A 54,972-nucleotide genomic window follows, 5' to 3' on the forward strand; every position below is an offset into this window, starting at 1 on the left:
CCAGACGGATCTCGTTGAAGAAGTACAAGAACAGCGGATTGGAGTTGCGGTTCGCGCCGATCGAGTCGTTGACGTCGTTGAACCACCGGTGCAGACCCGTCAGATCCGCCGCACCGAGCGCAAGAGTCTGCCTGCCGCGCAACACCGCGAACAGCACCAGCCACAGCACCACGATCGCGGCGATCACCGCGGAGCGGCTGATCCGGCGGGGTTCCGCGGCCGGGGCCGGCTCCTGGGCGGGCCGGGTCTCCTCCGGCCCGCCCGACGGCTCGGTCTTCTCCACGGCGACGGTCATCGGGCGCCGCCTTCCTGCCCGGCGACCACCGCGAGGATCTCCTCGTCGCCGACCATCCCGAGCAGCTTGCCGTCCTCGACCACCTTCACCGGCCTGTCCGCCGCGAGGACCGCCCGGGTCGCCTCCTTCACCACCACGTCCGGACCCAGCTCCGGCCCGTCCAGAGCGTCACCGTCCACCGCCGGCCGCATGATCCACCGCAACGTCAGCACATCCGCACGCGGCACGTCCCTGACGAACTCACGCACATAATCATCCGCCGGAGCACCCACCAGCTCATCACCCGTGCCGCACTGCACCATCTTCCCGTCACGCATGATCAGGATCCGGTCACCCAGCTTGAGCGCCTCCGAAAGATCATGAGTGATGAACACCATCGTCTTGCCCACCTCATGATGCAGACGGATCACCTCGTTCTGCATGTCACGACGGATCAACGGATCCAGCGCCGAGAACGGCTCGTCGAAGAACAGCACATCCGGATCACCCGCCAACGCACGCGCCAACCCCACCCGCTGCTGCATCCCCCCGGACAACTGATCAGGATAGGACTTCTCATAACCCGCCAGACCCACCAGCTCCACGACCTCCTGAGCCCGCCTGACCCGCTCCGCCCGACCCACCCCCCGGATCTCCAGCCCGAAAGCCACGTTGTCCACCACCCGACGATGCGGCAGCAACCCGAAATGCTGGAACACCATCGAGAACTTACGCCGACGCAACTCCCGCAGACGCCCCGCATCGGCCCGACGGATGTCCTCCCCCTCGAACACCACCTCACCCGCCGTCGGCTCGATCAACCGCGTCAGACACCGCACCAGCGTGGACTTGCCCGAACCCGACAACCCCATCACCACGAACACCTCACCCGGCGAGACGTCGAAATGCACATCCCGCACCGCCGCAGTGCACCCGGTGCGATCCATCAACTCCCGACGACCCAGCCCGCACAACTCCTGCGAACCCGGCACCCGATCGGCCCTCGGCCCGAACACCTTCCACAGACCCCGCACGGAAATGACCGGCATGGGACCCTCATCACGGAACGCGCCGCGCCGCGACGCCTCGGTCTGGGTGGTCATGATCGACCTTCCTTCGACGTTCAACCGCAAAACCAGCGCTGCGGCCGGGGTTGGATGTTCTGCCAGATGTGCTTGGGCTCGCGGTACTCGTTCAAGCCGGTCGGTCCCAACTCCCGGCCCACACCCGAACGCCCGAAACCACCCCGCTTCGTTGCGCATCGCGCATCCAATTGCTTGTGATGGAACACCTTGTCGGCTGACCAGACGCCCGTCAAGACATTGGCGGATGACGATTTCGGTCCGCGAGCGACCGGGGGCCACCCTCGCCCGGACGGGTCACGCGAGGCCCATGACGAGCCGCGCCGGGATGCAGGGGGGCAGGCCGGGGCGTTCTCGCCCCCGGTCGGCGTGAGGGACGGCGCGAGGCGGACGAGGCCGTCGAGGACGGCCCCGGCACCGCCCGCCCGGGCCACACGAGCGCGCCCGCCCGGCCGTGCCGTCGGACCATGAGCGCGCGCGTCGTGCAGACGAAGGTCAGAAGCCCCGGTCGATCCACTCCTGCAGATGCGGGGCCTCCGCCGCGACGGTGGTCGTGTCCCCGTGACCGGTGTGCACGGTCGTGTCACCCGGCAGGGTCAGCAGGCGGTCCCGGATGGAGTCGACGATGGTCGGGAAGTCGCTGTACGACCTTCCGGTCGCTCCGGGGCCGCCGGCGAAGAGCGTGTCCCCGCTGAAGAGGGCCCGCAGCGCGGGCGCGTGGAGGCAGACCGCCCCCGGGGCGTGGCCCGGGGTGTGCAGCACGGTCAGCTCGACGCCGCCCACAGTGAGAACCTGGCCGTCGGCCAGCTCACCGTCGGGCGCCCGGTCGGGGTGGGTCTGCTTCCACAGCGGCAGGTCGTCGCCGTGCAGCAGGATCGGAGCGCCGGTGCGGTCCGCGAGCGCGGGCGCGGCGTCGATGTGGTCGTTGTGCGCATGGGTGCACACGATGGCCAGCAGGGTGCGCCCGCCGAGGGCGTCGGCGATGGCCTCGGCGTCGTGCGCCGCGTCGATGACCACCGCCTCCTCGGCATTGCCGACGATCCACACATTGTTGTCCACGTCCCAGACCCCGCCGTCCAGCGAGAACGTTCCCGACGTGACGAGCCGCTCGACGATGACGCCGGCCATCAGAACGTCACCACCGAACGCAGCACGTCGCCGCGGTGCATCCGCTCGAAGGCCTTCTCGACCTCGTCCAGGGCGATGGTCTCGGTGACGAAGGCGTCCAGGTCCAGACGGCCCTGGAGGTAGAGGTCGATGAGCATCGGGAAGTCCCGGCTGGGCAGGCAGTCGCCGTACCAGGAGGACTTCAGGGCGCCGCCGCGGCCGAAGACGTCCAGCAGCGGCAGTTCCAGCTTCATCTCGGGCGTCGGCACGCCGACGAGTACGACCGTGCCGGCCAGATCGCGGGCGTGGAACGCCTGCACGTACGTCTCCGGGCGGCCCACGGCCTCGATCACCACGTCCGCGCCGAAGCCGCCGGTCAGCTCGCGGATCGCCTCGACCGGGTCGGCCTCCCGGGCGTTCACGGTGTGGGTCGCGCCGAGCTTGCGCGCGGTCTCCAGCTTGAGGTCGTCGATGTCCACCGCGACGATCCTGGACGCGCCCGCCAGATTCGACCCGACGACCGCCGCCGCTCCCACGCCGCCGCATCCGATGACCGCCACACTGTCACCGCGCCCGACCTGTCCGGTGTTGATGGCCGCACCGATGCCCGCCATCACGCCGCAGCCGAGCAGTCCGGCAGCGGCGGCGGATGCGGCCCGGTCGACCTTGGTGCACTGTCCGGCCGCCACCAGCGTCTTCTCCGCGAACGCACCGATGCCGAGGGCCGGTGAGAGCTCGGTGCCGTCCAGGAGGGTCATCCGCTGCTTCGCGTTGTGGGTGGCGAAGCAGTACCAGGGCCGGCCGCGCAGACAGGCCCGGCACTGCCCGCACACGGCACGCCAGTTGAGGATGACGAAGTCACCGGGGGCGACGTCGGTGACGCCCTCCCCCACGGACTCCACCACTCCGGCGGCCTCGTGGCCGAGCAGGAAGGGGAAGTCGTCGTTGATGCCGCCCTCGCGGTAGTGCAGATCGGTGTGGCAGACCCCGCAGGCCTCGACCTTCACCAGCGCCTCACCCGGACCCGGGTCCGGCACCACGATCGTTTCCAGGCTGACGGGGGCGCCCTTGCCCCGCGCTACGACGGCACGGACCTGGTGTGTCATGACCACTCCTCAACTGAGACGAGCACTGCGACGACTGCGACGACTGCGGGAACCCATGAGCGCCTGCGGGAACAGTGGCCGATGTTGCTTATCGCGGCACACAACTCATGGAACGCAACAAGCATCATGGAGAGCCGACCGGTGGTCAAGGAGTCGGCGCGCTGCGGAAGCCGTCGAGGGGCGCCCGCGGACAGCAAAGGGCGCCGCCCGCTCGGTGAGCATGGCGGCGCCCCGGGCGCGGTCCGGGCTACTTCCGGCCGCGCCGTACGAGCAGGAAGACGAGGGTGGCCGCCGCAGCGAACCCGACGACCGCCGTGCGGTGGTCGCGGACCCGCTCGGGCGCCTTGTCCTGCCACACCCGTTCGGCCTGTTCCGCTCTGCTCCTGACCTGCCCCGCAGCCGCGGCCGCCTTGTCCTTCACCGGAGCGGGCACCTTCTCCTCCAGGGCGTGGGCCGCATCGGCCGCCTTCGCGCCGGCCTGCTCCGACAGGTGTGTCGCCTTCGCGCCGGCGTGCTCCTTCAGTTCGACGGCGTGCCCCTTCAGCTCGGCGGCCTTCTCCTGCGCGCGGGCCTTCACATCCGCCTTCGCGGCCAGCGACTCGACCGTCGCGCCGAGCTCGTGGCGTGTCCGCTCGACCCGGTGGCGCAGTTCATCGGGGCCCGTGGGCTCGTTCTGGGAGGGCTGGGTCATCGTCGTGCACTCTCCTTGATCTCCGACACATCGGCCTTCACGCTTTCCACGGCACGCTCGGGCACCGGCGGCGCGGCCCGGCCGACCTGCTTCTTGCCGGTCAGCGCCAGCACCGCGGTGATCACCGCCAGCACGCCCGTGACGATCAGAGCGGCGGCCCACACAGGGAGCGCCACGGCGAGCCCGGCGATCGCGGCGGCGATCAACGCCTGCAGGGTGAGGACGCCGAAGAGCCCGGCCCCGCCGAAGAGCCCGCCGCCCTTGCCGTACCGCTTTCCCTTCTCGACCATCTCCGCCTGCGCGAGCCGCATCTCGCCACGCACCAGGTCGCTCAGCTGTTGCGAGGCGCGTTGCACCAGCGCACCGACCGACTCCCCGCCGTCCTCGGCGCTTCGAGCGCCGTGGCCGTCGGCCCTGCCGTACCGGCCCGTCTCGGCCATCGTCATCACCCCTTTTCATCATGCGGTGCCCGCCGAGTACCCGCCGACCGGCGAGAAAGGCATACGGACTGCGACGCGCGCACGGACCGCGCGTACGGGCCGGGCCGGTCACCGTGTCAGGGGGCGGCGACCACGCACAGGCGCACTCCGGTGACGTAGTTCAGCTGCGGTCCGTATCCGGCGAAGGTCGCCTGGCCGCCGGGTGCGACGCGACGGCAGGGCGCCGGTTGCCCGTCGAGGTAGTCGACGGTGACGTCCTGGGCGGTGCCGCAGTCGTTGACGACCGTGGTGTACCGCCAGTCCGAGCGGTGGTGCACGCAGTCGGGCGCGGGCTCCGGAGCGGTGTCCGCGGCCCGGCCGGCGCCGGCGCCGGGGAGGAGGAGCCAGGCGAGTGCGGTCACGGCGAGGACGCCCGCGCGCAGCGGAGGACGAGTCATGGCATGCCCCTTGAGGGTCGGGAGGAGCTGGAGGACCTGGACGGGCGTCATCCTCACGGCCCCGACGACTCTTGCGCAAAATGATGCAAGAGATTTCAGACGTGGTTCAGGATTCGACTTCAAGGCTGTCCACCGCGCCGGCGGCACCCGGTTGGCCCCTCGCCTCGCGCGGTGGCGCGGGTCGTTGCCTAGCGTCGAGGCGAAGGCCACCTCGGCCGGGAGGAGACGCCCATGCCACGCCGCGCCATCGTCGCAGGCATAGCCGCCGCGATCCTGTCCGTCGCTCTGCCGAGCGGCGTCGCCCACGCCCAGGATCTCGATTGCAGCGACTTCACCTTCCAGGAGGACGCCCAGGCCGTCTTCGACCAGGACCCCAGCGACCCCAACCGGCTCGACGAGGACCGGGGGGCGGACGACGGGATCGCCTGCGAGGCCCTGCCCCGCCGGACGCTGCCCACCCTGGTCCCCGCGACGAGCAGCCCGCCGCCGCGGTCGCTCAGCCCGGCACCGGTCGTGAGCAGCCCCGCCCCGGTCGTGAGCAGCTCCGCGCCCGCATCGAGCAGCCCGGCGCCGCTGCCCACCCTGGGCGTCCGGGGCGGCGCCGGCGGCGCCGTCACCGCAGGTCCGTCCGGCTGGGACGTCGGCATCGGCGCGACCCTGACCACGGCGGGCCTGCTGGCCGCGGCCGGCTGCGTACGGCGTCGCCGACGCCGTCTCTGACCGGGATCTCCCCCGCGCGACGAGGGTCGCCGGTCGTCCGAAATCGGCCGGGCCGGCCGGGTCGGCAAGCTCAGACCGTGCCGCCGGGATGCCGTCCGGGACCCTCGGTATGCGAGGTGAGCGGAGTCGGCGAGAGGACGGTGTCCTCCTCGCCCGGCTCCAGAAGGGTGGCCGCCGCGCCGACGACGAGCGGATCCGGGCGGCCGACCGCGTCGGCGTCCTTGGCCGCGTAGTCGACGCGGTGCAGGAGACTGCGCATGGCTTCCAGCCGCCCGCGCCGCTTGTCGTTGCTCTTGACCACCGTCCAGGGCGCGTGGTCTGTGTCGGTGGCGCGGAACATCTCGACCTTGGCGGTGGTGTACTCGTCCCAGCGGTCGAGGGAGTCGAGGTCCGTGGGCGACAGCTTCCACTGGCGCACCGGGTCGACCTGGCGGATCGCGAACCGTGTCCGCTGCTCGGCCCGTGACACCGAGAACCAGAACTTCACCAGGACGATGCCGTCCTCGACCAGCATGTCCTCGAAGAGCGGGCACTGCTTGAGGAACAGTTCGTGCTCGCGTGGGGTGCAGAACCCCATGACCCGTTCGACGCCGGCCCGGTTGTACCAGGAGCGGTCGAAGAAGACGATCTCACCCGGTCCGGGGAGGTGGTCGACGTACCGCTGGAAGTACCACTGCCCCTTCTCGCGCTCCGTGGGCTTGGACAGCGCCACGATGCGGGCGCCCCGGGGGTTGAGCCGCTCGGTGAAGCGCTGGATGGTGCCGCCCTTGCCCGCCGCGTCCCGCCCTTCGCAGATCACGACCAGCCGTCCGCCGGTGTCCTTGATCCAGCGCTGCAGTTTCAGCATCTCGATCTGCAGGACGCGCTTGGTGCGCTCGTACTCCCTGCGCCTGATCTTCTGGTCGTAGGGATAGTTCTCGCGCCACGTCGTGATGGGCCGGCCCGCGTCGTCGAGCAGCACCGGCTGTTCCGGCCGGCGGTCGTCCACTGTCAGCCCGTCGAGCAGCCGGGCCTCGGCCTCGTCACGATCCATGCGGTCCGCGCCTCCCTGATGTGCGTCATGGTCACCGTCGGCTTCCCCTGCGACGCCGGCGACATGTGGGTTCCGTGCCGGCGTCCGCCCGAAACACGCGGACCGTGCCTGCCCCTGCGCCCGCCCTGCGTGCCGGTCTCGACAGTGGGGGTACGCGGAACGGACCATGCAGACCTTCCTGCCGTATCCGGATTTCACCGCATCGGCCGCCGCCCTGGATGTGCGGCGACTGGGCAAACAGCGCGTGGAGGCCCTTCAGGTGCTGCGCGGCCTGACCGTCGCGGGCTACGGGTGGCGCCACCATCCGGCGGTGCGCATGTGGACCGGTTACGAGGAGGCCCTGGTGCGCTACGGCCTCGAGATCTGTGACGTCTGGACGGCGACCGGCCGTGCGGACACCTGCGCCGCGTCGCTGGTGGCCGGACTCGGCGGCCGACGGCCCCGCGTCCGGACCCAGGAGGAGCTCGCCGAGGCGGGCGAACTGCCGCCCTGGCTGGGCGACGACCCGTTCCACCGCAGTCACCGGTCGGCGCTCGTGCGCAAGGACCCGGCGTTCTACACGGCAAGGTTCCCGGACGTGCCCGACGATCTGCCGTACGTATGGCCCGCCTCGGACCGCGACGGCGAACGTCCGGAGCAGTGGCGGGCGTGATCCGGCTCGGACCCACGTCGCCGGTATCGCCCGGCCGACAGTGAAGTCCGATATGTTCCATATGTGCGCATAGGTCGTATGTCGGCGGATACCCGAGCCGCATGGAACGGACACGGAAGTGGCACGGACGGCACAACGGACATGGCACGGCCGCCCCGGAGGCGGAGCACGACCGGGGGCGCGACGCGGGGCCAAAGAAGTGGACGGAAGAACGAGCACCCACCACGGCTCCGGACGAGCGGGCGGAGGAACGGGCACCCGCCGCGGGCCCGGACGAGCAGGTGGAGGAGCGGGCCCCGGACAGTCCGGCGAAACTTCCCGGCCACTCCTGGAAAGCCGTGCTCAAGGGCACGGTCAAGGAGTTCAAGAAGGACGAGCTGACCGACCGGGCGGCGGCGCTGACCTACTACGGGATCCTGGCCCTGTTCCCGGCGCTGCTCGCACTCGTGTCCCTGCTGGGCATCGTCGGCCGGTCGGCGACGCAGCAGGTGCTGGACAACATCCAGAAGCTCGCCCCCGGGCCCGCGCAGGACATCCTGCGCAACGCCGTGCGCCAGATGCAGGGCGGCAGCGGGCTGGGCTCGGTCATGGCGATCGTGGGTCTGGTGCTCGCGGTGTGGTCCGCGTCCGGCTACGTCGCCGCGTTCATCCGCAGCGCGAACGCGGTCTACGACGTCCCCGAGGGCCGGCCGGTCTGGAAGGTGCTGCCCGTCCGGGTCGGCGTCACCGTGGTCCTCATGGTGATGGCGGTGATCAGCGCGTTGATCGTGGTGTTCACCGGCGGCCTCGCCCGGCAGGCGGGCACCGCGCTCGGGGTGGGCGACGCCGGACTGACGGCGTGGTCGATCGCCAAATGGCCGGTACTGGTGGTCCTGGTCACGATCATGATCGCGCTGCTGTACTGGGCGACCCCGAACGCGAAGGTCCGCGGCTTCCGCTGGATCACGCCGGGGAGCTTCCTCGCGCTGCTGATCTGGATGATCGCCTCCGCCGGATTCGCGCTCTACGTGGCGAACTTCGCGTCGTACAACAAGACGTACGGCACGCTCGCGGGCGTGATCGTCTTCCTGGTGTGGCTGTGGATCACCAACCTGGCGATCCTGCTCGGCCTGGAGTTCGACGCGGAACTGGTGCGCCAGCGCGCCGTCGCGGGGGGCCACCCCGCCGACCAGGAGCCGTACGTCCAGCCGCGCGACACCCGCAAGTGGGACGAGGAGGATCATCGCCGCCTCGGCTCCTGACGTGCGGGCGCGGCCGGCCCCGGCGGAGCACTCCCAGGTCGGCCTCGGCAGCCGGTCGCGGCAGGCCGGTCGCGATAGGCCGTTCGCCGCCCGGAACGGGACAGGGCGGCGGACGTGACTACGCTTGGCATGAGTCGCCCATCGGGGGATAAAATCTGACAAAAATTCTGTAAGGAACCGAAGATGGGTCCTCGTGTCAGCCTTCCGGCCGGGAAGGGCCGGTCCCTCGTCCGTGCGTTCATGGCGCTCACGGTCGCCGCCGTCCTGACCCTCTCCGTGGCCTGCGCCGAAGAGAGCGGGAGCGGCCACCGGGAGGACAACCCCACGGTCGGCCTGCTCCTCCCGGGCGGCGGGGCCTCCCGCTTCGGCCAGTTCGACCGGCCCCTGATCGAGAAGAAGCTGAAGGAGCTGTGCCCGCACTGCCCGATCACCGTCGCCGCCACGCCCGACCCCGCGGTCCAGCGGCAGCAGCTGGAATCCATGATCACGAGGGGGGTGGACGTGCTGATCGTCGCCGCCGTCGACCCCGAGTTGCTGCGCCCGTCGGTCGAGGACGCGCACCGGGCCGACATCCCGGTCATCGCGTATGACCGGCTCGCGCAGGGCCCCATCGACGGTTACGTGACCTTCGACGGCGCGAAGGTCGGCAAGCTCCAGGGCGAGGGGCTGCTGAAGGGCATGGGCGCGAAGGCGGACGGCGGGCAGATCGTCATGATGAACGGCGCCACGACCGACCCCAACGCCGCCTGGTTCAAGCGGGGAGCCCTCTCCGTCCTCCAGGGCAAGGTGAAGGTCGGCAAGTCGTACGACGTCGTCGGCTGGCGGCCGGAGAACGCCTTCGTCGACATGCGGAGCGCCGTCTCCGCCCTGGGCGGCGACCGCATCGACGGCGTGCTGGCCGCCAACGACAGCCTCGCCGGCGCCGTGATCTCCGCCCTGCGCGCCGCCGAGGTGCGTCCGCTGCCGCCGATCACCGGCCAGGACGCCGACCTCGTGGCCGTGCGCCGCATCGTCCGGGGCGACCAGTACATGACCGTCTACAAGCCCTTCAAGCCGGCCGCCGACGCGGCGGTCGAGATGGCCGTAGCCGTGGGACGCGGCGATTCGGTCGGATCCATCGCCACCGGCACCGTCAGCAACGCCACCACGAAGAACATCCCGGCGGTCCTGCTCCCCTCCGTCTCCGTCACCGTCGACACCATCGAGGAGACTCTGGTAAAGGATGGTGTGTACACCATCGCCCAGATATGTCCGCCGAGTCTCCGGACCGCCTGCGCCGAAGCCGGACTCATCTGACACGCATGGCCGGAACCGACAGGAGGTGGCCCGTGGCGGTTCAGCCCTTGCTGGCGCTGCGCGGCGTCTCCAAGCGGTTCGCCGCCGTCCAGGCTCTGGTGGACGTGGAGCTCGAGATCAGGGGCGGAGAAGTGGTCGCCCTGGTGGGCGACAACGCCGCCGGCAAGTCCACGCTCGTCAAGGTGATCTCCGGCGTCGGACCCGCCGACCGGGGCGTCATCGAGTGGCGCGGGGCTCCCATACAGATCAGGCGCCCCCAGGACGCCCAGCTGCTGGGCATCGCGACCGTCTACCAGGACCTCGCGATGTGCGACAACCTCGATGTCGTCGGCAATCTCTTCCTAGGGCGGGAGATCCACCGGCTCGGCGTCCTCGACGAGGTCGAGATGGAGCGCCGCACCCGCGATCTGCTGCACACCCTGTCCATCCGCATCCCGGACGTGCGGGTGCCGGTCGCCGCCCTGTCCGGCGGTCAGCGGCAGGTCGTCGCCATCACCCGTTCACTCCTCGGGGAACCGAGACTCCTCCTGCTGGACGAGCCCACCGCCTCCCTGGGCGTGGAGCAGACGAGTCAGCTCCTGGACCTCATCGAGCGGCTTCGCGACCGCGGGCTCGGGGTGCTCCTCATCAGCCACAACATGGGCGACATCAAGGCCGTCGCCGACCGGATCGCCGTCCTGCGGCTCGGACGCAACAACGGCGTGTTCGACGTGAACACCGCCTCCCAGGAGCAGATCATCGCCTCCATCACCGGCGCGTCGGACAACGCCGTCGGCCACCGCTCGACCCGGGCCGAGGAGACCTGGCCGTGACGGGGAGGGAAAACGGGGCGCGCGCCGAGGAGGACGCGCCCGACGCCGGTCGGCTGCGCGACCGGCCACGGCCGGGCGTCGGCAGCCTCCGCAAGTGCGCCGACGCGGTGACCCGCCGGCTGCACGCACACGATCTCGGCCCGGTCCCCGTCCTGCTCGCTCTCGCGGTGACCTGGACGATCTTCCAGATCCTCGACCCCGCCTTCCTCTCGCCGCGCAACCTGTCCGTGCTCAGCGTCGACATCGTCGGCACCGGCATGATCGCCGTCGGCATCGTCTTCGTGCTGCTGATCGGCGAGATCGACCTGTCGGTGGGCTCGCTCGCCGGCCTCGCCGGCGCCGTGTTCGCGGCGCTCAACGTGAACCTCGGGATGCCGGAATGGCTCGCGGTGATCATCGCGGTGCTCTGCGGCGCGGCCGCCGGGGCGGTGCACGGGTTCTCCTTCGCCCGGATCGGCGTTCCCGCGTTCGTCGTCACCCTCGCCGGCCTGCTCGCCTGGAACGGCGTGATGCTCTACCTGCTGGGGACGGAGACGGCGATCAACTTCAGCGAGACCGGTCTCGTGGCGACGCTGACCAGCCGCTACTTCAGCTCCGCCGTCGTCACCTACGGCCTCGCAACGCTCGCCCCGCTGGCCTGGCTCCTCGCCTCCCTGCGGGAGCGCAGACGCCGCGAAGCCGCCGGGATGCCCTTCCGGCCGGTGGGCGGGATCTGGGCGCGCGCGGCCCTGCTCGCGATCGTCGCGTTCACCGCCGTCCTGGTCCTCAACCGGTTCGAGGGACTGCCGCTCGCCCTGCTGATCTTCCTCGCGGTCGTCGTCGCCTCCGACCTGTTCCTGCGCCGAACGCCGTACGGCCGGCAGATCCTCGCCCTGGGCGGCGGCGTGGAGGCGGCCCGGCGATCCGGCCTCGACGTGACGCGCGTGCGGATCGCGGTGTTCGTGGTGTCGGGGACGCTGGCGGCGGTCGGCGGCCTGTTCGTCGCGTCGCGGCTCACCTCGGCGAGCCAGGTGCCGGGCTCCGGCATGCTGCTGATCAACGCCATCGCCGCGGCCGTCGTCGGCGGCACCAGCCTGTTCGGGGGGCGCGGTTCGCCCTGGTCGGCGCTGCTGGGCGTGCTCATGATCCAGTCGATCGCCTCCGGCATGGCACTCCTGGGAGTCGAACCCCCGGTGCAGTTCATGGTCACCGGCGGGGTGCTGTACGCCGCCGTGGTCCTCGACTCGTTGGCCCGCCGCGCCGCGCACGCACGGGGACGCCCCTGACGGGGCGCCCTGCCGGGCGCGGCACGCCGCCGCGGCATCACGCTCCGCGGGTTCTCGGTCCGCGGGTTCTCGAGCACATCCGTGTGCCACGGTTCCCCCGGCGGGCCCGCCCGCCCGCCGTCGCCCGTAAGAGCTCAGGCGTCGAGCACTGCGGCGACCGCCTCGATCTCGACGAGCTGGTCGGCGTAGCCGAGCACGGTGACGCCCATCAGGGTGCTGGGGACGTCGTGTTCGGCGAACGCGTCGCGGACCACCTCCCAGGCCTTCACCAGGTCCTCCTGCCGGCTCGACGCCACGAGCACCCGCGTGCTGATGACGTCGTGGAGCGACGCGCCCGCGGCGGCGAGCGCCGTCCGCATGTTCTCGACGGCCTTGCGGGCCTGGCCGACGTAGTCCCCGACGGCCGCCGTGGAGCCGTCCTCGTTCAGGGGGCACGCGCCGGCGAGGAAGATCAGACGGGACTCGGCGGGCGCCGTGGCCGCGTACGCGTACTCGGCGACGTCGGACAGGGCGGCGGAGCGGATCAGGGTGACGGCACGAGGCACGGTTCTGCGGGTCCTTTCCCGGGGGGCGAAGAGCCCGGACATCCTCGCAAGAGTCCCGGTCCGCCGCCTCTTCTTTTCGAACGGCGGTACCTGGCACCGGTGTTCAGCCGATGCGCGGTGCGAGGCCGAGACCGAGACCGGCGAGCGCCGCCTCGCCCGCGGCCGCGTGAGCGCCCCCGGCGAGCAGCAGGGTCCGGGCCGCCTGGTAGCGGCACCCCGCCGCCTCGAACGCGGCGGCGGCGGTCAGCGCTCGCGCCTCCTCGCCGTCCAAAAGCGCTTCGGACCGGTCCAGTTGGGCGGTGGCGACGGGGTTGCCGTCGACCATGACGCGGGCGGCCCCGATCCGCTCACGGGCATCCGGGTGCCCGGCCAGCGCCGACGCCTCCGCCCGTACCGTCGCGTACCAGTGCAGCCAGACCCAGGTGACCCACTTCCACACCCGGTCCGGCGGCGGCGCCACCCGCTCCAGCGCCGCCTCGGCGTCCCCCCGGTGGAGCGACACCGTCGCGTCGAAGACCGCGCCGTAGCCGTGGCGGTGCTCGGACTCGTGGCCGGCCTCGTCGACGATCGCGAGCCACTCCGCCCTGGCCTCGTCGTCGCCGCGCAGCCCGTGGACCATCGCGACGGACGCGGCGGCCGGGCCGAGCGAGAACGACCGCTGCCGGCCGCCCCGCTCCCACGCGTCGAGGAAGCGCGCGCCGCCCGCGAGCACGTCGTCGGCGGCGCCCGCGAAGGCGTCCGCGACCAGCAGCCAGGAGACGGCGTGATGACCGGCCTCGGCCAGCAGCGGGTGACCGGCGAGCTGCCGGCCCCACCGCCGGGCCCGCGTCAGCTCGCCCACCCCGAGCGCGGTCGCGGACGCCATGGCGAGGGCGTCCATGCGCTCGTGCGCGGCGGCAGGCGTGCGCGGCGCCGCGGCCAGCACGTCGATGCGGCGGCGGGCGGCGTCCGCCGCCCCGAACGGCCGGCCCGCCCAGCTGTGGGCGCCGGAGAGCGCGTCGAGGGCCGCGGACTCGGCCACCGGGTCGCCCGCAAGCCGCGCCAGTTCCACGGCCCGCTCGGCGTATCCGACCGTCTCGTGTGCGGTGTTGTCGGTGTCACCCTGGACCGCACCGAAGGCATCCGCCACCACCGCGGCCTCGGCCAGCGCCACCGCCGCCCCGGCCGCCGGGCCCTTGTCGCGGGACAGTTCGCGCGCCGCCGTGAGCAGGCCTTTCGCCTCCTGCGCGGTGGGGACCCGTTCGAACGTGCTGGAGAAGCGGTACGCGACGGTGGCGGCGGCCGCCAGGTCACGGCCCGCCGCCTCGGTGTCGCCGGCCCGGCGGGCCGCGTCCGCGGCCGCACGGTGCAGGCGGAACATGTCGTCGCCGAGCCGGCGGCAGCCGGCCACCCCGGCGGCCCGGCGCAGCGCGGCGGCGGCGCCGGCCGGATCGCCGGCGGCTTCGGCGAGCGCGGCCGCCTGCTCGAAGCGCTGCTGGGCCTCGCCGACCAGGGTGCGGGCGAAGGCCAGTCCGGCCAGGGACCGCGCGAGGCGGCAGGCGTCCTCGCCCCGCTCCGGGCGCTCGGCGGCCCAGGCCAGGGCGGTGCGCAGGTCGTCGGCCGTCGCGTCGAACCGCGTCCAGCGGCCCTCGTCCACGAACTCCGCCCGGACGTCCGCAGGGTGGGCCGCATGGCGGGCCTCGGGGGCGGCCTCGTGGTGGGCGTCCTCGAGGACGGACGCGGCGGTCAGGCACCAGCCGAGGTGGCGGGAGCGGACGTCCGCCGCTTCGTCGGCGTCGGCCAGCCGCCGGTTCCCGTACTGGCGGACGGTCTCCAGCGCCCGGTAGCGGAAGCCAGTCGGCGTCGTCGTGGCGGTCAGCAGACTCTGCTCGGCGAGTCTTGCGAGCCCGTCGGGGACCGCGGCCGGGTCGAGCGGTGCGAAGGCCGCCACCGCGGCCGCCGCGTCGGTCGTGAACGGTGCCGCGAACACCGAGATCCGGCGCAGCAGCGCCCGGTCCCGCGGCTCGAGCAGGTCGTGGCTCCAGTCCAGCGCCGCCCCCACCGAGCGGTGCCGGTCGTGCGCGCGCGGCCGTCCGGCCAGCAGGCGCAACTGGTCGGTGAGACCGGCCGTGAGGCCCTCCAGCCCCAGGGCGGGATACCGCGCAGCCGCCAGCTCGATGGCGAGCGCCATTCCGTCGAGGCCCGCGCACAGGACCGCGACGCCCTCGCGTGCCGCCGCGTCCGGAGCGCGGCCGGCCGCCGCCGCCCGCTCGACGAACAGCGCGACGGCCTCCGAGTCCTCACCGTCCGTCCAGGACAGCGGCGGCACCTCGAAGGCCCACTCGAACGGCACCAGCATCCGGGCGCGGCTGGTCGCGAGCACCTGCACTCCCGGGCAGGCCGTCAGCAGCCGCTCCAGGAACGGGGCCACGCCCTCGATGATCTGCTCACAGTTGTCCAGCACCAGCAGGGTCCGATGGTCGGCCAGCGCGGCGAGCACCGTCTCGTCGACGCCGCGACCCGGCTGCTCGCCCGTGCCCGTCGTCGCCGCGATCGCCGCGCCCACCCGCCCCGGATCGGTGACCGGGGCCAGGTCCACGAACCACACCCCGTCGGGGAACTCGCCTGCCGTCTGCTCCGCGACGGCCAGCGCGAGCCGTGTCTTGCCCACCCCGCCCGGACCGACCGCGGTCACCAGCCGGCGTGTCTTCACGGCTTCGGCGAGGTCGGCGCGCTCCCGCGTCCGGCCCACGAACGCCGTCAGCGGCGTCGGCAGCGCCCGCGCCGGGCGTGGCTGCCCGGCGCGGGCGAGGTCGGCCGCACGCCGGGCCAGGGTGCGCCGGTCCGGCGCCCCGAGCTTGCGCAGCAGCGCCGAGACATGGGACTCCACCGTGCGTACCGAGATGAACAACTGCGCGGAGATCTCCGCGTTGCTGAGGTGCTCGCCGAGCAGCGCGAGCACTTCTGCTTCCCGGGCCGAGATCACTGGAGTGGACACCGGGACATTATCCGTGGCCGTCGCCCCGAGGGCCCGGGCGGTGCGGGTCCTCTCCGGCGGCCCCTCCGGCGCTGCTCTCCTCCGGTGTCCCCCTGCGGTGTTCCTCCGTCATCCTCTCGGACGGTGCTCCGCGTGGTCCTCGCCGAGTGCCGCACTCAGTCCTCTTGGCGGTGCCTTCCGTGGTGCTTTCCGTGGTGAGCACGGAGGCGGTCGGCAGTGTGCCCGGGAGAGGCTGTGACCACGGCGTACGAGCCCCGGCAGGGACACCACGGCGCCGCTCGTGACCACACCACCGACCGCAGGAGCGACCATGACCGGATCGTCCGCACCGGCGTCCGAGCCGACCACGGACCCGCGGCCCGAGCCCACCGACGCCGGCCCCCGCCCCCGCGCGGTGCGCCGTCGGGACGCCGAGCACCGGCTCGCCCACGACGTCGACGTCTGGGTGGCCAGCGCCTCTGCCGACGGCACGCCCCACCTCGTGCCGCTCTCCTTCGACTGGGACGGCCGCACGCTGCTCATGGCGACCCCGGCGGACAGCCCGACCGGCCGGAACCTGGCGGCTTCCGGGACCGCCCGGCTGGCCCTCGGACTCACCCGGGACGTCTGCATGATCGAGGGCGAGGCCGAGGTCCTCGGCATCGACGCCCTGCCGCCGCGACCGGGCGACCGGTTCGCCGAACGCACCGGCTTCGACCCGCGCACACTCACCACGCCGTACCGCTGGTTCCGCGTCACCCCGCGCCGCATCCAGAGCTGGCGCGAGGCGGACGAGCTGACCGGCCGCGAACTCATGCGCGACGGCCGCTGGCTGGTCTGACCCACGCCGGGCCGCCGGTTCGGACGGACCTCAAGCCCCCATCCCTGCATCCGATCTGATGGACCATCAACCAAGGAGCCCGACCATGACGGACACCCGGCAGCCCGCCGCCGGCCACGCCGCACCCGAGAAGTTCGACGGGTTCACGGCCGAGGAGCGCGCCGCGATGAAGGAACACGCCCGGGACCTCAGGACGACCGCACGCCGCAGCCCGCGCACCGCCAGGGCGGACGGCGAGAAGGACGTGCTGGCGAAGATCGCCGACATGACGGAAGCCGACCGCGTCCTCGCCGAGGGACTGCACCGGATCGTCACGGCAACGGCGCCGGACCTGGCTCCCAAGCTCTGGTACGGGATGCCCGCCTACGCCGGGAACGGCAAGGTGGTGTGCTTCTTCCAGAGCGCGCAGAAGTTCAAGACCCGGTACGCCACCCTCGGCTTCAGCGACCAGGCGGACCTCGACGACGGCGTCATGTGGCCCACGACGTACGCCCTGACGAAGCTGGACGCAGCCACCGAGACCCGCATCACCGAGCTCGTCGCGAGGGCGGCGGGCTGAGACGGCGGGTGGAGCATCCGGGCTGAGGCACCGGGGTGAAGCGGCGGCTGGAGAGGCGGTGGGCGCCGGGGCGGTCACCGCGCCCCGGCGGGCCGGCGGTTCAGCCCCCTTCGCGTTCCACGGGGAGCCACAGCTCGGCGTCGGCCTCGGCCCCGTCCTGTGACAGACGCGTGCGCAGGATCTCGGGGCCGGGACGGCTGCGGTACGGGTTGGCGGGGAACCACTCGGTGAACACGTCCCGCCACAGGACCTGGATGGCCTCCGGCGCCGGCCCGGAGGCGGTGAAGACCGCCCATGTGCCGGCCGGAACATCCAGGCGGGCCGCCCACTCGGGGGCTGTCGCGGACGTGATCACCCCGTGGAAGTAGTCGAGTTCGGTGCCCTCGGCGCGGCTCGGGTCCAGATCGTCGCAGACCGAGACGACACCGCGCGGCTCCTGATCCGAGAGACCCCGCAGGTCCTCCAGGGCGCCCTGGTCGATCCCTCGCACGAGGTCGATGATCGCCTGGTTGGGCCCCAAGTGCACCAACGGGACCCGGGCCTTGAACCCGACGACGGTGAAGTCCGGCCTGTCCACCACGCGATAGCGCATGCTGCTGCTCCCTTCGACGGTGAGACGGAAGGTCAACCGGGGCTGGGAGACGAGCGCCGCGCCGGTGCGCCGGGCCTCGCCCGGGCCGACACCGTGCACGGCACGGAACGCCCGCGCGAACGCCTCACCCGACCCGTAGCCGTAGCGGACCGCGATCTCCAGCAGCGGCTCGCGCCCCGCGAGCACGTCGGCGCCCGCGACCGTCAGTCGACGACGCCTGACGTACTCCGACAACGGCATGCCCGCCAGCGCGGAGAACATCCGGCGCAGGTGGTACTCCGAGGTGGCCGCGGTGCGCGCCAGCACCGCTACGTCGACGACCTGGTCGAGATGGCCCTCGATGTGGTCCATGGCCTGGTTGAGCCGCTCCAGCACGCCAGGTCCCCTTCCTTTTCGTGATCACCACGCTAGGCGCGCCGCACACCGGCGGACCCGACATCCTGTGCCCGATCGGATCGGGTGCACGGGCGCCTGAGATGTGGATCACATTTCGGCCGGCGATGTCACACTCGGGCCCGCTCGCGCCCTCTCAGTTCGCAATGCATCCGCGAAGGTGGGCCCGAGAATGCACGACCCCCTGCCCGGCTCGCCGCTGGACTCCGAGCCGGTGGGCCCCGAGCCGGTGGGCCCCGAGCCGGTGGGCCCCGAGCCGGTGGACGCCGGTGTGACGCAGGCGTTCCACGACCACCGTGAGCTGCTGTTCTGGTGCTGGTCACCGCGCTGACGCTGGACGCGGGCCGGTGGATGCGGTGGCCCGGCCGCCTGTTCCGGCGTCACGACCCTGCGCCGCCGTCCTCGCCGGGCGAGCCCGCACGCGAGCCGCTGCTCCGGGGCACGCGACGCTGACGGTCCCGCCGACCGGGCGCTGACGGGTCGGCGCGGGACCGGGCGCCCGGGGCCGCTTCCTCTGAGGCTCCTCAAGTCGCTTGGCAGGAACGGGAGACGGCGACCACGATGATCGACATGACGGGACTCACGGGACTCAGCAGGAAGCACGACGTCGTACCGCTCATCCGGGACTCGGACCTGGTGGCGGCCGCCCTTCGGCAGGCGCTCGCCGAGGCCTCGCCACAGGAGCGCCCCGGCCTGGAACGCGCAGCCGCCCTGGTCGAGTCCACGGCCGCCGCCACCGACGGTCAACTGCGGGCCCGATGGGTCCGCGCCCGGCTCGCCTCTGCCGACTTCACCGGCGACCTCGCCTCGGTCGCGGCGCTGAAGGCGCTGCGCAAGACGGAACCGGACCTGAGCCTGCTGGCCGCCGTGCGTCTGCAGAAGGACGCGTTGGCGTTCCCCGAATGAACGGGAGGCGCCCGGACCCGGCGTGACAGCCTCGCCCGTGCGGGGCTGCTCACCGTGCGGCGTCGGGCGGGCGGGGGACCACGCGGGCCAGGCGGAGGACGCCCCAGAGGAGGACGAGGGCGCCGAACGCCTGGGGAAGCAGCCACCAGCCGGCGCGGATCCGCTCGCCGAACAGGGCGACGCCCAGCAGGAGGCTCGCCGAGGCGTCCCCGATCGTCAGCGCGGGCTGGGAAGCGGTGAGGGGCCCTGCCTGGAGCGCGTTCTCCAGGAGGAGGACGGAGGCGATTCCGGTGAGGGCGAAGCCGTAGGTCTGCCAGGCGCCGAAGAACGCGGGCAGGCCGTCGTCGGCGAGACGGCCCGTCGCCGACTTCAGCAGGGCGGCGGTCAGGGCGTTGCCGACCGCCGCGGCCGAGGCGAGCGCGGCGGCCCGGAACAGCCGGGAGGACGAGGAGCGGGCGAGGAGGACCGCGCCGGCCATCGCTGCCAGGGTGATCGCCAGGACCGGGATCCACCGGACCATCGCCGCCTGCTGGCGCGTGCCCGAAGGAGCCGCCGCGACCAGCAGGAGGGCGAGTCCGCCCACCACCGCCCCGACCGCCGTCCAGCCCTCGGCCGACAGCCGCCGGTGCAGCAGGGGGACCGCCACCAGCAGCGCGAAGGGGAGTTCGAGGATGAACACGGGCTGGACCAGCGCCATGGGCCCATTGACGAGCGCCAGCGCCTGGAAGAGCGCCGCGCCGGCCACGCCGGCGATGCCGATCGCCCACGCCGGCCGCCGTACGAGGGCCAGCAGAAGCCGTAGCCCGCCGCCCTGGTCCACGGTGGACGCCGCCTTGCGCTGGAACGCCGTGCCCACCGCGTTGCTGGCGGCCCCGAGGACGGCGAAGAGCACGGCGAGCTCGATCATGGCTCCACCATGCCCTGCGGGTGCCCTCCGTTCGGCGCGGCGCGACCGCGGCGGGCCTCGGCGCTCGCCCTCGGTGCGCGCAGCGTCGCCGCCGGCCCGGTCCTTGAGGAGGCGTCAGCGGCGGGTGCGCAGCCGGGCGAGCAGGCCGCGCGCCTGGGCGCGACGGCGCGGGTCGGCCGCGGCACGCCGTGCCTGCTCGATCGTGCGCTGCCCCTGAGGGCTTCGGGCGAACGTCTTGATGCGCTGGATGAGGCTCATCGCTCTGCTCCCGTCGGGTCCGTCGACGTCGTTCGTCTTCTCGGCTCTGTCCTACCCCCGAACGGGTCGAACAGGCCGGTCGGTCGCCGGTTCAGGCACACCGGGCCGCCGGCGCCGCCCGGAGACCGCGCGTCGTCTGGCCGACCGCGGTGCGGGCGGGCACGGCCGTCGTCCGTGCGGCCGCGGTCGGGGTGCGGGCCGGCCGGACCCGGTGGGTCGTCTTCGCCGGATCCGCGACGGGCTCGCCGAGCGTGATGCGTCCGGCCTCGTGCAGCGCGTCGCATTCGGCGCGGGACAGGGCGACATAGCAGCCTCCCCGGCCGCTCCCCGCGTCCAGCGGCCGCCAGTAGCCGTAAATGCGCCGGCCGTTCGCGTGTTCGGTGACGAAGACGGGGGTGCGCGGGTCGGAGACGATGCGCAGGATGTCGGCGCCGGCGCGGCTCAGCGGCTCCGCGGGGCGGGCGGGAGCCTTCCGCACGACGGAGCCTGCACCGCGCTCGTCCGGGACGTCCGGGAGGGGCAGCCGTCGTGCCGCGGCGGGCCGGCGATTGGCGGTGGTCGGCATCATCGGTGACCTTTCCTGGGCGGGGACTGGAGACCGCCTACCCGGCCGAGCCGGAGTTGATCTCTCTCCGGAGGCATCCTTCATCACACCACTGACAACGGGCCGTCCCGCAAGTGCCCACGTCTGTCGGGTGTCTGACGGATCCTCACCGGGTCGGTCAGGAGAAGAACGACCGCTGTGCGGGCAGGCCCGGCGTGAAGGAGGACGGCGCGCTCATGACCCGGTCCAGTTCGCGGCGGATGCGTTCGGCCTCGCCGCGCACCTGCGCGGGCACATCACCTCGTTCGCTGACGAGGCGGTGGTAGATCGGGGTGTCGTCGAAGACGGGGGTCACCGAGGAGGCTCTTCTTTCGGGTCGAACCGGCGCTTACGGGCAATCGCCTGACGGCCCGGCAGCGGAACCGCCGAACGGCGACATCATCGTATTGTCCCCGATGCGACGCGGTGCGCGCGACGCGGGGCCCTGCGGAGCGTGGTGCGGCACCGGGTGCCGCACGCCCTGGGCGTCACCAGCGCAGGGGGTTCTCCGCCGCGCAGGCCCGGCCCGCCAGGCCTTCCAGGGAGTCAGCCGCCGACTGCGCCCGCAGCAGCTGCGCGACGAACGCAGCCGTGGCGCGGTGCCAGTCGGCGCCCCGCCGGAGCATCGCGTGGTCGCCCCCGCGCACGAGGACGAGACCGGCCTGCGCGCCCGTCCGCCGGGCCCGCCGCACGTACTCCGCGGACGCCCCGGGGTCGGTGACCCGGTCGCGGTCGCCGTGCAGGACGACGATCCGTGTGCCGGCGAGGTGGGCGACGGGTTCGCCGGGCGGGCACCACGGGGCCAGCGCCAGCACGCCGTGCACCGCCGGGTCGGCGGCCGCGCGCAGCGCCGCCCGGCCCCCCATCGAGTGGCCGACCAGGATCACGGGCACCTCGCCTGCGAGGCGTCGCAGTTCGTCGAGGGCGCGTGCGGCGTCGTCCACCGGGTCGGCGGTGGCGTTCCAGCCCTGGTAGCGGTAGCGCACCTCGCCGACGAGGACGTCCCGGCGGTCCGTCGACGCGACCGCGGCCCGCAGGACGGGCCGCATGCGCAGAGCGGCCGGGTGCCAGGCCCTCGACGTCCTGCGGCTGTGCTCGCGACCGCCGTGCAGCACCAGGACCGCGGCCCCGGCCGACACCGTCGGCCGGCGCCGCACCACGAGCGCGCCGCCGGCCGACACGACCGTTCCTTCTTCGCCCACTGTCCCGTCGCCTCCGCAGCTCGCCCCGGTCCGCCGCGGTCGACCCGGACATCTGCCGGCCAGGTCCTGGCGGACACGGCCGAGGATGTCAGAGACGGCCCGGCTCCGCAGCGGCGAGGGCTCACCCCCGGCCGAAGGAGGGCTGCTCGGCCGCGCGTTCCCGGGCCGCCTCCGCGGGGCTGCCGCCGGCCCCGGCCCGCTCCCGGGTGCGGACCACCGCGGCGCGCATCACGGGGCGGATCTCGTCGGGCAGGCGGCCGCTCTCCACCCAGCGCAGCACCAGTCGGGCGACCTCGCGCACCTTGATGTTGGTGTGCTGGGAGACCTCCCTCAGCACGTCCCAGCTCTCCTGCGCCGGAAGCCGGCTCACCGCCGCGATCACACCGATCGCCTGGTCGATGACGGCGTGCGAGGTCAGGGCATTGCGAAGCTGCTCCACTTCCTGCTCGAGTGCGGCCACTCTCCGGACGAGTTCGTCGTTCTCCGACATGCGAGGTCGCTCTTCCTCCTCAGCCCCCGTCAGACGCCTGTGCGCAGACGGAAGGCCTGCGCCGTGGGACGTCCGCGAGCGTGACGTCGTCACCAGCCTGGGGGCCCGGCCCCCTCCCGCACGATCCCGTAAACGAACGGCATCGGCGACGGCAGTCCGCACAACGAAAAAACACACCCTCCACGCGTTGCCCACAGGCATCCGCAAGCCTACGCGGGGCAGACGTGGTGGGGGTGCGGGGCAGATCGCTCGGCGGCGAGGAGTTCGGAGCGCATGCACACGCTCACATTCGACAGTGACGACCTGGAGCTGACGGAGGACTTCCTCAGCCGTGCCTACGCCAGCATGCGCATCGGCAGCAGCACACCGGACACCAGCAGGGCGCGGATGAGCCGCGGCGACCTGGTCCGGTGACCGTCGACGAACTCGACCTCGACTTCGAGATGAGCTACGCCGTCACACCCCTCGGCCGGATCTGTCTGTGCGTCGTGCACGAGGGCACGATCCGCGACCACGTCTACCCGGGGGTGGAGGACTCCTTCGGCCCCGGCGACGTGGTCTCCTTCGCGCCGCCGACGCAGTCCTACGCGGGCCGCATCTGCCGTGCCCGCTACAACATCACGATGCTCGACCCCGATCTGCTCGCCCAGGTGGCCGCTCCCGCGGGCACCGCGGCCACCGGGCCCGTGCAGCTGACCGGGCACCGGCCGCACTCCCCCGAGGCGGGCAGGCGCCTGCGGGACACGATCTCCTACCTGCGCGATCACATCCTGGCCGACCCGACGCTCGCCGAGCAGCCGCTGATCGCGTCGACGGCCTCCCAGCACCTGGCCGCGAGCGTGCTCGCCGCGTTCCCCAACACGGCGCTGACCGACCCCACGGCCGCCGACCGGCGCGACGCGCGTCCGGACATGCTTCGCCGCGCGCTGGCGTACATCGACGACCACGCAGACCAGCCGGTCACCGTCGCCGACATCGCCGAGGCGGCGCACGTCACGGTCCGCGCGCTCCAGTACGCCTTCCGGCGTCACCTCGACAGCACCCCGCTGGAGTACGTGCGCGGCGTTCGACTGTCCCACGCCCACCGGGACCTGCTGGCCGCCGCCCCGCAGGACGGGGCGACGGTCACCGCGATCGCGGCCCGCTGGGGCTTCCACCACCCGGGCCGCTTCGCCGCGCTCTACCGCGAGACCTATCGGCGCAGCCCGGGGCAGACCCTCCAGGGCGGCTGACCGGTCCGGCCCGTCGTGCGCCCGTCGCAGGTCAGTGGGCGGCGAGGAGTTCGAGGGTGTCGATCACACGGTTCGAGAACCCCCACTCGTTGTCGTACCAGGCGACCACCTTGACGTGGCGGCCCTCGACGCGCGTGAGAGCCGAGTCGAAGATCGACGACGCCGGATTGCCGGTGATGTCGGACGACACCAGCGCGTCCTCCGAGTACTCGAGGACGCCGGCGAGCGGACCCTCGGCCGCGGCGCGGTAGGCCGCCAGCACCTCGTCGCGCGTCACCTCGCGGGCGACGGTCGTGTTCAGCTCGACGATCGAGCCCACCGGAACCGGCACCCGGATCGAGTCGCCGGACAGCTTGCCGTCGAGGTTCGGCAGCACGAGACCGATCGCCTTGGCGGCGCCCGTCGTGGTCGGGACGATGTTGACGCCGGCGGCACGGGCGCGGCGCGGGTCGCGGTGCGGTCCGTCCTGGAGGTTCTGCTCCTGCGTGTAGGCGTGCACGGTCGTCATGAAGCCGTGCTCGATGCCGGCGAGATCGTCGAGGACGGCGGCGAGCGGGGCGAGCGCGTTGGTGGTGCAGGACGCGTTCGAGACGATCGTGTGCAGCTCGGGGTCGTAGGCGCCGGTGTTGACGCCGTAGGCGAGGGTGACGTCGGCGCCGTCCGAGGGCGCGCTGACGAGCACCTTGCGCGCGCCCGCGTCGAGGTGGGCGCGGGCGGCCTTGGCGGAGGTGAAGCGGCCGGTCGCCTCCAGCACGATGTCGACGTCGAGTTCGGCCCACGGCAGCCGCGCCGGCTCGCGCTCGGCGAGCACCGCGATACGCCGGCCGTCGACGACGAGGGCGCCGTCCTCGGCGACGACCGGACGGCCGAGCCGGCCGGACGTGGAGTCGAAGGCCAGCAGCCGCGCGAGGGCGGTGGGCTCGGTGAGGTCGTTGACGGCGACGATCTCGAGGTCGCTGTCGCGTTCGAGGAGCGCACGCAGCACGTTGCGTCCGATGCGGCCGAATCCGTTGACGGCGATGCGAGTCATGAGTGGTGTCCCTTCGGTTCTCCATCAGCCTCGCGCGCCGTGGCCGGCGCCGGCCACGGCGTGAGCGCCACGGTTCGAAAGGATCCCGCCAGCCGCGCGGACGGCTCTGCGCGGCTCCACTCGCCTCGCCTCGACCCGAGCCGACCCGACTCGGCGCCGATCGCCGGGGAGTACGGCTACTCGCCCCGGGTGAAGGTGCGCCGGTACTCGCTCGGCGTGGTGCCCAGGATCTGCTGGAAGTGCGTCCGCAGGTTCGCACCGGTGCCGAGCCCGACGTCGTTCGCGATCTGCTCGACCCCGCGCTCGGAACGCTCCAGCAGCTCACGGGCCGCGTCGATACGGGCACGCATGATCCACTGCATCGGCGTGTACCCGGTGTCCTCGACGAAGCGCCGCGAGAAGGTGCGCTCGGAGACCGCCGCGTGGCGCGCCATCGCCTCGAGGGTCAGGGGCTCGTCGAGCCGGTGCAGCGCCCACTCGCGGGTGGCCGCGAACCGCTCGCCCAACGGCTCCGGCACGCTGCGGGGCACGTACTGCGCCTGGCCGCCGCTGCGGTAGGGGGCCGCGACCAGCCGCCGGGCCGCGTGGTTGGAGGCCGCCACCCCGAGGTCGCGGCGCAGGACGTGCAGGCAGAGGTCGATACCGGAGGCGGCGCCGGCCGAGGTGAGCACGCTGCCCTCGTCGACGAAGAGGACGTTCTCGTCGACCCTGACGCGCGGATGCCTCGCCGCGAGGGCCCGGGCGTAGTGCCAGTGCGTCGTGGCGCGGCGGCCGTCGAGCAGGCCGGTGGCGGCGAGCGCGAACGCGCCGGTCGAGATCGCGGCGAGCCGCGCGCCCCGGGCGTGGGCGGCGACCAGCGCATCGACGACGGCCTGCGGCGGGTCGTCGCGGTCCGGGAAGCGGTAGCCGGGGATGAAGACGACGTCGGCCCACTCGAGCGCCTCCAGACCGTGGGCGACGTGGTACGACAGCCCGTCGCCGCCACTCACCGGGCCGGGCGCCGCACCGCAGACGCGGACCTCGTACGGCATGCTCGCGCGGGTGGTGAAGACCTGCGCGGGGATGCCGACGTCGAGGGGCTTCGCTCCGTCGAGCACGAGGACGGCGACGCGCCGGAGGCGGGAGGACGACATTCGACACAGCGTACGGGGCGGGTGGCGGGGCACTTCCGCACGCACCGGAGGACGTCCGCCGCGCCGCCCGAGGGGGCGGCGGACGGCGTCACCCGGGGCGCCTGCGACGGGAGCGGTGGTGAACGCGTCCGAGACCGTGCGCGTATGGCTCTTCGACGGTTCGTGGAAAGGCGCGGTGCTCAGTGAACGCTCATTCCCCCCACTCCGGTCACCGCAGGAGTCAGAACCGGACCCCGCTGATCGCCGCCGCCGCGGCCGGCGTCCTCGCGGTCACGCTGGCGGCGCAGGCCGCCCTGGCGAGCGGCGAACCGGGGCCGACGGCCGAACCGGCCGGCGCCCACGCCATCGCCGTGCCGCGGGCCGCGGGCGAGGTGCGGCTGACCGCGACGCGGCGGATCACCGGCGTCCTGGACGGGGCGCGGACCCGGTTCACCGGAGCGGGCGCCCTGGGCGGGGACGGTCGGCGGCAGAGCCGCACACCGCTGTTCGAGCTGGCGGACGGCGCCGTCCTGAAGAACGTCATCCTGGGCGCTCCCGCCGCCGACGGCGTCCACTGCCTGGGCAGTTGCACCCTGGAGAACGTGTTCTGGGAGGACGTCGGCGAGGACGCGGCCGCCTTCCTCGGCACGTCCAGGGACGCCCAGTACACCGTCAGGGGCGGCGGCGCAGCCGGTGCGGCGGGCCGGGTGTTCCGGTTCGACGGGGCGGGCACGCTGACCGTGCGCGACTTCGCCGTGGCCGGCTTCGGGGAACTGGTGCGCTCCTGTGGCGACTGCGCCGCGCAGTTCCGCCGGGACGTGGTGCTGGAGAACGTCACCGCCATCGCCCCCGGCGGCGAACTGGTCGGCGTCAACGCGGACTCCGGTGACACCGCCCGGCTGAGCGGGGTCACCGTGGTCGGCGACCCCGACCGGGACATCGTTCCCTGCCGGAAGTTCGCGGGAGTGGGCGCCGCCGGGCCGGCGAGGCTCGACGCCGGACCCGACGGGGTGAACTGCCTCTTCGAGGAGTCCGACGTCACCTTCCGGTGAGCCCGCGCACACGGCCCACCGGTCACCCGGTCACCCGGTCACCCGGTCACAGCTTGGTGCCGAAGTTCTGCGTCCACCACGGGCCGCCGGCGCCGTCGTGGATGCCGACGCCGATGTTCTTGAAGTCGCAGTTGAGGATGTTGGCGCGGTGCCCGGGGCTGTTCATCCAGGACGTCATCACCGCCTGTGCCGTCTGCTGCCCCTTGGCTATGTTCTCGCCGTACGTGGACCAGCGATAACCGGCGGCGGTGATGCGGGCGCCGGGATCGGCGCCGTCGGGGTTGGTGTGGTCGAAGAAGTCGCGCGCGGCCATGTCGTCCGAGTGCCCCTGGGCGGACTTGTGCAGCAGCGCGTCACCCGTGAGGGGTCCGCAGCCCACGGCCGCCCGTTCCTTGTTGACCAGGGCGATCACCTGACTCTCGCGGTCGGACGGACCCGACTGCGTGAACGGCGTCTTCGAGCCGGACCGCTGCGCGCCGGCGGCCGGCTTCACCGGAGTCTTCGCCGAGGCTGCGCGGGAGGCCCGGGCGCTCGGCGAGGCGCTCGGGGACGGCGACTTCGAGGCCGACGGCGAGGCCGAGGCCGTCGAGGACGGCGAGGGCGAGGAACTCGCGCGGTCGGCGTCCGGGGACGGCCGGTCGGAGACGAGGGCGTCGTCCGCGGGCTGCACGGCGATGCTCCGTCCGGAGCCCGTGTCCGGCTGCGTCCCGAAGTAGTAGAGCCCGCCGCCCGCCACGCACGCGGCCACCACGGCCCCGCCGACCGCCCGCCGCCGCGTGCGCCGCCGACGGCGGGCCGCGGTGCGGGAGACGGTGCGGTCGCCGAGGGCGCGGCGCCCCGCCCCCGCGATCACGGTGGGGTCCCCGTCCGCGGACGGCTCAGTGGCCGAGGCGGCCAGGCCGACGGCGCCGGCCACGCCCGGCGTCTTCGCCAGGAGCGCGGACGACACCCCGACCAGGGCCAGCCCGGCCAGCAGTCCCTCCGCGGGCAGCAGGCCGCCCCACAGACCCGAGCACCGGGCGCAGCCGCGTGCGTGACGGGCGATGCGCTTGCGCCACAACGCCGAGGGCCGGCCGTCGAAGCCCGCGAGGGCGCCCCGCAGTTCCGCGCACGGCGGCTGCGCGTCCAGTGCCCGCACCACCACCCGCGCCGCCTCCAGCTGCGCCTTCATCCGCTGCACCCGCACGGCCGTGTGCTGCGGAGTCAGCGTCAGGGCGTCGGCGATCTCGGCGCGGGTCAGCTCGCCCGCGCACTCCAGCCACCACAGGGACAGCAGGCCGCGGTCCTCGGGCTCCAGCCAGCGCGTGGCGCGCGCGGTCTCCTGCCGCTGGCCGGACAACTGCAGCTGCACGATGGTCAGGTCCACGAAGTCGGCGCCCGGATCGGCCACCTCGTCGGCCTCCTCCATGCCGCCCTGTGCGGGCTGGAGGCGGTTGAAGTGGGCGCGGACCTGGTTCATCGCGATGGCCACCAGCCAGGAGCGGAAGCTCTCGGGCGACCTCAGCGTGCCCAGCGAGTCGAGGGCGCGCAGCATGGTGTCCTGCACGACGTCGTCCACGTCCACCGAGCCGTTCAGCGCCCGGCCCACGATGTTGTAGACCAGTGGGAGGTAGGCGCCGACGAGCGCGTCCTGAGCCGCCTGGTCGCCCGCCCGGGCAGCCCTCACCAGCTCCGCCGCGTCCACCGTGTGCCGTTCGCTCATTGCTGCTTCCCTGTCCTCGACTCCGAACGATGCTGTCCCTCGCTTCGGGGATCGCCCGGGGAGCACCGGATAACGGTTCTTCGGAAAAACGTGCGAGGAGAGAGTCGCCGCTGCGGCGGCGCCGGCGCAATGAAGGCGGTCACACGGCGGCGGCCGCCGGCGCGGTACGTCGTCAAGCAGGGCCTCGCACACACCGGCTGACACCGCGACGGCCGTCCCGGAGGCCGACCGCGCCGGTGCGCGCCGGTCGGTCGCCGGGGCGGCGTGCGGGGTTACTGTCGCCCGCATGGACCGTGAACGCCGAGGCCGGCTCCGGTGCCTGCTCGCCGGCGCCGTGTTCGCCGTCTGCATGGCCGGCACCACGCTGCCCACCCCCCTCTACAGCCTCTACCAGGAGAAGTTCGGCTTCTCCGAGCTCACGGTCACCGTCGTGTACGCCGTGTACGCCTTCGGCGTCATCGGGATCCTGCTGCTGGCGGGCAACGCCTCGGACACCGTCGGCAGACGTCCGGTGCTGCTGTGGGGCCTGGGCCTCGCGGCCGCGAGCGCGGTCTGCTTCCTGTGCGCCACCGGGCTGGGCTGGCTGTACGCGGGGCGGCTGCTGTCGGGGTTCTCCGCCGGCCTGTGCACCGGGGCCGCCACGGCGTACGTGATGGATCTCGCCCCAACCGGCGGCGAGGCCCGGGCCACCCTCGTGGCGACGGCCGCCAACATGGGCGGCCTCGGCTGCGGTCCGCTGCTGGCGGGGGTGCTCGCGCAGTACGCGGACCGGCCGTTGTACCTGCCGTTCGCCGTGCACCTCGTTCTGATCGCGGGCTCGGCCGCCGTCCTCGCGCGCCTTCCGGAGACCGTGGCGGACCGGGGACCGTTCGGCGCGGTGCGTCCCCAGCGGCCCGGTCTGCCGCCGCAGGTGCGGGCCGTGTTCGGGCCGGCGGCCGCCGCGTCCTTCGCCGGGTTCGCCCTGTTCGGCGTGTTCACTTCGGTCAGCCCGGCGTTCCTCGCCCGGTCGCTGGACGTCGGCAACCACGCCGTGAGCGGGCTGGTCGTCGCGCTGGCCTTCTTCGCGTCCATCGCCGGGCAGACGGCCGTCGGCCGCATCGGCGTGGCACGCTCGCTGCCGCTGGGCTGCGCCGTGCTCCTGGCCGGTCTGGCACTGCTCGCGGGCGCGCTCCGCTGGGACCTGCTCGCGCTCGTCGTGCTCAGCGCGGTCGTCGGCGGGGCCGGGCAGGGCATGACCTTCCGCGGCGCGCTGTCGGCGGTGGCCGCGGCCTCCCCGTCGGACCAGCGCGCGGCAGTGATCTCGACGCTCTTCGTGGTGGCCTACACGGGCATCTCGGTGCCGGTGATCGGTGTGGGCGTGCTGGTGGGTCCCCTCGGCCTGGAGGGCGCCGGACTGGTGTTCATCGCGTGCATGGCCGCACTCGTGTCGCTGGCGGCGGCCTACCTGTTGCGGCGACCGGCGCCGGCGAAAGGCTGACCGTCCGGCGGGGCCGGCGCGCGCCGTGTGCACGCCTGGCCGCGTCCGTACGGGTGGGTTCGGCCCACCGGCGAAGCGGGACGGGGCGGTTACGCGTTGTGCAGACCCCATCCGTCATCACGTCATCACGGGAAAGGCCCTTCGATGCGACGTACCGCTCTGCTCGCCGTCTGCGCCCTGGTCAGCGCCGCGGCCACGGGATTCTTCACCACCAGCGCCCTGCGCAGCCGCTGACGGCGCGGCCGGGGCGGCCCGTGCGGCTTCCCCGGCCCTGGTTCTCACCGTTCTGCCCTGCGTTCCGCCCCGCGTTCCGAGCGCCGTGCGAGGGGCTCCTGCGGCGTCTTCTCGGTGTGCGCCGTGCCGCCGGGATGCCGGCCGGCGCACAGGAATCCGATGCCCAGGGCGATGGCCATCCCGTAGAAAACCCACTGGTTGGCCTGGGCGAAGTCCATGCGGATCGCGGACATCGACTCCCGCACGGTGGTCGCGACCGGCCCGTCCCCACTGGGCTGCCGGTTGTCGGCGTTGCCGGTCACCGCTTCGGCGACCCCCCGCGCCGCGTCCCCCGCGGCTCCGGACGGCACCCCGCGCGACTCGAGGGTGTTCTGCACGTTGTCGGTCATGGCGTGGGTCAGCATCGTGCCGAAGATCGCCAGGCCGACGCTGGCCGCGTAGTTGCGGATCGTCTGCGTGATGCCCGTGACCTCGCCGTACGAGGCGTCGATCGCCCGGTTGACGGCGTCCGTGGACGCGGGGGCGATGATGAAGCCGATGCCGGCGCCCGCCAGGGCGACGTAGGGCCACTGGTCGTGCATGGACAGATCGGTCAGCTTCCCGGCCCACAGGGCGAAGCCGACGGCCCCGACCACGCAGCCGATCCTCAGGGCGGGCCGCGCGCCGCGTTTGTCGAGGATCCGCCCGCCCCACTGCGAGGCGAGCGCGAAGCCCGCGAAGAAGTACAGCAGGTACAGGGCCGCCTGGTTGGGCGAGGCGCTCAAGGACACCTGGGCGTAGACGGAGGCGAAGAAGAACAGCGGGACGAAAGCGAGCATGGCGAAGAACAGCACGACCGAGTCGACGGCGAAGGCACGGTCCCGGAAGACCGCGAGCCTCACCAGCGGGCTGGCCGTGCGCAGTTCGTAGCGGCAGAACAGCCACAGCACGGCGAGGCCGCCCACGACGCAGACCCAGGTGAGCACGCTGTCCCAGCCCCACGCCGAGGCCTGCTGGAAGCCGAGCACGCTCGCGCCCATGCCGACGGCGATCAGCACGGCGCCCGGCACGTCCAGCTTCTCGTCGCGGCGGCGGTCGGACACGCGGGCGAGCCCCGTCAGGATCAGCGCGACGACGGCCACGGGCACGTTGACCCAGAAGATGGCGCGCCAGGTCCAGTCCGTGAGCCAGCCGCCGAGCAGCGGCCCCAGCGCCGTCAGAGCCCCGGTGACGCCGAAGAACAGGGCCAGCGCGCGCCCGCGTCGGTCCACCGGGAACACCGCCACGACCACGGCCAGGGCCGCGGGGAAGAGCAGTGCGGCGCCGAGCCCCTGGGTCGCGCGGAAGACGACGAGCCAGGTCAGCGCCAGGTCGCCGCGAGGGACACAGCCGCACAGGACCGAGGAGATCACGAACACCAGGGTGCCGATCACGACGATGCGCCGGGGACCGAACAGGTCCGCCAGACGCCCTCCGAGGGCGAAGAAGGCGGCCAGCGCCAGGAGATAGGCGTTGACGACCCACTGCATGCCGGAGGCGGACAGGCCCAGCTCGTCGACGATGTCGGGCGTCGCGATCGCCACGATGGTCTGGTCGATGAACGTCATCGCCACCGCGAACATCATGGCCGCGAGCGCCACCGACGGTGACGGCGCACCCGGGCCCGCAGGGGTGTTCCCCGGCCGCTGCTTGGTGTACATGCCAGTCATCACCTCAGTCTGCGCCCGGTCGACCGGTGACGCATGTGCTGGGCGGAACGGTCCGGGCCCGGCGGGCGGGGCCGTCCCGCGTCGGTCTCAGCAGCCGGCGGGAAGCGCCAGATCACGCGCCCGCGGCCGCCTTCGTGTCCCCCGGGGACGCGTGGCGGTGACATGCCTCCGCCGAGCCGTGACAGCGTCGTCCTGCCAAAGGGGTGCGGGCGCCGCGGACTTGGGCGCGGCACCCGCGGCTCGGACCGGCCGCGCTCCCTCGGGGGAGGGCCCGGCGCCGGCCACCGCGCACCGCGCCGACGCGACCGGACACGTCCGCCACGTCGCAGGCGCCGCGACACTCGCCCGGGACACGACCCGTACCCCGGCACCCGGACGGCACACCCGGCACGAGACGACGGCCACAGGCCACAGGACACCCGCAGGGACACAGGCCGCACGACACGGGCCGCAGGACACAGGACAGAAGACAAGGAACACCATGACCAGATCGGCACGGCATCCGGCTCGTCGCCCGGCCCCGTTCCTCGCCACGATGCTGCTGACGGCCGCCGTCGGCCTCGCCGGAGCGGTTCCGAGCGACGCGGTCCCGAACGGCACGGCCTCACGACCTGCTGCCGCGGCGGCCGCAGCCGCGGTCTGCGGTCACACGGACGAACAACCGCCGCTGGCAAAGGGATCGGCGGGTCTCGCGACGCGCGAGGCGCAGTGCGAGCTGAACCTGGCCACCAAGCCCGGGCGCCACACGCCGATCGCGACGGACGGGTCCTTCGGGGCCGGCACCGCGGAACGGGTCCGGACGTTCCAGCGATGTGCGGGGCTGACCGCCGACGGTGAGATCGGGCCCGGCACCTGGGCCGCGCTCAACGCCCGCGCCGCCCGTCCGCAGCCCTGCGCGCCCGACGGCGCGCCGAGCGCCCCGCAGGCCTCCGTGTGCGGACACACCGACGCGCGTCCCACGCTGCGCCAGAGCGCCAAGGGCGCCGCGGTCGCCGAGTTGCAGTGCCGTCTCGACCTGGCGATGGAACCGGGCCACTACCCGCCGCTCGCGATCGACGGCGACTTCGGCGGCGGCACCGAGAACCGGGTCGTGGAGTTCCAGATGTGCGCCAACCTGGGCACGGACGGCGTCGTCGGCCCCAACACCTGGGCCAGGCTCGCCGACTGGTCGAGCCGCGACGCGTACTGCACGCCGCCGCGGCCGGCCGGGTATCCGATCGACGGTCTGGACACCGCCAGGTACCAGCACCCCGGCGGCGCTGCCATCGACTGGACCGCCGTGCGGGCGGCGGGCGTGGAGTTCGCGACCGTCAAGGCCACCCGAGGGCTCGACGTGACGGACGAGTACCTCGCCTCCGACATGAACGCCGCCCGGGCGGTGGGACTCGCGGTCGCCCCCTACCACTTCTACACCGGCACCGCCGCCGGCACCGGCACCGCCGCCGGCACCGGCGCCGCACAGGCCGACCGGTTCATCGCCGCGGTGCGCGCGGCCGGCTACACCGGACGGCGTCCCGGAGACCTCCCGCCGGTCTTCGACCTGGAGCGCATGGACGACGGCAGCGGCCGATGCCCGACGTATCTGACGGTCGCGGACGCCACCGCCTGGCTCGACACGGTGGAGGCCGCGTTCGGCCGCAGACCCGTCGTATACACCCAGAAGTCGTTCCTCGACGACTGCCTGGGCTCGACCACGGCCTTCGCCGCCCATCCGCTGCAGCTCGCGGACTACCGTCGGTCGATCACCGCGCCGCCCCTGCCGAACGGCTCGGGCACCTGGCTCATGTGGCAGTACACCGAGTCCGCGCTCTTCGACGGCATCCGGGCCCCGGCCACCGCGGACGTCTTCAACGGCACCCAGGAGGATCTCGACCGGCTGGCCAACCGCTGACCCGGCCCGCCGACGTGCACGGCGGCCGGGCGTGCACCGCGGCCGAGCGGGCGCGGAAGCCCGGCGTGCGCCGAAGCCCGGCCGGGGGGAAGCTGACGATCATGGCACGCAAGCGGGCGGCACCGGACGGGGAGGACGGCGTGGAGCAGGTCCTCGACGAGCTCTACACCACGCCGCCGTCCGACTTCGTCACCCGGCGTGAGCAGGAGGCCCTCGCCGCCCGGTCGGACGGGCGCGCGGACGACGCCCGCCGGATCCGGGCGGCCCGCCGCCCCACGCAGGCGGCCTGGGCGGCCAACCTGCTGGTGCGCGCCCAGCCGCAGGAGAGCCGCCGCTTCCTCGAACTGGGGCAGGCGCTGCGCGAGGCCTACCGGACGCTGGACGCGGACGGCGTCAGGGAGCTGTCCGAGCAGCGGCGCGGCATCGTCGCGGCCCTGTCCCGGCAGGCGGCGGAGCTGGCGCACGAGGCCGGGCACCGACTGTCGGACGCGGTCCGGCAGGACGTCGACGCCACCCTCCGGGCCGTCCTCGCCGACCAGGACGCGGCGGACCGCTGGGCGGCCGGCCGGCTGGAGAGCGCCCTCACCCCGCCGGCCGACTTCCCGGCCCACTCGGCCGGCCCGGCGGCGGGCCGCCCGACCGGGCACGCCGGGGCGAAGGCGCCGCGGCCGTCGTCGCGGTCACGCGGGCAGGACGAACTCGCCGAGCGGCGCCTGCGGCGTCAGGAGCAGCTCGAAGCAGCCCGGCGAGCGGCCGAAGAGGCTGCCCGCCTGCTGCACGACCTGCGCGCCGCCCGGGCGGACTCCGCGGCGGCGCTCCAGCAGGCCCGCGACCGCCACGAGCTCGCCGAACAGAGGTGCGCCGCGGCCGAGGAGGAGCTGCGCCGGGCGGGCGAGGAGCTGGCGCAGGCCGAACGGGAACGGCGGGATGCCGAGGAAGGGCTGCGGAGGGCCGGCGACGCCGTGAAACGGGCCGAGCGGACGGCACGCGACGCCGAGAAGGAGGCGGCACGCCTGGCCGGTCCGGCCGGCTAGCACCGGTCCCGGCGCCGGCCGCGGCGCGGGAACGGGTACGGCCCGGCGTCCCCGTGGTCGCCTGGTGAGGGTCGTCCAGCGGTGCGAGGCTGGAGGCGAGAGGCGTCCGACAAGGGACGCGCCGGGAGGGCCGATGGGACGCGACGTCCCGGCGCTGGTCTTCACCCGCGAGGACCGCCGCCGGTACCGGATCAAGATGCAGGAGTGCCTCGAGGTGTTCGCGCAGATGCTGCGCGAGTCGCGGTTCGAGTCCGAGCGGCCCCAGGTGGGCCTGGAGATCGAGCTGAACCTGGTCGACGCCGAGGCCGAACCGGCGATGCGCAACACCGACGTCCTCGAGGCGATCGCGGACCCCGCCTGGTCCACCGAGCTGGGCCGCTTCAACCTCGAGATCAACGTCCCGCCCCGCCGGCTGACGCAGGGCGGCCCCGACGCCTGGGAATCCGAGATCCGGGCCGCGCTCAACCACGCCGAGGAGCGCGCCGGCTCGGTCGGAACCCGGCTGATCATGATCGGTATCCTGCCCACCCTGCGGCAGGAGAACGTCGGAGCGTCTTCACTGTCGGAGAACGCGCGGTACCGGCTGCTCAACGACCAGGTCTTCGCGGCGCGCGGGGAGGACCTGCACATCGAGATGGACGGCGTCGACCGGCTGCGCACCTACGCGGACACGATCACCCCGGAGGCCGCCTGCACCAGCACCCAGTTCCACCTCCAGGTCTCCCCCGACGAGTTCGCCGCCTACTGGAACGCGGCCCAGGCGATCGCGGGCGTCCAGGTGGCGCTCGCGGCCAACTCGCCGTTCCTGTTCGGCAAGGAGCTGTGGCACGAGACCCGCATCCCGCTGTTCGAGCAGACCACCGACACCCGTCCTCAGGAGATCAAGGCGCAGGGCGTACGCCCCCGGGTGTGGTTCGGGGAGCGGTGGATCACCAGCGTCTTCGACCTGTTCGAGGAGAATCTGCGCTACTTCCCGGCGCTGCTCCCCCTGTGCGACGAACAGGACCCGCGGGAGACCCTGGCGGGAGGCGACGTTCCCGAACTCGCCGAGCTCACCCTGCACAACGGCACCATCTACCGCTGGAACCGTCCGGTCTACGCCGTCGCCCACGACCGGCCGCACGTGCGGGTGGAGAACCGCTGCCTGCCCGCCGGCCCGACGGTGGCGGACACGCTGGCCAACGGCGCGTTCTACTACGGCCTCACCCGCGCCCTGGTGGAGGAGGAGAGGCCGGTGTGGTCGCGGATGTCCTTCCGGACCGCCGAGGACAACCTGCACGCGGCCGCCCGGCACGGCATCGAGGCCCGCCTGTACTGGCCCGGCATGGGCGAGGTCACGGCGCCCGAACTCGTCCTGCGACGGCTGCTGCCGCTCGCCCACCGGGGGCTGGAGCTGTCGGGGATGGACGCCGCCTGGCGGGAACCGCTGCTCGGCGTCATCGAACAGCGGTGCGTCACCGGCCGCAACGGGGCCGTCTGGCAGAAGGAGATGTTCCACCGCATCACCGCCTCCGGCCACATGAGCCGGCACGAGGCGCTGCGGCGGATGACGCAGCTCTACATCGACTACATGCACCTCAACGCCCCGGCCCACACCTGGCCGGTCGACTGACCGGTCACGGTCCTCGCCAGGGCGCCGCGATTCCCTCCGAAGCACCCCGATCCCGTCGGGGGCACCCCGATCCCCTGCGGCGCCGTGGTCGTCTCCGGGCGCCTTCCGGGCCGCCGTGCCGTGCTCGAACACTCTCCACTCAAACCGGACACAAGGGGCAACACGGCACCCGCAGTGCGACAGCACTCGCAGGAGCGTGCAGGATGGTCCTATGACGATCAAGGTTTACTTCGACATCACCATCAACGACGAGCCCGCCGGGCGCATCAACTTCAACCTGTTCGACGACGTAGTGCCCAAGACCGCGGAGAACTTCCGCGCGCTCGCCACCGGCGAGAAGGGATTCGGCTACGCCGGTTCATCCTTCCACCGGGTCATCCCCGCCTTCATGCTCCAGGGCGGCGACTTCACCCGCGGCAACGGGACCGGCGGCAAGAGCATCTACGGCGAGAAGTTCGCCGACGAGAACTTCAAGCTCAAGCACGACCGGCCGGGGCTGCTGTCCATGGCCAACGCGGGCCCGAACAGCAACGGCTCGCAGTTCTTCGTCACCACCATCGTGACGGACTGGCTCGACGGCAAGCACGTCGTCTTCGGCGAGGTCGCCGACGAGGACAGCATGGCCCTCGTCAAGAAGATCGAGGCGCTCGGCTCCCGCAGCGGCTCGACCTCGGCCAAGATCACCATCTCGGCCTCCGGCCAGCTCTGAGCCGGACCTTCGCACCGCCCGCCCGGCCGGGGCGCCGCCTCGGCCGGGCACGGTCACGAAGCACCGCCGCACACGGTCGCGCGGTACCCCGCGGGCGGCCGTCGAGCGGGCCGGGCTGCGGTGGGCAGCGCGTCGGCCGACAATGAGGGGGTAGGGCGCCTGACCGGCCCGCCCGCCTCGGCGGCCCCGGCGCGAGAGGAACCTGGCTATGCGCGCTGCGTTCTCCCCGGCCGCACGCCCCGGCGCCTTCTTCGCGGTCCCGTCGGCCCTGTTCCGCCTCCAGCCCGACTGCCCTCGCGCGCGGACCCTCGCGGTCCGGTGGATCGCCCCGGAGTACGGCGTCACCGCCTCGGTCGCCCGGTGGAGACTCTCCCCCCGCACGCTCGCCGCCGGCTGCTGCCTCGTACGCCGGCGGTCGGCAGTCCGGGACCGGCGCCGGCCCGAGGACCGGGCTCGGAAGCGGCTCCCGGCAGCCGGCTCGCACACCGCGCACCGCCTGGGGACCCGGTGACGGGCGGCGGCGCACGGGCCGAGATCCTGCGCCGGTCGGTGCGGGTGACCTCGTCCGCCTCCCTCGGCTTCTACGCCTTCCTGTACGGGCTCGACGAGCCGGTGGCGGCGCTGTACTCCCTGTTCGCGCCCATCTCACTCGGGCTGCTGTCCTCGATCCCGGGGTCCGGACGTCAGCGGGCCGCCGTCATGCTCGAGGCGCTGCCCGCAGGTCTGGCGCTGGTGACGCTGGGCACGGTGCTGGCGGTGCACACCTGGACGGCCGTGCTGGGCATGCTCCTCGTGGGCTTCGTCCTGGCCTTCGCGGCCGTCGCGGGGCCCCGGCCGGCCGGGGCGGCGCCGGGCCTGCAGCTCTTCTACATCCTGGCCTGCTTCCCGCCCTACGCACCGCAGACCCTGGGACCGCGCCTGACGGGGCTGGTTGTGGGCGTGGTGCTGATGGCGCTCTGCGAGAGGTTCCTGCTGCCGCGGCCCCCGGGCGAGTCGTACCGGTCGAGTCTCGCGAGCGCCGTGTCGATCGCGGGCGACACCCTCGCCGGCCGCGCCGGTCCCGCACCCGACGTCCTGCGCGCCGCCGGCGCCCGGCTGCGGCTCTCGCAGATCCCGCCCGCCGAACGCCCGGCGGGCCCCGGCCGTGCGGACCGCGGCCTGTCCCAGGCGGGCTCCGCCGCGCGCCGGCTGCTGGAGCAGCTGGCTCATCTCACCGAGCAGGGCCTCCTTCGCGAGCTGCTCCGCGACGGCGGCCGAGCGTACGCCGGCGCGGACGGCGCACCGGGTGACACGGCGTGCGCGTGGCTGCTGCCGCGGCTGGTGGCCCGGTGCGACGACACGGCCGCGGAGCTGCGCGCGGGTCGGGCCGGGCCCGGGCCGCAACGCATGGACGCGGCGATCAGGGCCTTCCAGGGGATGCGTGAACGGCACAGCGCGTCGTCGCCGTCCGCGACGCCCCCGTCCGCCTCCCCACCGGCACGGTGGCCGACGGCCTCGGCGGCCTCCGCTGGAACGGCCTCCGCGGGGACGGCCTCGGAATGGGCGCCGGTGCGGCGCCAGGCGGCGCTGCTGGGCGTCGCCGAATCGGTGCGGGTGCTGGAGATCGCCGTACGGGTCGGCCTCGACGGGCGGCGCACCGGGCCGATCGAGCCGCGGGAGCTGTTCTGGTACACCGAGGCGCCGGCGTCCCGGCTGTGGTCGCGCCGGTTCCTCGGCAACACGACGCCCCGCTCGGTGCAGTTCCACAACGCCGTACGGATCGCCGCGGCCCTCGGCGCGGCCCGTCTGGTCGCCGGTTCGCTGGAGCTCACCCACGGGTTCTGGGTGCTGCTGGCGGTGCTGACGCTGAGCCGGACCACCGCCGGGGAGACCTGGGCGGCCATCCGCAAGGCGGTGGCCGGCAACCTCGTGGGGGCCGTCGCGGCGGGCGCGCTGCTCGTGGGCTTCTCGCAGCACACCGACGCCTACGCCGCGATGCTCGCGCCGGGCATGCTGGTCGCGTTCGCGCTCGGACCGCTGCTCGGGATCGCCTGGGCGCAGGGCCTGTTCACGCTCGTGGTCGCCACCGCGTTCGCCCAGATCGCCCCGGCCTCCTGGCAGTTGGCCGAGGCCCGGATCGTGGACGTGGTGACCGGCAGCGCCATCGGTCTGCTGTGCGCGATGCTCGCCTGGCCGGCCGGCGCCCGGGGGGAGGTGCGCCGGACCATGGCCGGTGTGTTGCGCGAGTGCGGGCCGCTGATCGACGGCACCCTCGCGGTGCTGACGGCCGTCCCACCGGGCTCCGCGCCCCTTCCGTCGACCCTGCCCGCCCTGCACCGGATGCGCCTGGCCGAGTCCGCCTACGCACAGTTCCGCAGCGAACCCGGCGCCGGCGCCTCCGTCGGCGCCGACTGGCACGGCGTGCTCATCGCCACCCACCAGGTACTGCTCGGCGCCCACTGGCTGCCCCGTTTCGACCTCCCCGCCGACCCGCTGCCGCCGGCCGCCGCGGCTCGGGCGCGGGCCGATGCCCGGGCGGCGGTGAGCGCCGTCGGCCGACTGGCCGCCCTGTGCGCCGGGGAACCGCCGCCGACGGGCGAGGGGCAGCCCGCGTCGGGCGGGCAGTCCGCGCCGCAGGGCGGAGGGCGGCGCCCCCGACCGGGGCGACCGCCCGCGTCACCGCTGCCTGCCCTGGTCGACTTCGAGGTCTGGCTGACCAGCCTCACGGCCCAACTGGTCCATGCCGAAAGAGGCCTGTCCGACCTGCCCCGCCGCACCGCCGCAGGCGGTCGGCGCGGCCGCCGCTGACCGCGCCGCCGCGGCCGCGCCGGTTTCCCCGCCGCCAGGCCGTCCACCCGGCCGCCCGAACCGCCGGAACAGCCCTCGCTTCCCGCCCGGCTCTGCCGTCCGCCCGGCCTGCCGCCTCCGGAACACCTGGCGCATCGCACAGAAGACGCGAGACAGTGCAACCTTCCGGTCATTCAGGTTGTCTCTGTGGATATCCGACACGCGACTCCTTCGGGGGAGATCATGGTGCGAAACAGAACCGTCTGGGCCACCGCAGCCCTCATGACCGCCACGTTGGCCGTTGCCGTGGCTCCGGCCGAAGCCGCCCCTGCGACCGCCGCCCGCGCCGCCGCCTGCCCCACCGGCTGGGGCAGCCTGGCCGAAACCTATGTCACCAGCACGGCGACCCCCGTGACCGACGTCCGGACCGGCCGCCACGACTGCTACGACCGGTTCGTCGTCGACGTTCCCGGTGCGAGCGCCTCCCGGCTCGGCTTCTCCGTCGCGTACGTCGACCAGCTCTACCAGGACGGGTCGGGCCGGCCCATTCCCGTCGGCGGCGGCGCGATCCTGGAGGTGCGTGTCAACGCCCCGGCCTACAACCCGGAGACCGGCACGCCCACCTACCCGGGGCGGCCCGGCCAGCCCCTGCCGGGCGTGAGCCTCGCCGGCTACAGCACCTTCCGGGACGCCCGTTACGGCGGGAGCTTCGAAGGCGTGACGCAGTTCGGGCTCGGCGTGCGCGCCCGGCTGCCGTTCAGGGTGCAGCGCCTGACCGACCACCTCGTGGTGGACGTCGCCCACACCTGGTGACACCCGGTCCGACCACTCGATGACGCCGGGCGCCGACTCGTCCCCGAGCCGGCGCCCGGCCCTGCTTCGCGTTCCCCGCGCGGACGTTCGTCCGTCGCCGAACGACCGCAGAAATGTGCGTGATCGGTAACAGCGGGATCCCGCGACCGCCTTTCCCCGTCCTGTCATCTGCAGGGGGCTCCACCGGGGACGACAAGGGCAGGGCAGACATGGCGCGGCATGGCGGGCGGGGTTGGTACGGCCGGGTAATCGCGGCGGCGATCGGGGTCACGGCGATGGCCGCGGTCACCTCGGTGTGGACCGCGCAGGCCGACGGCAGCGGAGCCGACCCGGGAGCGGACGCGTCCGCGCGCCCCTCCCCGGCGGCGTCCGCCCCGGCCCGGGTCGCCGTGGACATCGCGCACGCGTCCGACCGCGGGCCCCGGGGCGTCAACATCACCATCGACGACGGCCCCGATCCCGTGTGGACGCCCCAGGTCCTCGACGTGCTGCGGGAGAACGGGGTGAAGGCGACCTTCTGCATGGTGGGCACCCAGGCCCGGGCGCACCCGGACCTCGTCAAGGCCGTGGTGGCGGCGGGCCACCGGCTGTGCGACCACTCCGTCTCGCACGACACGTCCATGGACGCCAAGCCGCAGGCCTACCAGTCCCAGCAGATCCTGGACGCCGAACGCATGATCACCGAGGCGTCCGGTGGCGTCCGCCCGCTGTACTACCGGGCGCCGGGCGGCGCGTTCACCCCCTACAGCCGGGATCTCGCCGCCTCCCGCGGGATGCGGCCGCTGGGCTGGAACGTCGACACCAAGGACTTCGAGCGGCCCGGGGCCGCCGCCATCGTCGCCAACGTCAAGCGCGAGGTGGGCAACGGCCCGACCATCCTCTTCCACGACGCCGGCGGTGACCGCTCCCAGACCGTGACCGCACTGCGCGAGATCCTGCCCTGGCTGAAGCAGCAGGGGCACTCCTTCGGCTTCCCGGTCCGCTGAACCGTCCCGGCGGAGTGAGGCACACCCACGGCGCCGGTGTGCGTCACTCCGCCCGGCGCCGGTCCTCCTCGCTCCACGCGCGGGTGTCCCGCGGCTCGACGTAGGGTTCGTCGTCCTCCGCCAGGCCGCCCGCGACGGCTCGCTGCCGGGCCAGTTCGGCGTCGAACTCCAGACCCAGCAGGATCGCGATGTTGCTGATCCACAGCCACACCAGGAAGACGATCACGCCGGCGAGCGTGCCGTACGTCTTGTTGTACGAGGCGAAGTTGGCCACGTAGAACGCGAAGCCGGCGGAGACGACCAGCCACAGCACCAGCGCCAGCACGCTGCCCGGCGTGATCCACTTGAGGCCCCGCCCCCGCACGTTGGGCGTCGCCCAGTACAGCAGGGCGATCATGACCGTGACGAGGACGATCAGCACCGGCCACTTGGCGATGGACCAGACGGTCAGGGCCGTGTCGCCGATGCCCAGCGCGGCGCCGGCCTGGCGGGCCAGTCCGCCGGTGAACACCACGATGAGCGCGCTGACGACGGCGAGCACCAGCAGCACCACCGTGACGCCGACGCGCACCGGCAGCACCTTCCACACGGGACGCCCCTCCGGCATGTCGTACACGGCGTTGGCGCTGCGGATGAACGCCGCGGTGTAGCCGGAGGCCGACCAGATCGCCAGGACGAGGCCGACCACCGCCATGACCGAGCCGACGCCGCCCCGGCCCTGCAACTCCGTGACCGCATCGCTGACGATGTCCCGGGCCGAACCCGGCGCCACCTTGCGGAGATTGGCGAGGACCTCGTCGGTCGCCGACTTTCCGGCCAGCCCCAGGAGCGACACCAGCACCAGCAGGGCGGGGAACATCGACAGAACGCCGTAGTACGTCAGCGCCGCCGCCCGGTCCGTGAGCTCGTCGTCCTGGAACTCGCGGACGGTGCCTTTCAGCACCGCCCACCACGACCGCTTGGGCAACTGACCCGGCTCCCCCGGTTCCCGCCGCTCCACCTGCTCGTCCGGGCCCGCCGTGTCCCGACCGGACACCGGCGCCATGGCGTGGTCGTGGTCGGAGTTCGATGTCGCTGCCATGGCAAGGGGGTAACCGCGTCCGGCGGTTTCATGCCCTCGCGCGCCGCGCCGGCCCGGCTGGGCCGTCGGGACCGGCTCACCGGCGTCCGGCCGCCGCGCAGCGGGCGTAGTGGCGGGCCACGGCGTCGAAGGCCTCCTTGGGCTCCCAGTGCCAGCCCGACTCGGGACGGCCCGGCCGCCGGTGGACGGTCCTGGTGAGGGCGTAGGAGGCCATGTCGAGGTCGAAGCGGGAGTCGTCCGCGCGGTGCGGGGCGTCCGGGGTGACGAACTCGAAGGCCATCGCCGCGTACAGTCCCGTCTCCTCGAAGACGTCGAGGAGCGTGGACACGTGGTCGGCCTGGGTGCGTTCGCTGCGGACCAGGCCGCCCTCGATCTCCTCGGGGCACTTGTCGTGGTCGACGACGTCCCAGGCCATGCCGCCCGCCTGCGGCGCGCCCACGTAGGCGCAGGCGCCGAACTCGGTGACGGCCACGGGCTTGCCGAAGCGTCCGTAGCGGCGCAGTTCCCGCACGTGGTCGGCGGGCCGGGCGAAGAACGAGTAGTAGTCGATGCCCACGATGTCGAACAGGGACCAGTCGACCTGGTCGTCCTGCGCCGCGGCGTAGCCGAGCCGGCCGTCGAAGACCGAGCGGCCCGTCCTGGCCGCGCGGGCGGTGAAGGCGGCGAGACGCCGCTCGAAGACCACCGGGTCGTACGCGCCGCTCAGCAGGTTGCGCACGCGTTCGAGCACCGTGTCGCCCGGCACGATGCCGGGCACGAACAGCCAGAACTCGCAGCCCACTCCGAGGTCGACGCTCGCGCCCTGCCGCCGCAGCCGCTGCGCGAACCGGCCGGTCTCCGCGAGGTGTTCGAGGATGTCCCGGGCGGGCGCGTCGCCCAGGGTGGGCTGCAGCCATATGTGCAGGCCGAGTTCGGCCGCCTCGGCGGCGGTCGCCGTGAGGCGCTCGACGCCGTCGCCGGTGACGTCGACCGTGTCGGCGTGCAGGTCGTCGCGGATGGCCCGCAGGTCCGCGCGCATTCGCTGGGCGCTCCAGCCCGTGGCCGGGGTCTCCCCCTCCCCCACGGTGTAGACGACGCCCCGGTGCCGCACGCCCGCTCGTTGCCGCTCGGCGGCCCGGCGTCCGGCCGGGCTCCGGGGCTCTGCCGCGCACTGCCGCTCCGCGGCCCGCGCCGGCACCGCCGACCCGAGCGCGCCCGCGGCGCCGACCGCCGCCATCCCGGTCAGGAACCGGGCCCTGCTGATCCGTTCGGTTTCCGCCATGTCCCCCACGGTCCCGGCGGCCGGTGCGGAGCGCAGTCGGCCGAAGGTCGGGAGCGCCGCGTCCAAGGGTGGTCGGCGCGGCCGGGCGGGCAGCACTTCGGACGGCGGTCGGCTTCCTGAAGACGGTTCCGCCGCGGGCGGTCCGCTCCGGGCTCGGCGCGCGGGCCTGCGGGACGCGGGAGCCTGCGGGACGCGGGGGCCTGCGGGACGCGGGGGCGCCCGGTCCGTCACGCCGGTCGTCGATGCCGGCGCGGACGGGACGGTCGTGGTGGCCGCCGCACGGGGCGGCAGGCAGCCCGCCGGCGCGGACGCCGGGCGGGTCCGAGACGTGCGGCGCCGTCCGAGTGCCGTCCGCCTCTCACACGGTGCCGGGCGGCCCCTGGCACACGCCCGGATCGACGTCGCGCTCCGAGGGGCTCGCAAGGGCGGCCGTTCCGGCGGAGTGCGCAGCGGGGCATGGGGACGGCCCCGGCCCCGGGCGCGGGGGCACCGGGGGCCGGCCGGGCGCGGCCCTGCTCGCAGGCACGGCTGCGGGAGGTCAGATCCGGCCGCCGGTGAGCCGGGTGAGGGGGCCGTGCGTGTGGCGGGCCGAACGGCGCCCGACGGCGTACGAGGCGGCGGTCAGCGCCGACAGGCCCGCGCCCACGCCGGCCGCGATCAGCTTGCGCTGCGCGACGACCGTCCAGGCCGTCCTGGCGGTCGTCGCGACCTGGCCCGAGGTCGTGACGATCGCCTGACGGCTCGCCTCGACGCCACGCGCGGCGCTGTGGGCCGCGCTCTGCACCGCGCCGGTCGTCGCCTCGGCCGTGCGCTGGACACCGGTCTTCGCGGCCTCGGCGGCGTCGTCCGTCTTCGCCGCGGCGTCACGCGCGGCGCGGGCGGCCGGAGCCGTCGCCTTGGCGGTGGTGTGGCGGGCCTTGGCGGCGGTCGCCCGCTTCGCCGCGGCCCCGTCGCCCGCGTCCGTCTTCGTAGGGGGATTCGTACGGGTACTCGTCTTCTTGTTGGGTTCGCTCATGGACATCGCGTTGCCCCTCACTCCGGTGCCAAACCCGTCCGCTCGGCGCGGGCCCCGGCTGCCGGGGTGCGCGAGATCCTGGCGGGGTGCGACATCCGGTCGTACGCGGTGACTCTCGACGCCCGGGCGGCCCGCTCTCGCCCCGGCCTCCCCGGTGCCGGTGCCGGTCCCGGCCCGGGCCCTGGCGCCTTCGGGCGCCGGTGCCGGCCGCGGCCGGGCAGGGAGCGCTCAGACTCCGCCCGGGACCGAGCCGCCCTTGAGGCGTTCCAGGTCCGACTGGCGGACCTGGATGACCAGGAGCGCGATCAGAGCGGCGAGGACCGTGAAGATCGCCGCCATGACGAAGGCAGCCGAGACGCCTGCGGTGAGCACCTCGTCCCCCCAGGGGTCGGGGAGCACTCCGGTCTGCCGGAAGCGCAGGCGTTCGGCGGGCGTCGCCTGCGCCAGGAAGTCGGAGACCTGCTGGTCCGCCTCGTTCCGGCTGGCCGTGCCGAACATGGTGACCAGGATGGACAGTCCGAGCGAACCGCCCACCTGCTGGGTGGCGTTGAGCAGACCGGAGGCGGCCCCGGTCTCCTGCGGAGTGACGTTGGAGAGCGCCATGAGGGTGAGGGAGACGAACTCCATGCCCATACCGAGGCTGAAGACGAGCATCGGACCGAGGACGCTGCCCGCGTACGTCGAGTGCACGTCCGTGAGGGTCAGCCAGGACAGCCCGGCCGCCGCGAGCACCGCGCCGACCACCATGAACGGCTTGGGGCCGTACTTGGGCAGGAACCGTGAGGCCAGTCCGGCGCCGACCGCGATGACCGCGCTCACCGGGAGGAAGGCGAACCCGGCCGCGAGCGGACTGAATCCGAGCACGTTCTGCACGAAGAGCGTGAGGAAGAAGAACATGCCGAAGATCGCGGCGGCCAGGCACAGCATGATGCCGTACGTGCCCGCCCGGTTGCGGTCGGCGAACATGTGCAGCGGCGTGATCGGCTGCCGGGAACGCCGCTCGATCAGGACGAACGCGGCGAGGACGACGACGGCCGCGCCGAACGAGGCCACCGTGACCGTGTCCCGCCACCCTTCCTGGGCGGCCCTGATGAACCCGTACACCAGCAGGACCATGCCCACGGTGGAGGTCAGCGCCCCGGCGACGTCGAAGCGGCCGGGATGACGCTCGGACTCCTTGATGTAGCGGGGCGTGGCCAGGGCGATCAGCAGCCCGATGGGGACGTTGACGAAGAGGACCCATCGCCAGTTCAGGTACTCGACGAGGATGCCGCCGGCGAGCAGTCCGATCGCGCCGCCGCCCGCCGAGACCGCGGCGAAGACCCCGAACGCCCGGTTGCGTTCCGGGCCTTCCCGGAAGGTCGTGCTGACCAGGGCGAGCGCGGTCGGTGACGCGATGGCTCCGCCGACGCCCTGCAGGGCGCGCATGGAGAGGAGTTGGGCCTCGTTCTGGGCGAGGCCGCCCAGCAGCGAGGCGAGGACGAAGAGGAGCACGCCGAAGACGAACACCCGCCGCCGGCCGAGGATGTCGCCGGTGCGCCCGCCGAGCAGCAGCAGTCCGCCGAAGGTGAGGGTGTAGGCGTTGACCACCCAGGCCAGGCTCGTCGTGGAGAAGTCCAGGGAGCGTTGGATGTCCGGCAGCGCGATGTTCACGATGGTGATGTCGAGGACCACCATCAGCTGGCACGAGGCGATGACCAGCAGCGCCATGGAGTTGCCGCCGCCGTCCTTGCGGGCGGCGGTCCGGGCTGCTGAGGTCGGTTGGGGAACGCTGCTCATGACGCCTCGTCCGCTCGGGAGGCGGGCCCTGAGGAGGGGTCGGCGGACGGAAGCGTCCACCGCCGGGTCCACCGTTCGACCGTACGCCCGTGGCAGGGCCCTCACCACTCGGGCCGTGCCAGGACTCCCCGGTGATCCTGGCACGGCTTTCGCAGGTTGCGGACGGTGCCGCGGGTGTCCATGATGCGCGAGGGATGCCCGGTGTGTCGTTGGCGGAGCGTCCACATCCGCTTGGCACAGCGTCCACAGCTGACGGCAGGCTCGCACCGGGACCGGGACCCGCGGTCGCGGTCGGCGGTCGGCGGGTCAGGCCTCGGTGAGCGCCTGCTCCCGCAGTTCACTGGGCGGGACGCCGTACGCGCTGCGGAACGCCCGGCTGAACTCGGAGGCGCGGGGGAAGCCCCAGCGTGCCGCGACGGCGTGGACGGGCAGCGAGCGCAGCCGGGGGTCGACGAGGTCGCGGCGGGCGTGTTCGAGGCGCCGGTCGCGGATGTAGGAGGCGACGGCCAGGCCTTCGGCCCTGAAGAGGCGGTACAGGTAGCTGCGGGAGATGTGGTGCGCCGCGGCGATGCCGGCGGGGGTCAGGTCGGGGTCGCCCAGGCGTCGGCCGATGAACGTCTTGATCTGGAGGGCGAGGGTGCGGCTGTGGCTTTCCGGCGAGAGCCTGAGGTCGGCGTCCGCGGCGTGCGCGAAGACGGCTGTGACGAGGTCTGCGGCGACCGCGCCCAACCGGGGCGCGTCCGAGGGCTGATAGACGGCGGTGTCCGACACCAGGTGCTGCAGGAACTGCGCGAGCAGTGCCCCGATGCCTTCGCGACCTGATATGTGGCGTCCGATGACCTGGTCGACGCGGTGCCCGGGAAGGGCCACCAGCGACCGCGGGATCTCGACGCCGACCATGGTGACCGGCTCGGAGCCGGTGTGGATGTCGTAGCTGCAGGAGGACGAGTTGGTGTGGAAGTCGTTGACGCGGTACGCCGCCTGCTGCCGCCCCCAGTCGGCGGCGGCCTCACCCTTCAGCAGGAGGGAGAGGTGGTAGACCTCGGGATCCGACGCGCGGACGAGTTTCGAGGTGCGGCGGAACACCAGGTGGTCGAAGGTGGCCGGCCACACGGTCACGTCGCCCAGTGCGATGACGCGTTGGAGGCCCCGGTAGTCCGCGGCTCGGTCGCTGGTGAGCCGCATGGGCGCGTGAGTACGGCCCATGCGCTCCGCCCACGCCTCGAACCGGGCGTCCACCGGCAGGTCCGTGGTGCGGAAGACCGACTCGTGCAACACGCGCGTAGTCAACCACACCGTCCGTACGGGCCGTTCGGCGGTGCTCGGGTCACTGCAGATGGGCCGTGTCGACCGTGACGGAGTCGTTGTCGTGGGCGGTGACGGAGATGTAGCCGGGGTCGCCGTTGCGGTCGAGATAGCACATCACGTAGGCGACGCCGACCGCGGTCCGGCGCACGGGGTGCTCGGCGACGGCCTTGCGGCATCCCTGCGCGGTGGGCGGCTGGGACGTCTGCCACTCGGCCAGCTTGCCGGCGGTGGACAGCAGGTATCCGCCCTGCGCGTAGACGGCGTCCGTGCCGGCGTCGGCCAGCGTGGGCGGGGAGTGCGTGAAGTCGTAGCCCGTGGGCGCCGTCTGGCCGTCGGAGGCCTTCATGACGAAGCCGCGGACCACCGCGGTCGACGGCGAGGGCGTCGAGTCGGGCAGGGCGGCCGAGACCGCCGCGCCGCCTCCCCCGACGACCGCCACGGCCGTGAGGCCGGCGATCACGGGGTGGGCGAAGGCCAGACTGAGCAGCGGCCCGACGACCGGGACCGAGAATTTCATCTGGGTGTTCTTCTGCGTGATCCTGGCGTTGTCGCCCGCGGTCACCGTCTGTGTCGGGGAGTGGTGGACGCCGGGCGGGGGCGGCACGTCGGCGTCGTCCTGCGGGGCGGCGCCGCCGGGTCGCGCGCCGCGCATACGGTCGGTGTTCATGGCTCGGGACGCTAGCGACGCCACGTCCCGCGCTCTGGTTTTGTCAGAGATTGTCGCCAACAGGCCACTTGTGGACGCTCCGAGCGATGAGCGTGACCGACACGACAAAGAGTTCGGACATGTTACCGCGCGGTCATATTACCGAACCGTAACCTGCCGACGGCTACCCGAGGTAACCATGCCCTCGCTACGGTCCTGACAGTTCGTCTAAGAGCGGTACGGGGCAGCGGAGGCGACCGCGGCTCCGGGCCGCTCGGTCGTCACGGCCCGCACCCCACCGGGCCGTCCTCCGTCCGAGCCGAAGACGAAGGCTCGGCCTCCCTCTCCCCGGAGGTCCGCCATGCCCGCCCCCACCCGTCTGCTGGCCGCGGCCGTCACCGCTGCCGCCTGCCTCGGCGTCACCGCAGTGCCGGCCGACGCCTCGACACCGCCCGAGGCCGTGGTCTCCCGCGGCGTCACGATCCCCGTCTTCTACACCCCGCCCGCCTCGCTTCCCGCGGCCGACGGCGCGCTGATCCGCTCCGAACCGCTCCCCCTGGCGCTGAGCCTGCCGGGGGTCGACGGACCGCTGCCGGGCACCGCGACGCGGCTCATGTACAAGTCCACCGACTCCGCCGGCCGGCCCACGGCGGTCACCGGCGCCTACATCGAGCCGTCCGCGCGCTGGAAGGGCCGGGGGCCACGGCCGCTGGCCGCGGTGGCCCCCGGCACCATGGGCCAGGGCGACCAGTGCGCCGCGTCGCTCGGTCTCGAACGCCCGCTCCTGGTCAACGGGCAGACGCTGTCCGTCGGTTACGAGAACCTGGCGATCTACCGCCTGCTGGCGCGCGGCATCGCCGTCGTCGTCACCGACTACACCGGCCTGGGCGCGACCGACCGGCTGCACACCTACGTCAACCGGGTCGACGAGGCGCATGCCGTCCTCGACGCCGTCCGCGCCGCGCGCTCACTCGCCGGCGCCTCGGTGACGGCCGGCTCCCGGGTGGCGCTGTACGGCTACAGCCAGGGGGGCGGGGCCACGGCCGCCGCCGCCGAACTCCAGCCCTCCTACGCCCCGGACGTCACCCTCGCCGGGACGTACAGCGGCGCGCCGCCCGCCGACCTGGTCGCCGTCACCAAGGCCATCGACGGCAGCGACCTGGCCGGCGCGCTGGGCTGGTCGGTCAACGGCTTCCTGCAGTCCGACCCCGAACTCGAGCCGATCGCCCGGGCGCACCTGAACGACGCGGGCCGGGCCGCGCTCGAGGACCTGTCGACCATGTGCGTCGGCGACGCCCTCCTCGCCTACAACTCGGCGCGCAGCAACGCCTGGACGACCGACGGGCGTTCCCTCAGCGCCGTCGTCGAGTCGGAGCCGAGGCTCAAGGCGTTCCTGGCCGACCAGCGCATCGGCGCCCGCACACCGGCGTCCCCGGTGCGGGTGGCGACCGGCACCGCCGACGACCTGGTGCCGCACGCGCAGGCGCGCGCCCTCGCCGTCGCCTGGTGCGCCAAGGGCGCCTCCGTGACCTACAAGCCGGTGATCCTGCCCGGTCTGGGCCGGGCACTGATCAACCACTTCACGCCGTTGATCGTCGACCAGGGGGAGGCGATCTCCTGGCTGACCGACCGGCTCGACGGCCGGCCTGCCACGTCCGACTGCGCCACGCTCCCGCTGCGTCCCTGACGCCGCCGCCGACGGCTGCGGCCGGTGCGCGCCCTCGGGACGCACCGGCCGTCGCCACCGGCCCTAGGCTGGGGCCATGACGGAGGTCGAGGTGGTGGAGCTGTTGGTGTCCGCGTCGCACCGGCTCGCGGGGCGTCCGGCCGACGGACCCGCACCGGGCCCGGACGACGAGCGGGTGGCGCAGGTCGAGGTACGCCGCGGCCTCGGCCTGGTCGGTGACCGCTACTTCGGCCGCCCGGCCCACAGGGACGCGTCGGTGACCGTCATGTCCGCCGAGAACCTGCCCCGGCACATCGACCCGGCCGTCGGGCTGCCGCACACCCGCCGCAACATCCTGCTGCGCGGCGTGGACGTCGACTCCTGCGTCGGCTCGACGATCGTGCTGGACGGAGTCGGCGGCCCCCTCGCCTTCGCCGTGAACCGTCCGGCACGGCCCTGCGCGTGGATGGACGTCACCGTCGGCCCCGGCGCCCAGCGTGCGCTGCGCGGCAGGGGCGGCGTGCGCTGCACACCGCTCACCGACGGGGTCCTGACCCTGGGCCGCACCGGGTTCCGCGTGGTGGACGCGTGGCCGCCGCCGGACTGAGGATCGTCCGGGCGGCGACCGGCGGAGATCGAGCCCGCACCCCCGGCGTCACGGCGACGGCCGTACGGCGTACCGGCCGTGACGCGGGCCCCGCGTCCGCGTCACCGGCGGCCCCCGGTGACGCGGTCCGGGTCAGCCGAGGTGGTAGCTGTCGCCGTACACCTTCCAGTCGAGGGGCGGCTCGAGATCGAGGTTGCCCTTGCGGAGGAAGACGCGCTGAGCCGTGTCGACGCGGCTGGTGTCGCTGTGCGCCTCCTCCTGCTTCATCGCCCAGACCCGGGCGTCGAGGAAGGCGTTGAGGTACGTCGTCTCGTCGCCGCCCTGGGCCGGCGGCTTCGCCCTGTTCAGCGCGCGCTTGCGGATGCTGCGGAAGCTGGTGGGGTCGCCGCCGTCGCCGTGCATGACGATGGCGTCGTAGTAGGCGAACTGGCCCAGGGCGCGCAGACCGTCCGTCCTGCCCTGGCGGACGGCGGGATCGAAGTAGACCCGGTCGCGTTCGTCGTTCTGGGCCTGCTGGAACGCGGCGTCCTGAGCGGCCTTGCGCCAGTCCCTGGGGTAGTTCGGGTCGAGCCCGGCGTGCGAGTCGGTGCCGTTCACGGAACGCAGGGCGGGCAGGTACTTCGCGAGGACGTTGCCGGGCCTGCGGTCGGCGTAGAGCTCCACGAGATCGAGCATGTCGCCGGTGCCGGAGCAGAACCCGATGATGCCGGCGGTGTATCCGCGGCCGTCGCCGATGTCCTCGATGTACTTGTACTGCGCCTTCCAGTCGAGCGAGGAGTTCTCCGCGCTCGACACCAGTTTCATGGCGATCTCCTTCTTCGCCGGGTCGTCGAGGCCGCGGGCCGCGGGCGCCGCTGCGGCTCCCCGGACGTCGAGGAGGGGGGCGGCCGCCAGCGCCCCGGCGAGGGCGAGGAAGAAGCGGCGGGAGGTGGGGGCCGGGCCGTCGAGAGGCCGCGATGGGTGCACCACAGTGGCTCCAGGTGAGGAGTGGGGGGTGGGGTGACGCGACGTACAACTGACAGGAAAGTTTCCTATCAAGCACAGGTCGCAGATGTAACCCCATCGAAGCCATGTTCGTACGATCGAACAAAAACCCGTCAGCGCACTACGGACGGGCCCCCGGGAACCGGTCTCAGAACCACCACTGGATGAAGAGCGAGCTCAGGAAGCCCGTGAGGCCGACATGGAAGACGACCATGCAGATCCACTGCGACACACGCATCCGCCAGCCGGCCGACCTGAGGATCTCCCACTCGCTGACGGCGAAGGCGGCCAGGCCGAGCGCCAGCACCTCCCACACCACGAGCCACCAACCCGAAGCGGTCTCCCCGGTCGTCGCGGCCATCGCGGCCGGAACGCGGGCGGCGCGCCCCAGGAGGAAGAGAGCGATGAGGAGCTTGTGCCAGCCATGACGGACCGCCGGCCGTGCGGCGGTGACGTGAGAGGCGGAAACGGAACCTGTGGACATCCGCATATTTGATCACCCCGCCCCGATGGAAGCCACCCTTCCCCTTGTCCTCGCGCCCGCTCAGTCGGCGGCCGGGGCGTCGCCCCGCCAGTCGAAGCGACGGCCGTCGGCGGCGCGCCGCCCGTAGAGGGCACGGCCGCCGGGACCGTAGCGCCCGATCTCCGTGGTCAGCGCCACCTCGCGCAGGTCGTGGTCGGGCCGGTCCGTGACGTCGAGGAGCAGTCCGTCCAGCGGCCCGCCCACCAGTTGCGCGTACGCGCGGCCCGGGCGGGGGCCGGCGTCGTCGTGGTCGGCGCCGTACACCCGGCCTCGCAGGAACTCAGTCTCGTCCATGACCGACAGCCTGACATCCACCACTGACAACACCCGCCGGACGGGCGGGCGCTGTGCGACGGCCGGCCACGGCGCCGTCACGAGACGCACTCTCGGCCAAGAAACTGGCGGAAAGCGGCGTACGGGCACATGTGACGACGTGGCGGGTATGCAGCATCCACACAGAGCCGTGCGGGGGTGGGGGGCCGACCCTGATGGCACACAGGCGGGAGCGGGCCCGGGCCCGCGAGTCCGCGCGCGCCCGGCGCCGCCGGACGGTGCGCGAACTCCGTGCGTCGGGACGCTACGGACCTCGACTGCGCGAGGTGCTGCCCGTTCTCGCCGCCGCGGTCGCCGCCTCCTGCGCCCTGCTCACCGGACTCGCGCTGCTCTCCCGTGCCGTCGGCTGGACCGCGTGCGCGTGGGCGCTCCTGCCGCCGGTGGCCGCGGCCGTCGTCCTACGCCGCCGTTCCCGACGGCCGGCCCGCCGGCGCAGCGGTTACTACACCGCACAGGAACTGGCGGAACTGGACATGCCGGCCCTGGTCCTGGCCGTGGCCCGGATGCTGCGCCGCGACGGCTGGCGGGTGCTGCCTCCGCCACGCCACGACACGCCTCATCTCGCCGCCCGCGACGGCCGGGGGCGGTTGCTCGACGTGGCGTTCCGCCCCGTGGCGGAGCCGCTGCCCGACGAGGAGTCGTCCTGTTCCTGCCGGGCACGGCTGCGACGGCGAGGTCCGTCCGGTCCCCCGCTGCGGCTCGTGGTGCACCGGGGGGCCTTCACCCACCGGGACGAGGTGTGGGCCTCGCGCGACGGCCGTACCTGCCTCATCGACGGCCCCCGTCTCCTGTTGTGGGCACGCGGCACCCCGCTGGCCCAGGTCGCGGGCGGCGTCGTACCGCAGCCCCGGCGCACGTGAGACGGGCTCCCGCCGGCTGAACATGCGGAGTTCCAGAGCCGGTTGGGCAAGGACGGCGTACATCCCCCCGCCGATCCGGGCGGAAGCCGGACGGAAGCCGCAGGGAAGCCGCCCGGAGCGCCGAACGCGTCCGCGTGGTGAAGGAGTCGTGGATGTGAAAGGGGCAACCCGTGCGGAGGGTTCGGTCGTCTCTCCGTACGCTGGAGCCGCTTCGGCAACCGCACAGGACGGCGTACGCGAAGAGGGTGGGGTATGTCCCGGTGGAAGGCGCTGCCCGAGGCGCTGGACCCGCAGGTCCGGCGCCTCGTCGTGCAGTTGCGCCAGGTGAAGGACCACAGCGGGCTGAGCCTGGCCGCGCTGGCGAGCAGGACGTCGTACAGCAGGTCGTCCTGGGAGCGGTACCTCAACGGGAAGGCGGTTCCGCCCCGGCACGCCGTCGAGACGATGGCCCAGGTCTGCGGCGGCGACCTGATCGGTCTGACGACGCTGTGGGAGGTGGCCGCGTCCGCGCCCGCCCGGGGCGCGCGGCCCTCGCCCTCGGGTCCGGGCGACGCCGCCGACGGCCCGGGGCCGCAGAAGCGGCCGACCGCCGGCACGCCGGCCGGGCGGCACGACCCGCACACTGGGCCCCGGTCGGCACACGCATCGGCATCGGCATCGGCATCGGCATCGGCATCGGCGGAAACGGCTCCCGCGCCCGGGCCGTTGCACCCCCGGCGCGTCCTGCGCGGGCGCAGACCGATCGCGGCGGCAGTCGTCGTGGTGGCGGCGGGGGTCCTGTGCGCCGCGTGGTCCTGGACGTCGTCGGCCGGGCCGGGGTCCCAGGAGGCGACGGCCGCGATCACGCACGTGCCGACTTCCTCGTACTCCGCCAAGACCTTTCCCTGCCACTTCACGGTGCTCGACGGCCGCCTCTACTCCGGTCACAGCACGACGCTCACCGACCAGTACGGCGTCGGCGCCACGGTCGAGGCGGTCGCCGAGGTGCAGTGCCTCGTCCGGCGGCACGGCTTCGACCCGAAGGGGATCGACGGGTCGTTCGGGCCCAACACCCGCGCGGCGGTGCAGGGGTTCCAGCGGTCCCGCGGACTCGACGCCGACGGAATCGTGGGTCCGATGACCTGGCGCGAGCTCAGGAAACCGGGTGGCTGACGGCCCCGGACCCCTCCCGGATGGCTCGTCA

56 protein-coding genes and 1 pseudogene (1 of these 57 only partly in view) are annotated in these 54,972 nt (G+C 73.4%); 27 read left to right on the forward strand and 30 right to left on the reverse strand.

What is annotated here, in order from left to right:
• From ACH4ZA_RS31690 to ACH4ZA_RS31720, 7 genes and pseudogenes are all read right to left on the reverse strand, one after another.
• A pseudogene (locus tag ACH4ZA_RS31690) lies at window positions 1-295 on the reverse strand (ABC transporter permease); the annotation flags it as partial.
• Window positions 292-1,377, reverse strand: coding sequence for a glycine betaine/L-proline ABC transporter ATP-binding protein (locus tag ACH4ZA_RS31695; RefSeq protein WP_398432674.1), 1,086 nt, complete (start codon window positions 1,375-1,377; stop codon window positions 292-294). The gene ACH4ZA_RS31695 and the pseudogene ACH4ZA_RS31690, both read right to left, overlap by 4 nt.
• A 474-nt stretch (window positions 1,378-1,851) precedes the next feature.
• Window positions 1,852-2,484 carry an MBL fold metallo-hydrolase gene (locus ACH4ZA_RS31700; RefSeq protein WP_398432675.1) on the reverse strand — a complete coding sequence of 211 codons (633 nt, stop codon included), beginning with the start codon at window positions 2,482-2,484 and terminating at the stop codon, window positions 1,852-1,854.
• Window positions 2,484-3,569 (reverse strand): S-(hydroxymethyl)mycothiol dehydrogenase, encoded by a 1,086-nt coding sequence (locus ACH4ZA_RS31705; RefSeq protein ID WP_398432676.1) that lies wholly within the window; start codon window positions 3,567-3,569, stop codon window positions 2,484-2,486. The genes ACH4ZA_RS31700 and ACH4ZA_RS31705 overlap by 1 nt, the downstream gene beginning before the upstream one ends.
• Window positions 3,570-3,816: 247 nt before the next feature.
• Window positions 3,817-4,260, reverse strand: coding sequence for a DUF3618 domain-containing protein (locus tag ACH4ZA_RS31710; RefSeq protein ID WP_398432677.1), 444 nt, complete (start codon window positions 4,258-4,260; stop codon window positions 3,817-3,819).
• Complete coding sequence (locus tag ACH4ZA_RS31715) at window positions 4,257-4,700, reverse strand: phage holin family protein (protein WP_398432678.1); 444 nt, start codon at window positions 4,698-4,700, stop codon at window positions 4,257-4,259. The genes ACH4ZA_RS31710 and ACH4ZA_RS31715 overlap by 4 nt, the downstream gene beginning before the upstream one ends.
• Before the next feature lie 116 nt (window positions 4,701-4,816).
• Entirely contained in the window at window positions 4,817-5,137 is a 321-nt protein-coding gene (locus ACH4ZA_RS31720; protein WP_398432679.1) for an alpha-amylase, read from the reverse strand.
• 231 nt (window positions 5,138-5,368) lie between these two features.
• On the opposite strand from ACH4ZA_RS31720, the gene ACH4ZA_RS31725 reads away from it, so the two are divergent.
• Complete coding sequence (locus ACH4ZA_RS31725; RefSeq protein ID WP_398432680.1) at window positions 5,369-5,857, forward strand: excalibur calcium-binding protein; 489 nt, start codon at window positions 5,369-5,371, stop codon at window positions 5,855-5,857.
• Between the two features lie 70 nt (window positions 5,858-5,927).
• On the opposite strand, the gene ppk2 is transcribed toward ACH4ZA_RS31725, so the two are convergent.
• Window positions 5,928-6,890: a polyphosphate kinase 2 gene (ppk2, locus tag ACH4ZA_RS31730; protein ID WP_398432681.1), complete on the reverse strand. Its 963-nt coding sequence runs from the start codon at window positions 6,888-6,890 to the stop codon at window positions 5,928-5,930.
• A gap of 166 nt (window positions 6,891-7,056) precedes the next feature.
• On the opposite strand from ppk2, the gene ACH4ZA_RS31735 reads away from it, so the two are divergent.
• The 5 genes from ACH4ZA_RS31735 (at window position 7,057) to ACH4ZA_RS31755 (ending at window position 12,156) form a co-directional block, all read left to right on the forward strand.
• Complete coding sequence (locus tag ACH4ZA_RS31735; protein ID WP_398432682.1) at window positions 7,057-7,542, forward strand: MSMEG_6728 family protein; 486 nt, start codon at window positions 7,057-7,059, stop codon at window positions 7,540-7,542.
• A gap of 101 nt (window positions 7,543-7,643) precedes the next feature.
• Window positions 7,644-8,783 carry a YihY/virulence factor BrkB family protein gene (locus tag ACH4ZA_RS31740; RefSeq protein WP_398432683.1) on the forward strand — a complete coding sequence of 380 codons (1,140 nt, stop codon included), beginning with the start codon at window positions 7,644-7,646 and terminating at the stop codon, window positions 8,781-8,783.
• A 183-nt stretch (window positions 8,784-8,966) separates the two neighbouring features.
• On the forward strand, window positions 8,967-10,079 hold the full coding sequence (locus ACH4ZA_RS31745; protein ID WP_398432684.1) for a sugar ABC transporter substrate-binding protein: 1,113 nt from the start codon (window positions 8,967-8,969) through the stop codon (window positions 10,077-10,079).
• Between the two features lie 32 nt (window positions 10,080-10,111).
• The gene (locus ACH4ZA_RS31750; protein WP_351680174.1) at window positions 10,112-10,891 is read left to right on the forward strand and encodes an ATP-binding cassette domain-containing protein; all 780 of its coding nucleotides are present in this window, start codon (window positions 10,112-10,114) and stop codon (window positions 10,889-10,891) included.
• Window positions 10,882-12,156, forward strand: coding sequence for a sugar ABC transporter permease (locus tag ACH4ZA_RS31755; RefSeq protein WP_398432768.1), 1,275 nt, complete (start codon window positions 10,882-10,884; stop codon window positions 12,154-12,156). The genes ACH4ZA_RS31750 and ACH4ZA_RS31755 overlap by 10 nt, the downstream gene beginning before the upstream one ends.
• Window positions 12,157-12,290: 134 nt before the next feature.
• Here ACH4ZA_RS31755 and ACH4ZA_RS31760 read toward each other — a convergent pair whose 3' ends face one another.
• Together ACH4ZA_RS31760 and ACH4ZA_RS31765 are read right to left on the reverse strand one after the other, a co-directional pair.
• Window positions 12,291-12,701 (reverse strand): RidA family protein, encoded by a 411-nt coding sequence (locus ACH4ZA_RS31760; protein WP_398432685.1) that lies wholly within the window; start codon window positions 12,699-12,701, stop codon window positions 12,291-12,293.
• Between the two features lie 103 nt (window positions 12,702-12,804).
• Window positions 12,805-15,678: an ATP-binding protein gene (locus ACH4ZA_RS31765; protein ID WP_398432686.1), complete on the reverse strand. Its 2,874-nt coding sequence runs from the start codon at window positions 15,676-15,678 to the stop codon at window positions 12,805-12,807.
• A 310-nt stretch (window positions 15,679-15,988) separates the two neighbouring features.
• Here ACH4ZA_RS31765 and ACH4ZA_RS31770 point away from each other — a divergent pair, with 310 nt between their 5' ends.
• Both ACH4ZA_RS31770 and ACH4ZA_RS31775 read left to right on the forward strand, forming a co-directional pair.
• Entirely contained in the window at window positions 15,989-16,498 is a 510-nt protein-coding gene (locus tag ACH4ZA_RS31770; RefSeq protein WP_398432687.1) for a pyridoxamine 5'-phosphate oxidase family protein, read from the forward strand.
• Between the two features lie 85 nt (window positions 16,499-16,583).
• A complete protein-coding gene (locus tag ACH4ZA_RS31775) occupies window positions 16,584-17,057 on the forward strand; it encodes an iron chaperone (protein WP_398432688.1) in 474 nt (157 codons plus the stop codon).
• A gap of 100 nt (window positions 17,058-17,157) precedes the next feature.
• Here the strand turns inward: ACH4ZA_RS31775 and ACH4ZA_RS31780 are convergent, their stop codons facing one another.
• Window positions 17,158-18,024, reverse strand: a complete 867-nt coding sequence (locus ACH4ZA_RS31780; protein WP_398432689.1) for a helix-turn-helix domain-containing protein — start codon at window positions 18,022-18,024, stop codon at window positions 17,158-17,160.
• A 190-nt stretch (window positions 18,025-18,214) separates the two neighbouring features.
• Here ACH4ZA_RS31780 and ACH4ZA_RS31785 point away from each other — a divergent pair, with 190 nt between their 5' ends.
• Window positions 18,215-18,373, forward strand: a complete 159-nt coding sequence (locus ACH4ZA_RS31785) for a hypothetical protein (RefSeq protein ID WP_398432690.1) — start codon at window positions 18,215-18,217, stop codon at window positions 18,371-18,373.
• Between the two features lie 239 nt (window positions 18,374-18,612).
• Complete coding sequence (locus tag ACH4ZA_RS31790) at window positions 18,613-18,948, forward strand: hypothetical protein (RefSeq protein ID WP_398432691.1); 336 nt, start codon at window positions 18,613-18,615, stop codon at window positions 18,946-18,948.
• Window positions 18,949-18,997: 49 nt separating this feature from the next.
• Here ACH4ZA_RS31790 and ACH4ZA_RS31795 read toward each other — a convergent pair whose 3' ends face one another.
• From ACH4ZA_RS31795 to ACH4ZA_RS31820, 6 genes are all read right to left on the reverse strand, one after another.
• Window positions 18,998-19,855: a DMT family transporter gene (locus ACH4ZA_RS31795; protein WP_398432692.1), complete on the reverse strand. Its 858-nt coding sequence runs from the start codon at window positions 19,853-19,855 to the stop codon at window positions 18,998-19,000.
• A 114-nt stretch (window positions 19,856-19,969) separates the two neighbouring features.
• Window positions 19,970-20,113 (reverse strand): hypothetical protein, encoded by a 144-nt coding sequence (locus tag ACH4ZA_RS31800; RefSeq protein ID WP_199863867.1) that lies wholly within the window; start codon window positions 20,111-20,113, stop codon window positions 19,970-19,972.
• Between the two features lie 91 nt (window positions 20,114-20,204).
• Window positions 20,205-20,681, reverse strand: a complete 477-nt coding sequence (locus ACH4ZA_RS31805; RefSeq protein WP_398432693.1) for a cell envelope biogenesis protein OmpA — start codon at window positions 20,679-20,681, stop codon at window positions 20,205-20,207.
• A gap of 154 nt (window positions 20,682-20,835) precedes the next feature.
• Window positions 20,836-21,012: a hypothetical protein gene (locus ACH4ZA_RS31810; protein ID WP_319187706.1), complete on the reverse strand. Its 177-nt coding sequence runs from the start codon at window positions 21,010-21,012 to the stop codon at window positions 20,836-20,838.
• Between the two features lie 172 nt (window positions 21,013-21,184).
• Window positions 21,185-21,877, reverse strand: coding sequence for an alpha/beta hydrolase (locus ACH4ZA_RS31815; protein ID WP_398432694.1), 693 nt, complete (start codon window positions 21,875-21,877; stop codon window positions 21,185-21,187).
• A gap of 142 nt (window positions 21,878-22,019) precedes the next feature.
• A complete protein-coding gene (locus ACH4ZA_RS31820) occupies window positions 22,020-22,388 on the reverse strand; it encodes an ANTAR domain-containing protein (protein ID WP_398432695.1) in 369 nt (122 codons plus the stop codon).
• 273 nt (window positions 22,389-22,661) lie between these two features.
• Between ACH4ZA_RS31820 and ACH4ZA_RS31825 the strand changes: the two genes are divergently transcribed.
• Window positions 22,662-22,802: a hypothetical protein gene (locus ACH4ZA_RS31825; protein ID WP_398432696.1), complete on the forward strand. Its 141-nt coding sequence runs from the start codon at window positions 22,662-22,664 to the stop codon at window positions 22,800-22,802.
• Window positions 22,799-23,620: a helix-turn-helix transcriptional regulator gene (locus ACH4ZA_RS31830; protein WP_398432697.1), complete on the forward strand. Its 822-nt coding sequence runs from the start codon at window positions 22,799-22,801 to the stop codon at window positions 23,618-23,620. The genes ACH4ZA_RS31825 and ACH4ZA_RS31830 overlap by 4 nt, the downstream gene beginning before the upstream one ends.
• Before the next feature lie 31 nt (window positions 23,621-23,651).
• Here the strand turns inward: ACH4ZA_RS31830 and gap are convergent, their stop codons facing one another.
• Together gap and ACH4ZA_RS31840 are read right to left on the reverse strand one after the other, a co-directional pair.
• Window positions 23,652-24,650, reverse strand: a complete 999-nt coding sequence (gap, locus tag ACH4ZA_RS31835) for a type I glyceraldehyde-3-phosphate dehydrogenase (RefSeq protein WP_398432698.1) — start codon at window positions 24,648-24,650, stop codon at window positions 23,652-23,654.
• Between the two features lie 176 nt (window positions 24,651-24,826).
• Entirely contained in the window at window positions 24,827-25,783 is a 957-nt protein-coding gene (locus ACH4ZA_RS31840; RefSeq protein WP_398432699.1) for a GlxA family transcriptional regulator, read from the reverse strand.
• 182 nt (window positions 25,784-25,965) lie between these two features.
• Here ACH4ZA_RS31840 and ACH4ZA_RS31845 point away from each other — a divergent pair, with 182 nt between their 5' ends.
• Window positions 25,966-26,814 carry a pectate lyase gene (locus tag ACH4ZA_RS31845; protein ID WP_398432700.1) on the forward strand — a complete coding sequence of 283 codons (849 nt, stop codon included), beginning with the start codon at window positions 25,966-25,968 and terminating at the stop codon, window positions 26,812-26,814.
• 46 nt (window positions 26,815-26,860) lie between these two features.
• On the opposite strand, the gene ACH4ZA_RS31850 is transcribed toward ACH4ZA_RS31845, so the two are convergent.
• The gene (locus ACH4ZA_RS31850; RefSeq protein WP_398432701.1) at window positions 26,861-28,516 is read right to left on the reverse strand and encodes a sigma-70 family RNA polymerase sigma factor; all 1,656 of its coding nucleotides are present in this window, start codon (window positions 28,514-28,516) and stop codon (window positions 26,861-26,863) included.
• Window positions 28,517-28,802: 286 nt separating this feature from the next.
• Between ACH4ZA_RS31850 and ACH4ZA_RS31855 the strand changes: the two genes are divergently transcribed.
• Complete coding sequence (locus tag ACH4ZA_RS31855) at window positions 28,803-29,993, forward strand: MFS transporter (RefSeq protein WP_398432702.1); 1,191 nt, start codon at window positions 28,803-28,805, stop codon at window positions 29,991-29,993.
• 278 nt (window positions 29,994-30,271) lie between these two features.
• Here ACH4ZA_RS31855 and ACH4ZA_RS31860 read toward each other — a convergent pair whose 3' ends face one another.
• The gene (locus ACH4ZA_RS31860; protein WP_398432769.1) at window positions 30,272-31,906 is read right to left on the reverse strand and encodes an MFS transporter; all 1,635 of its coding nucleotides are present in this window, start codon (window positions 31,904-31,906) and stop codon (window positions 30,272-30,274) included.
• 490 nt (window positions 31,907-32,396) lie between these two features.
• On the opposite strand from ACH4ZA_RS31860, the gene ACH4ZA_RS31865 reads away from it, so the two are divergent.
• The 8 genes from ACH4ZA_RS31865 to ACH4ZA_RS31900 all read left to right on the forward strand — a co-directional run bounded on the left by ACH4ZA_RS31865 (window position 32,397) and on the right by ACH4ZA_RS31900 (window position 41,726).
• On the forward strand, window positions 32,397-33,806 hold the full coding sequence (locus ACH4ZA_RS31865) for a GH25 family lysozyme (protein WP_398432703.1): 1,410 nt from the start codon (window positions 32,397-32,399) through the stop codon (window positions 33,804-33,806).
• A 101-nt stretch (window positions 33,807-33,907) separates the two neighbouring features.
• Window positions 33,908-34,840 (forward strand): hypothetical protein, encoded by a 933-nt coding sequence (locus ACH4ZA_RS31870; protein WP_398432704.1) that lies wholly within the window; start codon window positions 33,908-33,910, stop codon window positions 34,838-34,840.
• Between the two features lie 133 nt (window positions 34,841-34,973).
• On the forward strand, window positions 34,974-36,452 hold the full coding sequence (locus ACH4ZA_RS31875) for a glutamate-cysteine ligase family protein (RefSeq protein WP_398432705.1): 1,479 nt from the start codon (window positions 34,974-34,976) through the stop codon (window positions 36,450-36,452).
• A 211-nt stretch (window positions 36,453-36,663) separates the two neighbouring features.
• On the forward strand, window positions 36,664-37,161 hold the full coding sequence (locus ACH4ZA_RS31880; protein ID WP_398432706.1) for a peptidylprolyl isomerase: 498 nt from the start codon (window positions 36,664-36,666) through the stop codon (window positions 37,159-37,161).
• A 208-nt stretch (window positions 37,162-37,369) separates the two neighbouring features.
• Window positions 37,370-37,672, forward strand: coding sequence for a hypothetical protein (locus ACH4ZA_RS31885; protein ID WP_398432707.1), 303 nt, complete (start codon window positions 37,370-37,372; stop codon window positions 37,670-37,672).
• A complete protein-coding gene (locus ACH4ZA_RS31890; RefSeq protein WP_398432708.1) occupies window positions 37,669-39,948 on the forward strand; it encodes an FUSC family protein in 2,280 nt (759 codons plus the stop codon). Before ACH4ZA_RS31885 ends, ACH4ZA_RS31890 begins: the two co-directional genes overlap by 4 nt.
• A 222-nt stretch (window positions 39,949-40,170) precedes the next feature.
• Complete coding sequence (locus ACH4ZA_RS31895) at window positions 40,171-40,740, forward strand: hypothetical protein (protein ID WP_398432709.1); 570 nt, start codon at window positions 40,171-40,173, stop codon at window positions 40,738-40,740.
• A 209-nt stretch (window positions 40,741-40,949) separates the two neighbouring features.
• Window positions 40,950-41,726: a polysaccharide deacetylase family protein gene (locus ACH4ZA_RS31900; RefSeq protein WP_398432710.1), complete on the forward strand. Its 777-nt coding sequence runs from the start codon at window positions 40,950-40,952 to the stop codon at window positions 41,724-41,726.
• 43 nt (window positions 41,727-41,769) lie between these two features.
• Here the strand turns inward: ACH4ZA_RS31900 and ACH4ZA_RS31905 are convergent, their stop codons facing one another.
• The 6 genes from ACH4ZA_RS31905 to ACH4ZA_RS31930 all read right to left on the reverse strand — a co-directional run bounded on the left by ACH4ZA_RS31905 (window position 41,770) and on the right by ACH4ZA_RS31930 (window position 48,837).
• On the reverse strand, window positions 41,770-42,807 hold the full coding sequence (locus ACH4ZA_RS31905) for a YihY/virulence factor BrkB family protein (RefSeq protein WP_398432711.1): 1,038 nt from the start codon (window positions 42,805-42,807) through the stop codon (window positions 41,770-41,772).
• A 76-nt stretch (window positions 42,808-42,883) separates the two neighbouring features.
• The gene (locus tag ACH4ZA_RS31910; RefSeq protein WP_398432712.1) at window positions 42,884-44,068 is read right to left on the reverse strand and encodes an abortive phage infection protein; all 1,185 of its coding nucleotides are present in this window, start codon (window positions 44,066-44,068) and stop codon (window positions 42,884-42,886) included.
• A gap of 538 nt (window positions 44,069-44,606) precedes the next feature.
• Entirely contained in the window at window positions 44,607-45,089 is a 483-nt protein-coding gene (locus tag ACH4ZA_RS31915; protein ID WP_398432713.1) for a hypothetical protein, read from the reverse strand.
• 222 nt (window positions 45,090-45,311) lie between these two features.
• Entirely contained in the window at window positions 45,312-46,793 is a 1,482-nt protein-coding gene (locus ACH4ZA_RS31920; protein ID WP_398432770.1) for an MFS transporter, read from the reverse strand.
• 375 nt (window positions 46,794-47,168) lie between these two features.
• Window positions 47,169-48,140: a helix-turn-helix domain-containing protein gene (locus ACH4ZA_RS31925; RefSeq protein WP_398432714.1), complete on the reverse strand. Its 972-nt coding sequence runs from the start codon at window positions 48,138-48,140 to the stop codon at window positions 47,169-47,171.
• A gap of 49 nt (window positions 48,141-48,189) precedes the next feature.
• A complete protein-coding gene (locus ACH4ZA_RS31930; RefSeq protein ID WP_398432716.1) occupies window positions 48,190-48,837 on the reverse strand; it encodes a hypothetical protein in 648 nt (215 codons plus the stop codon).
• Window positions 48,838-49,177: 340 nt separating this feature from the next.
• Here ACH4ZA_RS31930 and ACH4ZA_RS31935 point away from each other — a divergent pair, with 340 nt between their 5' ends.
• Together ACH4ZA_RS31935 and ACH4ZA_RS31940 are read left to right on the forward strand one after the other, a co-directional pair.
• Window positions 49,178-50,503, forward strand: a complete 1,326-nt coding sequence (locus ACH4ZA_RS31935) for an alpha/beta fold hydrolase (protein WP_398432717.1) — start codon at window positions 49,178-49,180, stop codon at window positions 50,501-50,503.
• A gap of 76 nt (window positions 50,504-50,579) precedes the next feature.
• A complete protein-coding gene (locus ACH4ZA_RS31940) occupies window positions 50,580-51,089 on the forward strand; it encodes a molybdenum cofactor biosysynthesis protein (protein ID WP_398432718.1) in 510 nt (169 codons plus the stop codon).
• 132 nt (window positions 51,090-51,221) lie between these two features.
• On the opposite strand, the gene ACH4ZA_RS31945 is transcribed toward ACH4ZA_RS31940, so the two are convergent.
• From ACH4ZA_RS31945 to ACH4ZA_RS31955, 3 genes are all read right to left on the reverse strand, one after another.
• Window positions 51,222-52,058: a chitosanase gene (locus ACH4ZA_RS31945; protein ID WP_398432719.1), complete on the reverse strand. Its 837-nt coding sequence runs from the start codon at window positions 52,056-52,058 to the stop codon at window positions 51,222-51,224.
• Window positions 52,059-52,221: 163 nt separating this feature from the next.
• Window positions 52,222-52,557, reverse strand: coding sequence for a hypothetical protein (locus ACH4ZA_RS31950; RefSeq protein ID WP_398432720.1), 336 nt, complete (start codon window positions 52,555-52,557; stop codon window positions 52,222-52,224).
• Between the two features lie 60 nt (window positions 52,558-52,617).
• On the reverse strand, window positions 52,618-52,890 hold the full coding sequence (locus ACH4ZA_RS31955; RefSeq protein WP_398432721.1) for a hypothetical protein: 273 nt from the start codon (window positions 52,888-52,890) through the stop codon (window positions 52,618-52,620).
• 194 nt (window positions 52,891-53,084) lie between these two features.
• Between ACH4ZA_RS31955 and ACH4ZA_RS31960 the strand changes: the two genes are divergently transcribed.
• The 3 genes from ACH4ZA_RS31960 to ACH4ZA_RS31970 form a co-directional block, all read left to right on the forward strand.
• Entirely contained in the window at window positions 53,085-53,789 is a 705-nt protein-coding gene (locus ACH4ZA_RS31960) for a hypothetical protein (RefSeq protein WP_398432722.1), read from the forward strand.
• A 252-nt stretch (window positions 53,790-54,041) separates the two neighbouring features.
• A complete protein-coding gene (locus tag ACH4ZA_RS31965; RefSeq protein ID WP_398432723.1) occupies window positions 54,042-54,941 on the forward strand; it encodes a peptidoglycan-binding protein in 900 nt (299 codons plus the stop codon).
• Window positions 54,934-54,972, forward strand: the start of a protein-coding gene (locus ACH4ZA_RS31970) for a helix-turn-helix domain-containing protein (protein WP_398432724.1). Its footprint extends 891 nt past the window's final position; the window shows 39 of its 930 coding nt (coding positions 1-39); it begins with the start codon at window positions 54,934-54,936; the stop codon falls past the right edge of the window. Before ACH4ZA_RS31965 ends, ACH4ZA_RS31970 begins: the two co-directional genes overlap by 8 nt.

The organism is Streptomyces sp. NPDC020597 (genome assembly GCF_044335095.1).
In the GTDB taxonomy this organism is placed as follows: Bacteria; Actinomycetota; Actinomycetes; order Streptomycetales; family Streptomycetaceae; genus Streptomyces.

Coding starts and splice junctions, on each gene's coding strand:
- ACH4ZA_RS31695 (WP_398432674.1), bottom strand. CDS start 1,377: ATGACCACCCAGACCGAGGCGTCGCGGCGCGGCGCGTTCCGTGATGAG.
- ACH4ZA_RS31700 (WP_398432675.1), bottom strand. CDS start 2,484: ATGGCCGGCGTCATCGTCGAGCGGCTCGTCACGTCGGGAACGTTCTCG.
- ACH4ZA_RS31705 (WP_398432676.1), bottom strand. CDS start 3,569: ATGACACACCAGGTCCGTGCCGTCGTAGCGCGGGGCAAGGGCGCCCCC.
- ACH4ZA_RS31710 (WP_398432677.1), bottom strand. CDS start 4,260: ATGACCCAGCCCTCCCAGAACGAGCCCACGGGCCCCGATGAACTGCGC.
- ACH4ZA_RS31715 (WP_398432678.1), bottom strand. CDS start 4,700: ATGGCCGAGACGGGCCGGTACGGCAGGGCCGACGGCCACGGCGCTCGA.
- ACH4ZA_RS31720 (WP_398432679.1), bottom strand. CDS start 5,137: ATGACTCGTCCTCCGCTGCGCGCGGGCGTCCTCGCCGTGACCGCACTC.
- ACH4ZA_RS31725 (WP_398432680.1), top strand. CDS start 5,369: ATGCCACGCCGCGCCATCGTCGCAGGCATAGCCGCCGCGATCCTGTCC.
- ppk2 (WP_398432681.1), bottom strand. CDS start 6,890: ATGGATCGTGACGAGGCCGAGGCCCGGCTGCTCGACGGGCTGACAGTG.
- ACH4ZA_RS31735 (WP_398432682.1), top strand. CDS start 7,057: ATGCAGACCTTCCTGCCGTATCCGGATTTCACCGCATCGGCCGCCGCC.
- ACH4ZA_RS31740 (WP_398432683.1), top strand. CDS start 7,644: ATGGAACGGACACGGAAGTGGCACGGACGGCACAACGGACATGGCACG.
- ACH4ZA_RS31745 (WP_398432684.1), top strand. CDS start 8,967: ATGGGTCCTCGTGTCAGCCTTCCGGCCGGGAAGGGCCGGTCCCTCGTC.
- ACH4ZA_RS31770 (WP_398432687.1), top strand. CDS start 15,989: ATGACCGGATCGTCCGCACCGGCGTCCGAGCCGACCACGGACCCGCGG.
- ACH4ZA_RS31775 (WP_398432688.1), top strand. CDS start 16,584: ATGACGGACACCCGGCAGCCCGCCGCCGGCCACGCCGCACCCGAGAAG.
- ACH4ZA_RS31785 (WP_398432690.1), top strand. CDS start 18,215: ATGCACGACCCCCTGCCCGGCTCGCCGCTGGACTCCGAGCCGGTGGGC.
- ACH4ZA_RS31790 (WP_398432691.1), top strand. CDS start 18,613: ATGACGGGACTCACGGGACTCAGCAGGAAGCACGACGTCGTACCGCTC.
- ACH4ZA_RS31795 (WP_398432692.1), bottom strand. CDS start 19,855: ATGATCGAGCTCGCCGTGCTCTTCGCCGTCCTCGGGGCCGCCAGCAAC.
- ACH4ZA_RS31800 (WP_199863867.1), bottom strand. CDS start 20,113: ATGAGCCTCATCCAGCGCATCAAGACGTTCGCCCGAAGCCCTCAGGGG.
- ACH4ZA_RS31805 (WP_398432693.1), bottom strand. CDS start 20,681: ATGATGCCGACCACCGCCAATCGCCGGCCCGCCGCGGCACGACGGCTG.
- ACH4ZA_RS31820 (WP_398432695.1), bottom strand. CDS start 22,388: ATGTCGGAGAACGACGAACTCGTCCGGAGAGTGGCCGCACTCGAGCAG.
- ACH4ZA_RS31825 (WP_398432696.1), top strand. CDS start 22,662: ATGCACACGCTCACATTCGACAGTGACGACCTGGAGCTGACGGAGGAC.
- gap (WP_398432698.1), bottom strand. CDS start 24,650: ATGACTCGCATCGCCGTCAACGGATTCGGCCGCATCGGACGCAACGTG.
- ACH4ZA_RS31840 (WP_398432699.1), bottom strand. CDS start 25,783: ATGTCGTCCTCCCGCCTCCGGCGCGTCGCCGTCCTCGTGCTCGACGGA.
- ACH4ZA_RS31850 (WP_398432701.1), bottom strand. CDS start 28,516: ATGAGCGAACGGCACACGGTGGACGCGGCGGAGCTGGTGAGGGCTGCC.
- ACH4ZA_RS31855 (WP_398432702.1), top strand. CDS start 28,803: ATGGACCGTGAACGCCGAGGCCGGCTCCGGTGCCTGCTCGCCGGCGCC.
- ACH4ZA_RS31860 (WP_398432769.1), bottom strand. CDS start 31,906: ATGTACACCAAGCAGCGGCCGGGGAACACCCCTGCGGGCCCGGGTGCG.
- ACH4ZA_RS31865 (WP_398432703.1), top strand. CDS start 32,397: ATGACCAGATCGGCACGGCATCCGGCTCGTCGCCCGGCCCCGTTCCTC.
- ACH4ZA_RS31870 (WP_398432704.1), top strand. CDS start 33,908: ATGGCACGCAAGCGGGCGGCACCGGACGGGGAGGACGGCGTGGAGCAG.
- ACH4ZA_RS31875 (WP_398432705.1), top strand. CDS start 34,974: ATGGGACGCGACGTCCCGGCGCTGGTCTTCACCCGCGAGGACCGCCGC.
- ACH4ZA_RS31880 (WP_398432706.1), top strand. CDS start 36,664: ATGACGATCAAGGTTTACTTCGACATCACCATCAACGACGAGCCCGCC.
- ACH4ZA_RS31885 (WP_398432707.1), top strand. CDS start 37,370: ATGCGCGCTGCGTTCTCCCCGGCCGCACGCCCCGGCGCCTTCTTCGCG.
- ACH4ZA_RS31895 (WP_398432709.1), top strand. CDS start 40,171: ATGGTGCGAAACAGAACCGTCTGGGCCACCGCAGCCCTCATGACCGCC.
- ACH4ZA_RS31900 (WP_398432710.1), top strand. CDS start 40,950: ATGGCGCGGCATGGCGGGCGGGGTTGGTACGGCCGGGTAATCGCGGCG.
- ACH4ZA_RS31905 (WP_398432711.1), bottom strand. CDS start 42,807: ATGGCAGCGACATCGAACTCCGACCACGACCACGCCATGGCGCCGGTG.
- ACH4ZA_RS31910 (WP_398432712.1), bottom strand. CDS start 44,068: ATGGCGGAAACCGAACGGATCAGCAGGGCCCGGTTCCTGACCGGGATG.
- ACH4ZA_RS31915 (WP_398432713.1), bottom strand. CDS start 45,089: ATGTCCATGAGCGAACCCAACAAGAAGACGAGTACCCGTACGAATCCC.
- ACH4ZA_RS31920 (WP_398432770.1), bottom strand. CDS start 46,793: ATGGCGCTGCTGGTCATCGCCTCGTGCCAGCTGATGGTGGTCCTCGAC.
- ACH4ZA_RS31930 (WP_398432716.1), bottom strand. CDS start 48,837: ATGAACACCGACCGTATGCGCGGCGCGCGACCCGGCGGCGCCGCCCCG.
- ACH4ZA_RS31935 (WP_398432717.1), top strand. CDS start 49,178: ATGCCCGCCCCCACCCGTCTGCTGGCCGCGGCCGTCACCGCTGCCGCC.
- ACH4ZA_RS31940 (WP_398432718.1), top strand. CDS start 50,580: ATGACGGAGGTCGAGGTGGTGGAGCTGTTGGTGTCCGCGTCGCACCGG.
- ACH4ZA_RS31950 (WP_398432720.1), bottom strand. CDS start 52,557: ATGTCCACAGGTTCCGTTTCCGCCTCTCACGTCACCGCCGCACGGCCG.
- ACH4ZA_RS31955 (WP_398432721.1), bottom strand. CDS start 52,890: ATGGACGAGACTGAGTTCCTGCGAGGCCGGGTGTACGGCGCCGACCAC.
- ACH4ZA_RS31960 (WP_398432722.1), top strand. CDS start 53,085: ATGGCACACAGGCGGGAGCGGGCCCGGGCCCGCGAGTCCGCGCGCGCC.
- ACH4ZA_RS31965 (WP_398432723.1), top strand. CDS start 54,042: ATGTCCCGGTGGAAGGCGCTGCCCGAGGCGCTGGACCCGCAGGTCCGG.